We start from the raw sequence: 56,740 nt of genomic DNA on the forward strand, positions 1-56,740 counted from the left end.
AGAGCGACATCTCGACAACACTTTTTACAGAAAGTATTGTTCCCGATCAGAAATGTCTATATGCTAAGATAAGTTTTTCGTGCCCAGAACAAACGTTTAAACATTGTTCTGTTCAGTAGATCAAACAGAAAGACTTTGTGGCAACCCTATCCGGGCTGCCTCGGACAACCTTCGACACGCGGCCGCGTTGGAGACCATGCAAGCTTCGGATCAGGATATCCGCAATCGACTGTTGATTGCCCGTCTGCCGGCCATGCCGCAGATCCTCGTGCGTCTCATCGAACACCTGCAGGCCGACGACCTCGGCATGCCGGAGCTGGCCGCCCTGATCTCGAAGGACGCCGGCATGACCGGCAAATTGCTGGCCGTGGCCAACAGCTCGGCCTACCAGCGGCACCACCGCAACGTCAACCTCGAGCAGTCCCTGGTCGCCCTCGGCACCGACATGATCAAGACGCTGGTGATCAGCGACTCGGTGTTCCAGACCTTTAATAATTTCCCGCATTCGGGCAGCACCGACCTGCGCGCCTTCTGGAAGAATTCGCTGAGCACGGCCGTCATTGCGAAGGACATCGCACGCGCCGTCGAGTACCCGCACCTGGAAGAAGCCTACCTGGCCGGCCTGCTGCACAACGTCGGCCGCCTGGCCCTCCTGGCCACGGCCCCCAAGGAATACGCCTACAACTTCAGCGCGCGCGACGACGAGGACCTGTGCGCCGTCGAGCAGCGCACCCTGCAGATCACCCACGCCGAAGCCGGCGCCTGGCTGATCGAACGCTGGCAGCTCGACTCCTTCCTGGCCGACGCCGTGCTGTACCACCACGAGCCGAGCGAGCGCCTGGAGTCGGCCCACCCCTTGATCCGCATCGTGCGCCTGGCCCACGTGCTGTCCAGCCATGCCGGCGACGACGCCATGGTGCGCGAAGCCGCTGCCCTGTGCGGCATCGACGATGAACAGGCCGGCCAGATGCTGGCCGGCGCCGCGCGCCAGGTCGAGAAGGCCGCCGCCCACCTGGGCATCGACCTGGAGGGCGCCGACGACGTCCCGGCGCCGCCGGCCTATGCGCCGCCCGCGCTGGATCCGGTGCAGCAGCGCCTGTCCGAAGAAGTGCGCAACATGGTGCTGGTCTCGGAAGTCGGCCAGAGCTTCGCGCGCCAGCAGGGAGAATCCGGCCTGCTGGAAGCGATGACGCGCTCGGCGCGCATCCTGTTCGACTTCGGCAATGCCGTGGTCCTGCTGGAGAACCCGACCGGCCACGCCCTGGTCGGCGCGCCCACCCAGGGCAGCCAGCGCATCGCCGAATTCGCCGTGCCGCTCGCGAAAGGCGGCGCCATCGCCAAGAGCGCGCTGGAGCGCCGTCCGGCCTTCATCGGGCGCGATGGCGACAGCCTCGGCCTGGCCGAGGAACAGCTGCTGCGCATGCTCGGCACCGACAGCCTGGTGTGCGTGCCGCTGGTCGCCGGCGCGCGCTGCCTGGGCGTGCTGATCGGCGGCATCGCGGCCTGGCAGGTCCCGTACTGCCAGCGCCGCGAGCGCTTCATGCAGTCTTTCGGGGCGCAGGCCGCCACCGCGCTGGAGAACATGCTGTCCGAACGCGGCCACGCGAGGCGCCAGCTGGCCCACGTGGCCGAGGAATACCGCGAGGCCTCGCGCCGCGTGGTCCACGAAGTGAATAACCCGCTGTCGATCATCAAGAACTACCTGAGTGTCCTCGACAGCAAGCTGGCGCGCCAGGAGCCGGTGAGCACCGAGATGTCGATCCTGAACGAAGAGATCGACCGCGTCGGCCAATTGGTCAGCAGCCTGGCCGAGCTCAAGCCGGTCGACACCGGCCCGCGCCCGACCGACGTCGCCAAGGTGGTGGACGAGGTGCAGCGCCTGTTCCGCAGCACCGGCTTCGTCCCGGCCACGGTCGACATCGTCGTCACCATGCACGAGGAAGCGACCCGCATCGAGGGCGACGCCGACGTGCTCAAGCAGATCCTGGTGAACCTGGTGAAGAACGCCATCGAGGCCCTCGGCACGAACGGCGGGCGCGTGGAGATCGTCAACCGCGGCCACGTGAACCGCGAGCGCCAGCTCTACCTGGAACTGGTCGTCAGCGACAACGGCCCCGGCCTGTCGCGCGACGTGCTGGCCCATCTGTTCTCGCCGGTGAAGAGCACCAAGGACGGCGCCCACCATGGCCTGGGCCTGTCGATCGTGCACAGCCTGGTCAAGAAGCTGGGCGGCCACATCGGCTGCCGCAGCGGCCGCAACGGCACCGCATTCGAAATCCTCTTGCCGGCGTGGTCCGGCGCCGCCGCCAGCACGGGTCTTGGTAGCCCCGTGGCGCTGCCGGCCCGCGCGATCGGCTCCGCATAACATCATGATCAACGCGCACAACGCCATGTTTTCCGGCGAACCGGCCCCGTATTCCCCAACGCTCGAGACCGACAGCCAGCCACGCCTGCTGCTGGTCGACGATGAACCGCGCCTGCTGTCCTCGCTGTACGAGCTGCTGCGCGACCGCGGCTACCAGCTCACCACCGCGGCCTCGGGCGGCGAAGCGCTGGCCCATTTGTCGCGCCTGCGCTTCGACCTGGTCCTGCTCGACCTGCGCCTGCCGGACATCGGCGGCCACGAGATCATGGACTTCATCAACCAGAAGGGCATCGACGCCGACGTGATCGTGATGAGCGGCGAGGTCGGCATCGATGCGGCGATCGGCGCGCTCAAGCGCGGCGCCTACGACTACCTGCGCAAGCCATACGCGCGCGAAGAACTGCTGGCCACGGTCGCCAATGCCCTCAAGGGCCGCCGCCTCGCGCTCGAGAACCAGCGCATGGCCACCCAGCTGGACGCTTCCGAGAAGATGTACCGCTACCTGGTGGACTCCTCGCCGGACATCATCTACACGCTGAACCACGAAGGCCGCTTCACCTTCGTGAACGACCGCGCCTACCAGCTGCTCGGCTATTCGCGCGACGAGCTGCTCGGCAAGCACTATTCGCTGCTGGTGCACGAGGAGGACCTGGAGCGCGCGCGCTACGTCTTCAACGAGCGCCGCGTCGACGAGCGCGCCTCGCGCAACGTCGAGCTGCGCCTGAAGTGCAGGAACGGCGGCGGCAGCGGCGGCAACGGCCACGAGCGCACCTTCAACAACACCCTGATGACGATTTCGCTGAACGCGATCGGCATGCACGTGCCCGACCAGGAAGTGAAGAAGCTCGAATTCTTCGGCACCTACGGCGTGGCGCGCGACATCACCGACCGCAAGCGCGCCGAAGAAGTCATCTCCTACCAGGCCTACCACGACATCCTGACCGACCTGCCGAACCGCATCCTGTTCAAGGATCGCCTCGGGCTGGCCGTGATCCAGGCCAAGCGCAAGAAGACCGAGCTGGCGGTGATGTTCATCGACCTGGACCGCTTCAAGCTGGTCAACGACACCCTCGGCCACGTGAAGGGCGACGAGCTGCTGCAGCAGGCCGCCACCCGCCTGAAGGGCTGCCTGCGCAAGGGCGACACGCTGGCGCGCCAGGGCGGCGACGAATTCACCATCGTGCTGCCGGAGCTGCGCGACCGCGACGACGCGCGCATGGTCGCCGACAAGTTCCTCGAGGTCCTGCAGGAACCGTTCGACCTGGACGGCCACGAAGTGCACATCTCGGCATCGATCGGCATCGCCATCTACCCGACCGACGGCGAATCGATCGACGAGCTGCTGCGCCACGCCGACATCGCCATGTACCAGGTCAAGGCCCAGGGCAAGAACGGCCACAGCTTCTACCACACCTCGATGCTGGACATCTCGCACCAGAAGATCGCCCTCGAGCAGGCCCTGCGCCGCGCGCTCGAGCAGGACGAGCTGGAGATGTACTACCAGCCGCAGATCGACGCGCTCACCGGCCGCATCGTCGGCGCCGAGGCGCTGATGCGCTGGAACCACCCGACCCGCGGCGTGCTGTCGGCCGGCGAGTTCCTGCCGTTTGCGGAAGAGAACGGCCTGATGCTGCCGATCTCGGACTGGATGATCGGCGCGCTGTGCCGCGACATGCTGCAGTGGAACGCCTCGGGCAGCGACCACGTGCGCCTGTCGCTCAACCTGTCGCCGCAATACCTCGACCGCGGCGACTTCTTCGAGAAGATGCGCAACGCGCTGGTGCGCTACGGGATCGCGCCGGGCCAGATCGAAGTCGAGATCACCGAAAACATCTGCATCCGCAACCCGCAGTACGCGATCGAGCAGCTGAATAAACTGTGCCAGCTCGGCGTGTCGGTGGCGATCGACGATTTCGGCACCGGCTATTCGTCGCTCTCCTACCTGCACCGCTTCCCGATCCACACCGTGAAGATCGACCAGTCCTTCGTCAAGGAGATCCACGAAGAGGGCGGCCACTATCCGGTGATCCTGGCGATCATCTCGATCGCGCGCGGCCTGGGCCTGAACCTGATCGCGGAAGGCGTGGAGACCGAGGAGCAGGCCCGTTACCTGCGCGCCAACGGCTGCATGACGATGCAGGGCTACCTGTACTACCGCCCGATCCCGCTGGGCGAATTCATCAAGTCGCTGCGCACCCAGCCGACGCTGTTCGGCCTGCGGGCAGTGCAGGCGTAAGCGGACGCCATGCTCGACTTCCCTGCCCAATCAGGCGACGTGGAAGGTCGCCACACCGCGGAATTCCTGCGTGTGAAGGGCATGGCCGAGCGCGGCGTGCCGAGCGCCCAGCACAGCCTGGGCTTCATGTACGCGAGCGGCCAGGGCGTGCCCCGGAACTACGAACTGGCGGTGGCCTGGTACCGCATGGCGGCCAGCGCGGACCTCGAGCTGGCGCAGTACAACCTCGGCGTGATGTACCAGAAGGGCCAGGGCGTCGGCCAGGACTACGGCCAGGCCGCCTACTGGTACCGCCGCGCCGCCGAACAGGGTTATGCGCCGGCGCAATACAACCTGGGCTGGCTGTATGCGAAAGGGCAGGGCGTGCCGAGCGACGTGCAGCAGGCCCTGCACTGGTTCAGCCAGGCCGCCGGCCAGGGCGAACCCGGCGCGCAGCACAACCTCGGCATGATGTACGAGACCGGCAAGGGCGTGCCCCAGGACCAGGATGCCGCCACCGAGTGGTACCGCCGCGCCGCGGAACAGGGCTATGCGCGCTCGCAGTTCAGCCTCGCGCTGCGCTCCAGCGGGGCGCAGTCGGTCGACTGGTTCCGCAAGGCCGCAAGCCAAGGCTACGCGCCGGCCCAGTTCAACCTCGGCCTGCGCTACGACAAGGGGCGGGACCTCGAGCAGGACAGCGCGCTGGCGATCCAGTGGTACGGCCGCGCCGCCGAACAGGGTCACGCCAGTTCCCAGTTCAATCTCGCCCTGATCTATGACAGCGGCCACGGCGTGCCGCGCGACGAAGCGCTGGCGCTGCACTGGTACCGCCGCGCGGCAAGCCAGGGCCATGCCGGCGCCCAGGACAACCTCGGCGTGCGCTACGAGCACGGGCAGGGCGTCGAGCCTGACCCGGGCCAGGCGGCCCACTGGTACCGCCAGGCCGCCGAGCAGGGCATGCCCTCGGCCCAGTACCACCTCGGCCAGCTGTTCGACGCCGGCAGCGGCGTGCCGCAGGATCCCGCCCAGGCAGCCCACTGGTACCGCAAGGCGGCCGAGCAGGGCCACCTGCGCGCCCAGTTCGACCTCGGCCTGCGCTATGAGGGCGGGGTGGGCGTGGCGCGCGACGAGCAACAGGCGCTGGAGTGGTACCGGCGCGCGGCTGCCCAGGATTACGCGCCGGCCCAGTACATGGTGGGCGTGCTGCTGGACCGCGCCGAGCATGCCGACCCAAGCGAAGCCACCGACTGGTTCCACAAGGCCGCCGACCAGGGCCACGCGCTGGCGCAGTTCGAGCTGGGCCTGCGCCACGACTGCGGCAAGGGCATCGAACGCGATTATGAAGCGGCGCATTTCTGGTACCTGTGCGCGGCGCGCCAGGGGCATGCGCGCGCCCAGTTCAACCTCGGCGTGATGTACTCGGCGGGGCAGGGCGTGCAGCGCGACCTGGTCGAGGCCTATGCCTGGCTGCAGCGGGCGGGCGGGGCCGGCGTGGCCGCCGCGTCAGGCTACCTGAAGAAGATCGCGGCGCGCATGGAGCCGCAGCTGCTGGCGCAGGCGCAGGCTTCTTCCTGAGTTTCCCCACTGGCGCAAGCCCGGCGATTCCTGTAGGGTGGTCGGCTCTGCCGACCGCGCGTCCAACCGGCGCGTGATTCGACGGGACGCATACATACAACAACTGTCCACGAGACGCCATGAAAAAACTCGCACTGCCCATCCTGCTCGGTCTCGCAGCCGCAGCAGCCCTGCCTTCCCACGCCGCACCCGCCAGCAACGCCAAGCAAACCGTCTTCGACCGCAAGGCCTACAGCATCGATCACAAGAAATTCGTGCTGCCCAACGGCCTGACCCTGCTGGTCCACACCGACCACAGCGTGCCGGTGGTCGGCGTGAACATGTGGTACCACGTCGGTTCGCGCAACGAGAAGCGCGGCAAGACCGGCTTTGCCCACTTGTTCGAGCACTTCTTCTTCAACGGTTCCGAGAACTACCCGCACGGCTTCCGCGAGGCGATGGACGACCTGGGCGCGAACAACCGCAACGGCACCACCAACGTCGACCGCACCAACTTCTTCGAAGACGTGCCGGTGTCGGCGCTGGAGCGCACCCTGTTCCTGGAATCGGACCGCATGGGCTTCCTGGGCAACTACATCTCGCAGGCGATGCTGGAGCGCGAGCGTGGCGTGGTGCAGAACGAGAAGCGCCAGGGCGAGAACCAGCCGTATGGCCGCGTGCGCATGGAAATATCAAGCAAGATGTACCCGTACTCGCACCCGTACTCGTGGTCGACCATCGGCTACATGGAAGACCTGCAGGCCGCCTCGCTGGAGGACATCAAGGAGTGGTACCGCACCTACTACGGCCCGAACAACGCGGTGATCTCGCTGGCCGGCGACATCACCCCGGAACGCGCCTATGAGCTGGTGAACAAGTACTTCGGCGCGATCCCGCCGGGCCCGCCGCTGCCGCGTACCGAGAAATGGATCCCCCAGCTGGACCGCAACATCCGCGACGAGATGGAAGACCACGTGCCGCAGGTGCGCATCTACCGCAGCTGGCATACCTCCTCGTGGAAGGACGCCGACACCCAGCGCCTGAACCTGCTGGCCGGCGTGCTGGCCGGCTCCAAGAACGCGCGCCTGGACAAGCGCCTGGTGTACGAGAAGGGCATGGCGACCGGCGTCTCGGCCTACGTGAACGATGCGGAACTGGGCGGCACTTTCAACCTGTCGGTCACCGTCAAGCCGGGCGTCGACCCGATGGAAGTCGAGCGCGAGATGGAGCGCGTGGTGGCCGAGCTGCTCGACAAAGGCCCGAGCGAAGCGGAACTCAAGCGCGTGAAGACCCGCGACTTGGCCGATTTCGCACGCAGCCTGGAGCGCGTGGGCGGCATGGGCGGCCGCAACGACGTGCTGGCCGAAAGCCAGACCTACGGCGGCAAGCCGGACGCCTACCTCGACCGCCTCGAGCTGTTCGCCACCAGCACCCCGGCGGACGTCAAGACTGCCGCCAACCGCTGGCTGCGCGCCAACCACTACACCATGACGGTGCGGCCGTCAGCCAAGCTGGTCGCCACCAAGTCGACCCTCGACCGCAAACAGCTGCCCGCCCTGGGCGACGCGCCGGACGTCACCTTCCCGGCGCTGCAGCGCGCCCAGCTGAAGAACGGCCTGAAGGTCGTGCTCTTGGCCCGTCACACCGCCCCGATCGTCAACGTCTCGCTGGCGGTCGATGCCGGCGCGGCTTCCGACACCGCGGCCAAGGCCGGCGCCGCTTCGCTGGCGCTGGACCTGCTGGACAAGGGCACGAAATCGCGTGACGCCTTCGCGCTGTCGGACGCGCTGGAAAACCTGGGCGCGCGCCTGAGCACCGGCACCAGCCAGGACCAGTCGCTGGTGCGCCTGCAGGCGACCAGCGCCAACCTGGCGCCTTCGCTGGCCCTGATGGCCGAAGCCGCGTTGACCCCGAGCTTCCCGCAAGACCAGTTCGCGCTGTCGAAGAGCCGCCGCATCGCCGCCATCGGCCAGGAAAAGGCCCAGCCGAACAGCCTGGCCTTGCGCCTGATTCCGTCGCTGCTGTACGGCCCTGAGCATGCCTACGGTAAGCCGGCTTCCGGTTTCGAAGGCAGCGTGCAAAGCCTTACCCGCGACGACCTGATGGCATGGCACGGCACCTGGTTCAAGCCGGGCAGCGCCACCATCATCGTCGCCGGCGACACCACCATGGACAAGCTGCTGCCGGCGCTGGAAGCGAGCTTCGGCAAGTGGCAGCAGGGCAGCGCCCCGGCCAAGCAGATGGCCACCGTGCCGGCGACCCGGGGCAAGCGCCTGATCCTGGTGGACAAGCCGGACGCGCCGCAGTCGACCATTGTCGCGACCCACGTCTCGCAGGCCAACGGCCAGCCGGAAGACCTGGCGATGGAGCCGGTGATGACCAACTTCGGCGGCATCGCGACCTCGCGCCTGAACCGCAACCTGCGCCTGGACAAGCACTGGAGCTACGGCACCCAGGCCCGCCTGCCGGACGTGCGCGGCCAGCGTCCGTTCTACATCATCGCGCCGGTGCAGACCGACAAGACGGTCGAGGCGATGCGCGAGGTGCAGAAGGAACTGCGCGGCGTGGCCGGCGAGCGTCCACTGGTGGGCACCGAGTACGAGAGCATCATGCGCAACATGAGCTCGCGCCTGCCGGGCCGCTTCTCCACCCTCGCCGCACTCGAGGCGGCAGGGCTGGACGCCGTCAACCTGGGCCTGGCGGACGACTACTGGACCAGGTATGCGTCGAACGTGCGCGCGCTCAAGCCGGAGCAGCTGGCGGCGGCATCGTCCAAGTTCATCAAGCCGGACGAGGCGGTGTGGATGGTGATCGGCGACCTGCGCAAGATCGAGGCGGGCGTGCGTTCGCTGGGGTGGGGCGAGGTGACGATTGTCGACGCGGATGGGAAGCCCCTTCGTTGACCTGAGCTCGCTGTAACGGGAAGCCCGGTTTTTCAACCGGGCTTTTTTACGCCCATCTCTGCGCAGCGAAATTGGATCCCGGCCTTCGCCGGGATGACGTGCCAAGGGAGCGGCCCTGGAGTTAGCGCTCCTTCAATTCCACCAGCTTCAAAACCGTCGTTCCGGCGAAGGCCGGAACCCAATTCGCATGCGTACTGACCCACCTGCTTGCACCCATGTCCCAGCATTGAACCGGCGCAAAGCACGCACACTTGGCCCCATCGACCCTGTGCATACGCGCGCGATAGTATACTGTATGCCCATACAGTTCAAGGCATGCGATGGAACTCAAGGACAAACTGGAAATCCTGGCCGACGCCGCGAAATACGACGCGTCCTGCGCCAGCAGTGGCGCGCCCAAGCGTTCGTCCGAGGACAAGGACGGCTTCGGCGCCACCACCGGCATGGGCATCTGCCACAGCTACACCCCGGACGGCCGCTGCGTTTCGCTGCTCAAGATCCTGCTCACCAACTTCTGCATCTACGACTGCCAGTACTGCATCAACCGGCGCAGCTCCAACGTGCCGCGCGCGCGCTTTTCGGTCGAAGAGGTGGTCAAGCTCACCCATGACTTCTACGTCCGCAACTACATCGACGGCCTGTTCCTGAGCTCGGGCATCATCCAGTCGGCCGACTACACCATGGAGCAGCTGGTGGCGGTGGCGCGCCAGCTGCGCGAAGTGCACAAGTTCCGCGGCTACATCCACCTCAAGACCATTCCCGACGCCGACCCGCTCCTCATCGAAGAGGCGGGGCGCTGGGCGGATCGCCTGTCGGTGAATATCGAGCTGCCGACCCACGACAGCGTGACCCGCCTGGCGCCGGAAAAGAACGTCCACACCATCAAGCTGGCGATGGGCTCGATCCGCCGCAAGCTCGACGAAAAGGCGGAGGAACCGAAGGCGCCGAACTTCGCGCCGGCCGGGCAGAGCACGCAAATGATCGTCGGCGCCGACGCCAGCGACGACCACACCATCCTGAACACCGCCGAAACGCTCTACGGCAGCTACAAGCTCAAACGCGTGTACTACTCGGCCTTCAGCCCGATCCCGCAAAGCCCGAAGAGCGTGCCGCTGGCGCCCCCGCCGCTGCTGCGCGAGCACCGCCTGTACCAGGCCGACTTCCTGCTGCGCGGCTACGGCTTCACCGCGGGCGAGCTGATGCCCCAATCCGGCAACCTGGCGCTCGACGTCGACCCCAAGCTGGGCTGGGCGCTCGCCAACCGCGAGCACTTCCCGATGGACCTGAACCGCGCCGACGAGACCATGATCGCGCGCGTGCCCGGCATCGGCATCCGCAACGCCAAGCGCATCGTGGAGCTGCGCCGCATTCGCCGCATCCGCTGGGAAGACCTGTCGCGCCTGCGCTGCAGCATGAAGAAGCTGGCGCCCTTCATCGTCACGGCCGACTACAAGCCGGTTCAAGGCGCGGCCAGTTCCCACCTCCTGCGGCGCCACCTGGCCGACGCACCCGAGCAGATGAACCTGTGGCCGGAACTGCAGGCGGCATGATCCAGGCGCCGCAGGTGACGGATTTCGGAGAGTGGCGTACGGCCGCTCGCGCCTTGTTGCGCGACGGTGTGGCGCCCGAAGCGGTCAACTGGGGCGCGCCCGAAGGTGGCGACCTGTTCTCGGGTGCGCCGACACCGGCGCCACCCCAGCATAATGCGGACATCACAATGCAAGCACCGCATGTGCCGCGCTCCTTGCTCGAGATGCTGCAGAAAGCCGCCTGCTTCCGCGCGCCCGACCGCTGGGCTTTTCTCTACCGCGTGCTGTGGCGCTGGACGCATGGCGAGCACGATGTGCAGTCGCCCGCCGATCCGGACGGCAGCCGCCTGCACGGCATGGTCAAGGCGGTGCGCCGCGAGGAGCACGACATGCATGCCTACATCCGATTCCGCGAGCGTCCGCTCGATGCCGGCGACCCGCGCTTCGTCGCCTGGTTCGAGCCGCGCCACGACGTGCTGCCCCAGGTGGCCGAACACTTCGTGGCCCGCATGGGCAAAGTCAGCTGGATGATCGCCACGCCCGAGGCCAGCGTGCTGTGGGACGGCCACACCTTGCACAATACCGGGCCCCTCATGTCGAGCGCCGCCGAGCTCGATGACGCGGGCGAGGCGCTCTGGCTCACCTATTACCGCAGCATCTTCAACCCGGCGCGCGTCAACGCCCAGCTGATGCAGAGCCACATCCCCTCGCGCTTCTGGAAGAACCTGCCGGAAGGCGCGATCGTGCCTTCGCTGGTGAGCCAGGCCGAACTCGGGGCGCGCAAGATCGGGCAGGTCGAGGCGGTCGGCCGCAAGAGCGGCGCCACCATCCCGATCAGCGCCGAAGCCGCGCAGCCCGACCGCGAGCAGCCGTCGAAACTCGACGAGTGCCGGCGCTGCGAGCTGTGGCAGTACGCCACCCAGGCGGTCGGCGGCGAAGGTTCAAAGCGCTCGCCCATCATGATCGTCGGCGAGCAGCCGGGCGACCAGGAAGACCTGGCCGGCAAGCCCTTCGTCGGCCCGGCCGGTAAACTCCTCGACCAGGTGTTCGCCCAGGCCGAGGTCGACCGCAAGGCCATCTACCTCACCAACGCGGTGAAGCACTTCAAGTGGGAGCCGCGTGGCAAGCGCCGCCTGCACAAGACCCCGGTCCAGCGCGAGATCGAGGCCTGCCACTACTGGCTGGAGAAGGAGCTGGCGGCCGTCAAGCCGAAGGTGATCGTGGCCATGGGCGCGACCGCGCTCAAGTCCGTGATGCGCAAGGGTACGGTGGCGCTGAAGGACTTCCTCGGCAAGCCGGTCCGCATCGACGGCTGCTGGCTGGTGACCATCTACCACCCCTCGTACGTGCTGCGGGTGCCGGACGAAGCGTCCAAGCACGAAGCCTTTTCGGTCATGGTCAAGGGCCTGAAGCTGGCGCAGGAACTGCTCGAGCGGCCCGACCTGCCGAAGCCGGAGTAAATCTACCGGATTTACCGAATGTTGCGCCGGCGACTCAGATGGGTGAAAAATCCCGTTATCGAACACGCCACATTTTCGTGAATATTCACAATCTCTCGTAGAATTTCCGTACGGCATTAATTGCTGAGTGAGCGGAGGACCTCATGTGGGCCTTCGCCGGATAACGACGAGACCACCATGACTTCCCCCTTTTCCCTGCTGTTGCCGGCTTGCCTGGTAGTGGCGGCCATGCCCGCCCAGGCCGGCGGCGATGACGCCGCCAGCGCTTCGCCATCGGCCGCGCTTCCGATCACCACCACGGTCACCCTGAGCTCGCAATACGTCTCGCGCGGCATGCGCCAGACCTGGGGCCGCCCCGCGCTGCAGGCGGGCATCGACTATGCGCACCCGAGCGGCTGGTCGCTCGGCACCTGGACCTCGACCGTCAGCGACCGCTTCATCGAGGGCGGCCGCGTCGAATGGGACCTGTACGGCGGCTACGCCGGCACGCTCGGGCCGCTGGGCGTCAGCCTGAACCTCATGCACTACCGCTATCCGGGAGCACGCATCGGCGCCACCGGCACCAAATACGACTACACCGAAGTCGTGCCCGGCCTGGGCTACCAATCCTTCTACGCGAAGTACTACCGCACGGTGTCGCGCGACTTCTTCGGCATCACGAACGCGCGCGGCACCGGCTACCTCGACGTCGGCCTGAATCATGACCTGGGCGGCGGCTACGTGCTCAACCTGCACGTCGGCGACGGACGCGTGGCGGGCGAGGGCAATGCCATCTGGGACTGGCGAGATGCAAAGGCGGGTGTCACCAGGACCTTCGACGGCGGCTGGAGCATCGCCGCGGCCTGGACCCGCGCATGGGGCGCCACCGATGCCTACCACCGCTACACGACAGGGGTGCCGCGCGGCGACGGCGCCGTCGCCTATTCGAATCCCGCCAAGGACACGTTCGCCGCGAGCGTCGCCCGCACCTTCTGAGAACGAGAGACGACCATGAACAAGCACCAGGCAGCGCATCAAGCACAGCATGCATCGCGCCGTTTTTCCCTGTCCCTGAGCGCCAAGATCTGCGTCACCGCCACCCTGCTGGTGGTGGCCAGCCTGGGTGTGACATCGAGCTTTATCGCGGTCAAGAACAGCCAGAGCGCCGAGGAAGCCGCGATGCGCCAGGCGCGGACGCTGACCTTGCAGGCGTCGGCAATGCTCGAGAGCCGCATTGCATCGAACCTGGCGACGCTGGAAAGCGCGGCCACCGTGCTGGCCTCGACCCAGGCAGGCGGGCAGGCGCTGACGCGCACCCAGGTCGCCGACCTGGTGCGCGCCACCCTGGTGGGCTCGGAAGACTTCATCGGCAGTTCGGCGGCCTATGAACCGGACGCGCTGGACGGCAAGGATGCCGAGTTTGCCGGCCAGGCGCCGCTGTACGACGCCACCGGCCGCTACATGCCTTACTGGACGCGCAGCCCGCAAGGCAAGGTCAACGTCGAGCCGATCGTGTTCGTCACCACCCCGGGCGGCAACGACTGGTACGACGTGCCGAAGGCGACCGGCCGGGCCCATTTCACCGAGCCTTACCTGTACCGGATCAACGGCAAGGACGAGGCGATCGCCACGCTGGCGGCGCCGATCATGGTGGACGGCCAGTTCAAGGGCACCTTCACCGGCGACTTCCCGCTCACCGGTCTCGGCACGATGCTGGCCAACATGAAGATCATGGACAAGGGCACGCTGGCGCTGATCTCGAACGGCGGCATGTACGCCAGCCACAAGGACACTTCCCGCAACGGCAAGAAAGCGGAGGACCTGCCTGCTGCGGCGCTGGAAGCTGTCAAGCAGGGTAAGCCCTACGAGTACCTCGACGACAAGGGCATCGTGCACGTGCTGCAGCCGCTGCAGGTCAGCAAGGACATGGCGCCATGGGCCATTTCACTGGCTTTCCCGCAAAGCGTGACGACCGCCCCGGCGCGCGAGCTGGCCGCTTATGCGGCACTGGTCGCCGTACTGTGCGCGGCGGCCGCCGCGCTGGTGATGGTGACGGTCCTGCGCCGCCTGACCCGTCCGCTGCGCGTGCTGGGCCAGGCGATGACCGACCTGGCCGGCGGCAACGCCGACCTGAGCGCGCGCCTGGCCGTCAAGGGCAACGACGAACTGGCCGACATCGCCCGCGGCTTCAACGTCTTCGTGGCCAAGATCCAGGACGTGCTGGCGCGCGTGCGCAGCAGCTCCGACGCCGTGGCGGTGGCATCCAGCGAGATCCGCCAGGGGAACGCCGACCTGTCGGTGCGCACCGAACAGCAGGCCGGCGCGCTCGAGGAAACCGCGGCCTCGATGGAAGAGCTGAACGGTACCGTGAAGCAGAACGCCGACAACGCGCGCCAGGCCAACCAGCTGGCCGAATCGGCGAGCGAGGTCGCCACGCGCGGCGGCGAAGTCGTGTCCCAGGTGGTCGGCACCATGGCCTCGATCAGCGACGCCTCGAAGAAGGTGGTGGACATCATCGGCGTCATCGACGGCATCGCGTTCCAGACCAACATCCTGGCGCTCAACGCCGCCGTGGAAGCGGCGCGTGCGGGCGAGCAGGGCCGCGGCTTCGCGGTGGTGGCGACCGAGGTGCGCAACCTGGCGCAGCGCAGCGCCGCCGCCGCCAAGGAGATCAAGACCCTGATCGGCGACTCGGTCGACAAGGTCAGCATGGGCACCATGCTGGTCGAGGAAGCGGGCAAGACGATGGACGAAGTCGTGTCGAGCGTGCGCCGCGTCAGCGACATCGTCGCCGAGATCAGCGCCGCCAGCGCGGAGCAGAGCTCCGGCATCGGCCAGGTCAACCAGGCGATCGTGCAGATGGACGGCGTGACCCAGCAGAACGCAGCCCTGGTCGAGGAGGCGGCCGCCGCGGCGGAAAGCCTGCAGCAGCAGGCGGCGACACTGGTGGCGCTGGTGGGCGAGTTCAAGCTCGAGGGGAGCGAGCCGCAGCTGGCCGCGCGTTCGACGCTGGCGGCTCCCGTCCCCAAGCGCCTCATGCAGGCGGCATGAAAAAGAGGGTAGCCCAAGCCTGTTAAGTTTCGGTTCATATTGCAGGGCTAAGCTTGACGGACAACCAACAACAAAGGTGTCCTGATGCTGAAATTTGCAATCCTGCCGGCGCTGTGCCTGGCCTTGTGCGCAGCGCCGTCGTTTGCCCAGACCGCCGATCCTGCCGCAGCGCCTGCGGCAACGAGCGCCGCGTCAAGCGACGAGGCGCCGGCCGCGCCCGAACAGATCCTGGTGGTCGGCCAGAAGCCCGGTCCGGGCATGTGGAAGGTCTCGAAGGACGAGCACGTGCTGTGGATCTTCGGGACCTATTCTCCGCTGCCGGTCAAGATGGATTGGCGCTCGCACGAGGTCGAAGCGGTGATTGGCCGCTCGCAGGAATACCTGGCGCCGCCGGTCACCAAGGTCGAGGCGTCCTACTTCAAGATGGCGCTGGCGCTGCCCAGCCTCATCGGCGTCAACAAGAATCCGGACGACGCCCAGCTCCGCGATGTGCTCCCGGCCGAGGTCTACGCGCGCTGGCTGCCGCTCAAGGAAAAATACCTGCCCAAGAACAAGGAGCGCGACCGGCCGATCTTCGTGGCCAATGAGCTGTTCAGTGCCGCGCTGAAGCAGGCCGGCCTGACCAACAGCACCGACGTGCGCAAGCAGGTCGAGAAGATCGTCGACCAGAAGAAGCTCAAGGTGACCCGGACGGTCAATGAAGTGAAGATCGACAACCCGCGCCAGCTGATCAAGGACTTCAAGAAATCGCAGCTCGACGACGTCGCCTGCTTCTCGAACACCTTGAAACGCCTGGAAACCGACATCGATGCGATGCGCGTGCGCGCCAACGCCTGGGCCAAGGGCGATATCGACGCCATCCGCAAGCTCGATTTCAACGAGCAGGAAAGCTGCAGCAACGCGATCCGCAACAGCGCGGTGCTGCGCGACCATCCGGCCTTCCAGGGAGCGGAAGAGCGCCATCGCGCCATGTGGCTCGCCAATGTGGAGGCCGCGCTGGCGAAGAACAGCTCGACCTTCGCGGTGCTGGCGATGAAGGACTTGCTCGATCCGAAGGGCCTGATGGCCATGCTGGCGGCGAAGGGCTATACGGTGGAGCAGCCGGAATAGTAACTGACCTATAGATGCGCGAAGCTGGGAATTACTTCGCGCTTGTATGATAGCTATCTTGGAGCAAAGCCGTTCTAATTAACGTTTCCAAGCTAAACGCAACTTACGTCCCATAAAGTCAGTCCCATTTAATTTCTTTATAGCTTCTGCGGCAATTATACGGTCTGCCATTTTTACTAGAGCAAAACCCCTATTCTTCCCTGTGACATAATCGACTTGCATATCCACTCCGCTGACTAGGCCCAATCCGGAAAACAAAGTGCGGATCTGTTCTACACTTACATCATAGCGCAGGTTTCCTACATAAATTTGTTCGGTCTCACCCGTTTTTAAATCAGTAGGCGCTTTTGAAATTATAGGCTTGGCCTCTACGGCCATATCTGGTGCGGCAGAGATTCTCTCAACAGGATTAATGCTTTTCCAATGTCTTTGCAACGCGGCTGTAGGTTTTCCATCAGCCAAGATTAATTCTAAATCAACAAGAAGAATTCGGAGGCGTTTGATGGTTGACTTGTAAATATTTGACTCTGGCAAAGCTTCTAGAAGCTCGTTAAGAAATTTAACATCAACTAACTGAGTTGAGGTTTGCTGTCGAAGGACTGAGAAGAATTCACCGAGCATCGCTTCAACCTCAGCAGGCTGCCGAATTTGAATTCGAGCAATACTTCTTCTGCGGCCGCCTCGCTTAGCTGACCCGCTCTTCGGAGCTTTTGTATTTATCAATAATCCTTTGCCCGTCAGTTGCTCGTGCAATATGCGATATAAATCCCAATCATGAAATCCTAGTAGATCATATATTTGCTGAGGCGACATTAACTCCCCGGATTTCCCCGCAAGCAAGACCAACATTTCCTCTCGAGATAACTTAAATGGCTGATAACCCGATAGCCATGCTTGATCCGATGCTGAGAAAACCGATTTATGGAAAAGCGTGATAACAAAATTTCCTGGCTCCGAACGAAGCTCAGGGGAAACTAAGTCTGCATCTTTCATTAGTTTAAAAATCCGGCGCATTCCTTCACCCATCTCTCGCACATATCCAATTTCCCGCAATCCGCGGGCAATATGGACATTGCGGGATTCGTGCAGGCCCTGTTGACGTTTTAACTCTTCAACCGAAATTGTTGAGAGAAGGGCGCCAGGCGAGCGGATTTCCATACGATCATCGTATACAAGGATTTCAATATTTTTTCCTTCGATACTGTAATCACGGTGCGTGATCGCATTAATAAGTGCTTCTCTGCATGCATCTTCTGGATACATAACACGCTCTTTGAAAAGCGCCTCATCAGTAAATTTGGTTCCAACTAAGTGAGGTCTTAGCTGCTCCCATGCTTTACTTAACAGCTCTAATATGTTTCCGGTTACTGGCTCGTCAGTCGCTACGTTGTACTCGCGCCCGCTTCCAAGTTCAGTCCCTCGAATTCGAACCACGCGAACTTGACAGCGGGGGTGCCATTTCTCTATGTTGTCTGCAAAAAGAAGAAGTGCTGCTCGGCGCAAACGTAGAATCCCAACTCCGTATTCCGCTAACCCCAAATATTGGAGACAGCGTTCGGGCGACATCTTTGCAGTACTTTCAGAAATCGCAGTCACTAAATCAAGATTTAGATCTGTTACTAAAGCCCCATCTACAAATTCTCGATCATATTGGCGAGACAATTGCTCCTGCCGTTCGAAGTGGAGCCTTGAGGCTGCGACAGGTGCTGACTCGAGGTCGCGTCGTTGCAGGCATCTACCATCGCTAGTTTGGTGAATACCTTTGGTGCTTTTATCTATATAGAAGTACAGAATTGTTTTTCCATCGATCACTACTTTTGAAGAGTGAGGGCTTGGTAGCGGCGTCTCTACATGAACTCCAGTTCTCGGAGCTTTGAGTAGAACTTCTAATTGTTGTTCAGTATATTTAACGCCAGTTATTGTTCCATCGTCTTCGACGCCTACTAAAAGTTCGCCACCGTCAGCATTCGCAAATGCGACGAGAGTTTCAGAAATATCTTTAGCAACTGATCCTACGTCGCGCGGACGTTTGTTCCCAGGCTCACCGTGAAGGGCGCTTTTGAACTCGCGGAACTGGCTTTCCCTTAACTCAATCGTTTTCAGAATTCGGTCTTTAAGTATCAATGCGTCCATATCAACCTCTGCTATATTCATCTTGGTAGTATGCCATGCAAACCGGCGAAAAACTCAAAAAATTGTTAGCTAGGACGCATACATTGAGAGGTGAGCTAGAGCGTCGTAACGAAGTTGAAATCTAGAGCACATGTGCAGACACAGGCTATGTGAATGCTACCGATAGAATTGTCTCGGAGACTAACAATCCACTTTACATTGATTTCTAGAATGTGCGCGACTGGATCCGTTTGTCAAAGACACGCAAACGCGCGTAGAATGCAGGCAACGCGGGTGTAGCTCAATGGTAGAGCAGGAGCTTCCCAAGCTTAAGACGAGGGTTCGATTCCCTTCACCCGCTCCAGTCTTCAGTATCCCATTTCCCCAAGCTGTCACGCCGCCGACTCTTCAGCGGGAATCGGGCAGGCGACCCCGCATTACCCACACCCGGCTGCCTTGCCCCTGGGCGAGGCTGCTGTTGACCAGCGCGACCATCCCGTCGCCGGCCGCCAGCTTCTTGCCAAGCAGGCCTTGCTGGCTGCCCTGGTGTGCTCCCGCAGCTGGTTCGCTGTGCGGCACGGTTACCGGGGCGCCAGCATCCCGGCTGTAGCGCAGCCCCTGCGCCGACTCCCATGCGATATGCACGCGGCCGTGCGCATCGATCGCCAGCTGCGGCGCCATCGCCGCTTCACCGCGCGTGGACAGTGTGCGTGGTGTGCCGAACGCCAGCTCGGGGCCGTCGGAGCGCGCATGGCGGATCGCCGCCGGCTGCTTCCCCGCCTGCTCCATATAGACGAGATGCAGCCGCCCGTCGCGATCAAACGCCAGGCGCGGCGCATCGGCCCGCGCTGCCCTGGCCCCGACCAGCACTGGCGGAGAAAAGCTGGCGCCGTCGTCCAGCGAGCTGCTCACGCGGATGTCGGCGTCCGAATCCTCGCCCACCGTCCATGCCAGGTAAACCTTGCCGCCGCCAAGCGCAAGCGACGGGCCACGGGCCGGACGCTTGTCGTCGCCCGGGATCCGCTGCGGCGGCGTGAAACTGCGCCCGCCGTCGCGCGAGCGCGCCAGCCACAGGGCGCCGTCGTATTCGGTCCAGGCCGCGTAGACCTTGCCGTCCGCGCCCACCGCCAGGTCCAGGCTGCCGTTTGACCAGGTATCGCGGTCCAGGCGTCCCTTGCCGTCGCCGCCGAGCGAGTTCGACAGGTTCACGGGCCGGGAAAAGCTGCGGCCGCCATCGAGCGAGCGCGCATACAGGATGTCCCCGCCATGCGATCCGCCCGAGAAGATGATCTCCTGCCAGAGCAGGTGCAGCGTGTCCGGGCCACCCGCCGCGATGCGCGGCATCCAGGAAAAGGTGGCGGGACTGCGCGACACGTCGACCGGCGCGGCGCGTGCGCGGCCGTCTGCCCCGAGCACCTGCAGCAGCACCTCCTTGCGGCGCTGGTCGACCCAGGCCACGGCCAGGCCGCCGCCGGCCAGGAAGGCGAGGGTGCCGTCGTCCACATAGTCGTACTGCGAATCGTTCTGGCGCCACGGACCCTTGGTGCCGCCACCGCTGGCGACTTCCTGCACGGGCAGCCAGGACATGGCATCGCGGTCCGGCGCCGACCGGACCGGCACGCAGGCCAGCAGCATGGCGATGACGAGCAGGCGGGTGCGAATGTGAAGGCGCATCGGGTTCCTCCAGGCGCCGGCAGGGAATGCGCCGCGCCCGGCGCCGGCGCGGTATGCTCGATCCTACTCGTCCCATCCGCCAAGGAGCGCCCGCATGCAACTCGCTTCCCGATCACGCCGCCGCGTGCTCGCCTCGCTGCTGGCCCTGCCGGCCTTCGCCCATGCCCAGGGGCGTCCCGCACTACTCACGCGCGCCATTCCCTCTTCCGGCGAACAGCTGCCGGTCGTCGGCCTGGGCAGCTGGATTACCTTCAACGTCGGCCGCGATCCCGAAGCCCGCGCCGAGTGCGCGGCGGTGATGCGCCAGTTCTTCGCCGGCGGCGGCCGGCTCATCGATTCCTCGCCCATGTACGGCTCGGCGCAGGAGGTGATCGGCGAAGCCGTGGGCAAGCTCAAGCCCGCGCAGCTGTTCTCGGCCGACAAGGTGTGGACCGGTGAAGGCGCGCAGGGGTCGGCGCAGCTTGAAACCTCGCGCCGCCTGTGGCAGATCCCGCGCTTCGACCTGCTGCAGGTGCATAACCTGCTGGCCTGGGAAGCGCACCTGCCGATGCTGCTGCGGATGAAGCGGGAAGGGCGGCTGCGCTACGTCGGCATCACCACCTCCGAAGGGCGCCGGCATGGCGAGATCGAGAGAATCATGGCGAGCCAGCCGATCGACTTCGTGCAGATCTCGTACAACGCGCTCGATCGCGAGGTGGAGCAGCGCATCCTGCCGCTGGCGCGCGAGCGGCGCATCGGCGTGATTGTCAACCGGCCGTTCCGGCAGGGTGACCTGACCCGGGCGCTGGCGGGCAAGCGCCTGCCCGGCTGGGCCGCGGAGATCGGCTGCACCAGCTGGGCGCAGGCGCTGCTCAAGTTCATCGTCGCGCATCCAAGCGTCACCTGCGCGATTCCCGCCACCTCCAGCGTCGCCCACGTGCGCGAGAACCTGCTGGCCGCGAGCGGGCCGCTGCCGGACGAGGCGCTGCGCCGGCGTATCGTCCAGGATGTCGAAAGGCTGGCATGAGCGAGTGGTGGACGTACTCGCTGTCGGACTTCCTGATGTTCTCGGCGCGGACCTATCATCGCCAGTTCGAGCTGATGAACCGCGAGTGGTGGCCGCTGCAGTTGCTGGCTGTTGCGGCGGGTGCGGTCATCCTGGGCGGCATCATGCACCGGCGCCTGGCCAGCGCACGGATCGCGTTCACGCTGCTGGCCGCGGCCTGGCTGTGGGTAGGCTGGGCCTACCACCTGCAGCGCTATGCCGACATCAACACCGGTGCGCCGTATTTCGCTGCCGCCTTCTTCCTGCAGGCCGGCCTGCACGCCTGGATGGCCTGGAAGGCGCCGGCGCAGCCCGACGTGCTCACCCCTGCGGTGGGCATGGCCTTCCCCCTCGTGCTGCTCGTGCTGGCCGGCTATCCGCTGCTGGCGCCATTGCATGGCCGTAGTTGGTGGCAGGCCGAGGTCTTCGGCCTCGCCCCCGATCCGACCGCCATGCTCACGCTCGGCGTACTGATGTTCTGGCGCGCGCCCTGGCCGCTGTGGGTGATTCCGCTGCTGTGGTGCGCCATCAGTACCGCGACGCTGCTCGAGCTGGATGCATCGCGGCCCTGGTGGCCGGCGGTAACGGCGCTGCTTGCGTTGGGCGCCGTCGTGTGGGGGAAGTTCAGGCGCTGAGCAGGTCGCCCGAGCGGAAAGATTCCGTCCCCGCGATCTTGCACACGTGCATCCCGCGCAACAGGTGCCGGTGCGCCGTGCTCGCGAACAGCAGCCCGGCGTGTTCGGCGCACAAGCTCGTCACCTGGCCGCTGACCGGGTTGACGATGTCCGCCACCGGCTCGCCCGCCTCGACCAGCTCGCCCAGCTTCTTGTGGAAGACCAGCACGCCGGCATGCGGGGCGGACAGCGGCTCGACGGCATTGAGCGGCGTCGCGCGGCAGGGCGTTTCCGGCAGCGGCTCGAGCGGGATGTCGAGCACGCCCGCATGGCCAAGATACTGCAGCAGGGCGGCAGCGTCCTGGCGCGCGTAGTCGTAGCGCACGTCGTTCTCGCCGCGCAGCTCGACCGTGACCGCGATGCAGGAAGGGGGAATTGCCGTGCCCTCGAAGTGGTCGGCCAGCTCCCACCACAGGCGGCTGCAGGCTTCGTCGAAGGCCTCTCCGCCCGAAGCCTTGGCCACCAGCAGCACGCGCGCGCCCAGCAGCGCCATCAGCGGCTCCACGCTTTCCACCAGCGGCGTGCCGGTGTACATGTGCATCAATGCTTCGTTATCGCAGTGCAGGTCGAGCACGATGTCGGCGTCGATCGCCATCGACAGCAGGGTCTTCTTGAGCGTCTCGACGTCGTCATTCGGTTCCCACAGGCTGATCTGGTGGCGGGCGTGCTCGCGGATGAGGGCGATGTTGGCGTCCACGTCACTGCCGAGCTTGCCTTCGAGCGATTTCTTGAGCTCGTCCCCCACGTGCCTGTACAGGCGGTTGAAGTTGGTGCCGGTCGTCAGGTGGTAGCGGCCGAAGGGCGCGCCGTGGATGACCTGCGACAGGCCGATCGGATTGGCCGCCGGCACCAGGATGACTTCGCCCTTGATCCGGCCTTCGGCATCCAGGCGCTCCAGTTCCTGGCGCAGGAAGTGGGCCACCAGCATGGCCGGCACCTCGTCGGCGTGGACGGCGGCCTGGATGTACACCTTTTTACCGGTCCCCGGGCTGCCGTAGTGGAAGGAAGTCAGGTGGGCGGTGGCGACGTTCTCGTCGACGGCGATCGGGTGTTTCACTGATTGCATGGACAGGCTTCCTGGGCTCGGCATGGATAAAGCACGATTATCCGCGATTCCGCCGGGAGGCTTCGCACGCTCCCGGCTGGGCTATAATGACAGCCGTTTTTTCCTCACTATCACTCCCCATGTCCTCTGAAAAGCCTACCCCCGGCCCGGCGCGTTCCATGCTTTACGATCCGACCGAACACCGCATCCGCAGCTTCGTCACGCGGGCCGGCCGCCTGTCGACCGCCCAGGCGCGCGCGCTGGAGGAGCTCGGTCCCAAGTACCTGATCGAGTATAAAAAGGAGACGCTGGACCTGGAAGCCGCTTTCGGGCGCAAGGCGCCGGTCATCCTGGAAATCGGCTTCGGCATGGGCGACACCACCGCGCACATCGCGCGCCTGATGCCGGAGAAGGATTTCATCGGCGTCGAGGTGCACACCCCGGGCGTGGGCAGCCTGCTCAAGCAGATCGGCGAGCAGGGCATCGAGAACCTGCGCCTGATCCAGCACGACGTGGTCGAGGTGCTGAACCACATGATCCTTGATGGTTCGCTGGCCGGCGTGCACGTGTTCTTCCCGGACCCGTGGCACAAGGCGCGCCACAACAAGCGCCGCTTGATCCAGCCGGCGTTCGTGAAGGTCCTGTGCGACAAGCTGGCGCCGGGCGGCTACATTCACTGCGCCACCGACTGGGAAGACTACGCGGTGCAGATGCTGGAGGTGCTGGGCAACGAGCCCCTGCTCCAGAATACGGCCGAAGGCTATGCGCCGCAGCCGGCATACCGGCCGCTGACCAAGTTCGAGAACCGCGGCCTCAAGCTGGGCCACGGCGTCTGGGACCTGGTGTTCGTCAAGAAGTGAAAACAACGCGCCGAACGGCGCGTTTTTTTATGCGCGATGCGCTCGCCGCGCGTACAGCCCGAAGTACACGATCACCGCATAGCACAGCGCCGGCACGACCAGCGACATCTTCAGGCCGGCCACGTCGGCCGTATAACCCATGAGCAGCGGCACCACGGCGCCGCCCACGATCGCCACGCAGATCACGCCCGAGCCTTCCGCCGTACGCTTGCCGAGGCCCTCGCAGGCCAGCGTGAAGATGGTCGGGAACATGATCGAGTTGAACAGGCCGATGGCCAGCAGCGACCAGCCCGACACCGCCCCGGTGCTGTTCGCGGACACCAGCAGCAAGCCGATCGTCACCGTGGCGGCAAAGGCCAGCACCTTCCCCGGCGAGAACATGCGCAGCAGCGCGGCGCCGATGAAGCGGCCCACCATGGCGCCGCCCCAGTACAGCGGCACGTGCTTGCCCGCCGCCTCCGCGCTCAGGCCAAGCACGTGGGATTCCATCAGGTAGTTCACGATGATCGAGCCGATCGCCACCTCGGCGCCGACGTACAGGAAGATGCAGAGCGCGCCGAGCGCGAAGCGCGGCTGCTTGAGCAGATCGAAAGCGTGCAGGATGTTTTCCGAGGGCGCCGCCGTCTCCACCAGCTTGTGGCGGTTCATCCATACCGCGCCGCCCAAGAGGGCCAGCGCGATCGCCAGGCCGATGTAGGTGTTCACGACGACCCGGGTTTCTTCCTGGCGGTAGGCGTCGAGCGCGACGCCACTCAGGGTCGAGACATCGACCGTCGCCAGCGAACCGAGGATCAGGATCGCGCCGACGTAGGGGAAGACCGTGGTGCCGAGCGAATTGAAGGCCTGGGCAAAGGTCAGGCGGCTGGATGCCGTTTGCGGCTTGCCCAGCATTGAGATCAGCGGATTGGCGACCACCTGCACGATGGTGATGCCCGAGGCCAGCACGAACAGCGCCAGCAGGAAGGTGGCGAACACGCCCGAGTAGGACGCCGGGATGAACAGCAGGCAGCCCACGGCCATCGTGACCAGGCCGACCACCGCGCTGCGCATGTAGCCGAGGCGTTGCACGATGGCGGCGGCCGGGATCGAGACGAAGAAGTAGGCGGCGAAGAAGGCCGACTGCACCAGCATCGCCTGGGCGTAGCTGAGCGTGAACAGGTCCTTCAGCTTGGGGATGATGACGTCGTTCAGGCTAGTGATGCCGCCGAAGACGAAGAACAGCGCGAAGACGAAGGTCTGCAGGCTGGCCGCGTTCTGCGGCACGGCGGCCTGGGCGCCATCCTTGTCGGGCGCCGCGGTAGTGCTGGTGGGAGTGGGGATAGCCATGAAGTGTTTCTACATCATCTCGTTGATGATGGCGACGATTTCATCGCCGTAGGACACCAGCTTCTTCTCGCCGACTCCGGACACGCCGCGCAGCGCGTCCAGCGAGCCCGGCTTGACCTTGGCGATCTCGCGCAGGGTCGCGTCCTGGAACACGACATAGGCCGGCACGCCATGCTCGCGCGCTGTGCCCATGCGCCAAGTGCGCAGGCGCTCGAAGATGGCCTGCTCGGAGCGCGACAGTTCCAGTTCCTCGTAGCTGCCGGCAGCGCGCGACGAAGGCCGCTTGGCCTTGACCGGCTTCTGGTACTGGCGCAACTGCACCTTCTGCTCGCCCTTGAGCACCGGGCGCGCGGCGTCGGTCAGCTTGAGCGAGCTGAAGGCGTCGTGGTCGACCGTGACGAAGCCGAGCGCGATCGCCTGGCGCACGATGGCCCGCCATTCCTGCTCGGAGCGGTCGGCGCCGACGCCGTACACGGTGAGCTTGTCGTGGTGCCACTGGCTGATGCGCTCGGTCTGCGCGCCGCGCAGCACGTCGATCACGTGGCCGGCGGCGAAGCGCTGGTCGACGCGGTAGATGGCCGACAGCAGCTTTTGCATCGGCACCGTGCCGTCGACCTGGATCGGCGGGATCAGGCAGGTGTCGCAGTTGCCGCAGGGGCCGGAGCGCTCGCCGAAGTAGTCGAGCAGGCGCATGCGCCGGCAGGACAGCGTTTCGCACAGGCCGAGCATGGCGTCGAGCTTCATCGACAGCACGCGCTTGAAGGTTTCGTCGGCTTCGGATTCGTCGATCATCCGGCGCTGCAGCACCACGTCCTGCAAACCATAGGCCATCCAGGCGCTGGCCGGCAGGCCGTCGCGGCCGGCGCGGCCGGTCTCCTGGTAATAACCCTCGAGGCTCTTGGGGAGATCGAGGTGGCAGACGTAGCGCACGTCGGGCTTGTCGATACCCATGCCGAAAGCAATGGTCGCCACCATCGTGATGTTGTCTTCTCGCAGGAAGCGCGACTGGTTCGCGGCGCGCTGGCTGTACTCCATGCCGGCATGGTAGGGCAGGGCGCGAATGCCGTGCTCGTTCAGGAAGTCGGCGGTTTCCTCGACCTTTTTGCGCGACAGGCAGTAGACGATGCCGGAATCCTGCGGATGCTCGCTGCTGATGAAATCAAGCAGCTGCTTGCGGCCGGTGGTCTTCTCGACGATGGAGTAGCGGATGTTCGGGCGGTCGAAGGACGAGACGAACTTGCGCGCGTCGTCGAGCTGCAGGCGGTGCGCGATTTCCTCGCGGGTCTGCAGGTCGGCGGTCGCGGTAAGGGCGATGCGCGGAATGCCCGGGTAGCGCTCGTGCAGGACCGACAGGCGGATGTATTCCGGACGAAAGTCGTGGCCCCACTGCGACACGCAGTGCGCCTCGTCGATGGCGAACAGCGAGATCGGCGAGACGTCGAACAGTTCCAGGCAGCGCTGCGTCAGCAGGCGCTCGGGCGCCACGTAGACCAGGTCGATCTCGCCGCTGCGCACCAGGCGCTCGATGCGCAGGGTTTCCTCGAAGGTTTGGGTGGAGTTCAGGAAGGCGGCGCGCACGCCGACTTCTTCGAGGGCGTCGACCTGGTCCTGCATCAGCGCGATCAGCGGCGAGACGACCACGCCCACCCCGTCGCGCAGCAACGCCGGGATCTGGTAGCACAGCGACTTGCCGCCGCCGGTGGGCATCAGGACGAGTGCGTCGCCGCCGCTGGCCACGTGCTCGACGATGTCGGCCTGCTGCCCGCGGAAGGCGGGATAGCCGAAGACCGTTTCGAGAACGTGGAGGGCGCGCGCGCCGATTTCGCTTGTCATACTCTGCTTAGTGTTTATTCAGCCCAGGTCACCAGGCCGAAATGGGCGGTCACGAGGACCAGGATACCGAATACGATACGGTACCAGGCGAAGATCGTGAAGTCGTGCGAGCTGATATAGCGCAGCAGCCAGCGTACGCACAGGAAGGCCGCGAGGAAGGCGGAAAAGAATCCCAGGCCGAACAGGGGCAGGTCGGCGGCCGACAGCAGCGCGCGCTCCTTGTACACGGAGTATACCGTGGCGCCCAGCATGGTCGGCATGGCGAGGAAGAAGGAAAATTCGGTGGCCGCCTTGCGCGACAGGCCGAACAGCATGCCGCCGATGATGGTCGAGCCGGAGCGGCTGGTGCCGGGGATCAGGGCGAAGGACTGGGCCAGGCCGACCTTGAGCGCGTCGAGCGCGCTCATGTCCTCGACCGTCTCGACGCGCGCCGCTGTCGGGCGCAGGCGGTTGCGCCGCTCCACGTACAGGATCAGGATACCGCCGATGACCAGGGCGATCGCCACCGGCACCGGATGGAACAGCAGTTCCGTGATCGTCGAGCTGAACAGCACGCCGGCGATGGCGGCCGGGAAGAAGGCGATCACGACATTGCGCGCGAAGCGCTGCTGGACCGGGTCCGCCCCCAGTCCCTTGAGGACGCGGGCGATGCGGTCGCGGTATTCCCAGACCACCGCCAGCATGGCGCCGGCCTGGATCACTATCTTGAAGACGACCGATTTCGGGCCGGTGAAGTCGAGCAGGCTGCCCATGAGGATCAGGTGGCCGGTGGAGGAAATCGGAAGGAACTCGGTGAAGCCTTCGACCAGGCCCATGATGATCGCCTTGACGGCGAGAAGGATGTCCATGTATGCGTTAGAATGAGATCGGCTGATGCGGGGGCTGTCGGGTATTCCGTGGAGGTACGGCGGGGCCGAAGCTTAACATGATTGCAACAGGCGACGTCGCCTGCTGTGTCCGGTGCAAGATTGTACCGCGCCCGGGTTGCCGCAGGGTTAGCTCATCGGCATGACAGCAAAATTCTTCCGTGCGCCACCAGCCCGAACGCGTGCTACACTGGACCGCATGAGTATTCCTGACTCAACCGCATGAGTATCTTTGTTGTCCTGATCCTTGCTGCGCTCGCCTGGGCAGCATTCCACGGTTGGCAAAGCCCCAACTCCCTGCGTTACCGGCCCTGCCAGGGCCGGGCCTGGCGCAATACCTTCCCTACCGCGTCGCGGAAGGACATCCGCGATTTCCTGTCCGTCTTCGTGTCATCCTTTGCCTTTCGCGAAAGCGAGCGGCTGCACTTCCGTCCCGACGATGAAGTGCTCGGCATCTACCGCGAGGTGAACCCGAGGCGCTGGCTGCCGGACGCGCAGGAATTCGAGACGCTGGCGAAGGCGCTGCGCGAGCGCTACGGCCTGCGGCTCGACGACATCTGGCACGAAGGGATGACGCTGGGCGGGCTGTTCCAGCGCGTGCAGCAGGCGCGCGGCAAGTCGGCCGCAGCGTAAGCGGAGGGCCTGGGCGGCCCCGGCGGCATCGCAGATTACCCCGCGTGGGTAAGGGTCCGGTCTTGCTTTCTGTAAGTATGCTGCCATGTGCCGGGCATGCTGAAACAGAAACTGAACTGGAGACGGCCGCTGTTCTATGTTTTGCTGCCGATCTTTTTCGTGATGGCCTTCCTCGGCTTTCCACTGCCCGTCGCACCGCCACCGGCCACCAAGCCGGCGGTCGAGCACGCGACCGTGATCAAGAAGAAGAAAAAACGCATCGGGCTGGTCATGCCCGAACAAGACGATTCCAGCAAGACGACCTAGGGCGCGGTCGCACGCTCCAGTTCATCCAGCCAGCGGATCGCCTGCTCGCGGCTGTCCCCGCACATTTCCCTTGACGGCTGCAGCCCGCCGCAGAAAGCCGGGCGCTCGGGCCGGCCGAAGATCAGGCAGCGATTGTCCTCGCCCAGCTGCACGCAGCGCATGCCGGCCGGCTTGCCGTCGGGCATGCCCGGAATCGGGCTGGTGATCGAGGGTGCGGTGCAGCAGGCGCCGCAGTTGCTTCTACACTGCATGGTGGAGGAAGGACGACAAGGAAGGGCAGCAGTATAGCGCCGCGGCGCCCCTGGCGGGCGCGGCGCCCGCCGTTTTCCTGCTACGTTGTTGTCATCTCACAGCACCAGCAGGAGGCCCCATGTCCAGTCCCCTCAAACCCCTGAACCGCCAGGTCGTCGTGATCACCGGCGCCTCGAGCGGCATCGGCCTGGCCACCGCGCAGGAAGCGGGCAAGCAGGGCGCGAAGCTGGTGCTGGCCGCACGCGGGGCCGACGTGCTCGAGGCGGTGGTGCAGGGGCTGGTCGAGAACGGCTTCGATGCCATTGCGGTGGTGGCCGACGTCGCCGAGCGCGCCCAGGTCGAGCGTATCGCCCAGGTCGCGATCGAGCGCTATGGCCGTATCGATACCTGGATCAACAATGCCGGCGGCACCATCTACGGCCGCCTCGACCAGGTATCCGAGGAAGACAGCCGGCGCCTGTTCGACATCAATTTCTGGGGCATGGTGCATGGTTCGCTGGTGGCGCTGCCGCACCTCACGCGCCAGGGCGGCGCCCTGATCAACCTCGGCAGCGAAGCCTCCGAGGTGGCGATCCCGATGCAGGGCATGTATTCGGCCAGCAAGCACGCGGTGAAAGGATTCACCGATGCGCTGCGCATCGAGGTCGAGCACATGGACGGGGCGCCGGTGTCGATCACGCTGATCGAGCCGACCGCCGTCGACACGCCGCTGCCCGAGCATGCCCGCAACTACATGGACTGCGAACCGAAACTGCCGTCGCCCCAGGTCGACCCGCACGAGGTGGCTGCGGCCATCCTGCATGCGGCCGTGGTGCCGATGCGCACGGTGCGGGTCGGCATGATGGCCGAGATCGACGTGCTGATGGAAAAAATCGTCCCCGGGCTGACGGACCGCCTGTCGGTATTCCAGGTGCCGCGCCAGCAGCAGGACGCACCGCCGCGCAACCCGGATGGCGCCTTGTATGCGTCGCGGGCAAACGGGCGCATCTACGGGCCATCATAAGTACCCGAATCACGTAAATACCTGTTTATATTGACAGTTTTGGCAAGGGACTGCTTGACTGCCTGACAAGCCCCGTCTATATTCTATGGTTGTTCAGTTGGTTTCTAGGCGGAAACATGGAATGTCCACTCGACAGCAAGCCGCGGTGGGAACGCCGGAAGGAGGCCCGTCCGCAGGAGCTCCTTGCTGCCGCAATTGACCTGTTCGTCGAGCGCGGCTTCGCCGCTACCCGTCTGGAAGACGTGGCGCGCCGCGCCGGTGTGTCCAAGGGGACGCTGTATCTCTACTATACGAACAAGGAAGAACTGTTCAAGGCCGTGGTGCGCGAGAGCATCCTTCCTTTCCTGGGCAAGGCCGAATCCTCGGTGGCCGAGTTCCATGGCCACAGTGGCGACCTGCTGCGCGACGTGGTCATGAACTGGTCGCGCCAGATCGGCCAGAGCAAGGCATCGGGCCTGGGCAAGCTGATGCTCGCCGAAGCCGTCAATTTCCCGGATCTGGCCCAGTTCTACCGGGACGAGGTCATGAGCCGCACGGTCCACATGATTTCGAGCATCGTCGAGCGCGGCGTCAGCCGGGGCGAATTCCGCAATGTCGACATCCTGCAGATGACCCAGGTGTTGATCGCACCGATGATGATGCTCAACGTGTGGCGGCACTCGGCCGTGGCGCCTTGCGAGGATGGCGCGCTGCAGCCCCAGGCCTTCCTCGAGAACCTGCTCGATCTCACCTTGCACGGCCTCCTCCCCCGCAGTGCCTGAGTTGCCATTTGCGCCATTGCGCCGTTTTTTCGGCGTTCAACCCCTCCAAACTGCAGACTGTCGCAATTTCCCCCGGTCCGGGCAGCCCATCGCTAAGATGTGCGTCCTGAGGCCGTTCAACGATAAAATATCGGATTATTTATTTTTCCATCGAGAACTCAGATGAATATCGAACAAGCCCGCTTCAACATGATCGAACAGCAGATCCGCCCGTGGAACGTGCTTGACCAGGACGTGCTGGACCTGCTGCACGTGGTCAAGCGCGAACAGTTCGTGCCGGCCGCGTACGAGAACCTGGCGTTTGCCGACGTCGAGATCCCGCTGCCGGGCAGTGAAGCGATGTTCAACCCGAAGGTCGAAGCGCGCATCGTGCAGGAACTGGCGGTCAAGAAGCATGAGAACGTCCTCGAAATCGGCACCGGTTCGGGCTACATGGCGGCACTGCTGGCGCACAAGGCGCGCCACGTGACCACCGTGGAAATCCAGCCGGAAGCCGTGAAGCTGGCACAGGAAAACCTGGCCCGTGCCGGCGTCACCAACGTGACGGTCGAAGAAGGCAATGGCGCCGGCGGCTGGGACAAGGGCGCGCCCTACGACGTGATCCTGGTGTCGGGCGGCCTGCCGGTGATGCCGGAAACGCTGCTCAAGCAGGTGAAGGTGGGCGGCCGCATCGGCGCGATCCTGGGCGAGGCGCCGGCGATGACCTTCAACATCATCACCCGCACGTCGGAAAGCGGCTACGACACGGTCAAGCTGTTCGAGACCATCGTCAAGCCGCTGACCGGCGCGCAGGCGCCGTCGCGCTTCCAGTTCTGAGGCCGCGATGCAGCACATGACCGCACCGGAGCTGGCGGCCCGGCTTGCCGATGGGGCAGCCGAGCAGCCACTCCTGCTGGACGTGCGCGAGAACTGGGAATTCGAGACCTGCCACATCGCAGGCTCGACCCAGATCCCGATGCACCTGGTGCCAATCCGTGCCGGCGAACTGCCAGATGACCGAGAAATCGTGTGCATCTGCCACCACGGGGCGCGCAGCATGCAGGTCGCTGCCTTCCTCGAACGGAACGGATTTGACAACGTAACGAATTTGACGGGCGGGATACACGCCTGGGCCGTACAGGTCGACCCTTCGATGCCGAAGTATTGAGCTGATTCCTAACTATTGATGACTCCTGTGGAGAATGTAATGCAGAAACCCCTGCGCAAATCCCTTCTTGCCGTGCTGGTTGCCGGCGCCGCCTTTTCGCTGAACGCCAGCGCGGCCGACCTGCTCCAGGTGTACCAGCAGGCACTCGCCAACGATGCGACCTATGCAAGTGCGCGTGCGTCGGCGGCTGCTGGGCGGGAGCGGATTCCGCAAGGGCGCGCAGGACTTCTCCCGACCGTGGGGATCACCGGCAGCAGCATCAAGAACGATCGCGATGCGTCGCCGTTCAACGAAGGAGCAAGGGTCACCGATCCGCTCACCGGCAGGGAAACCATCGTGTCGGGAGACGACTCGAACCTGCGCACCAGCACCTACACGCTGCTGCTGACGCAGCCGCTGTTCCGCTGGGATCGCTGGGAAACCTACCAGCAGAGCAAGCTGCAGCAATCCATCTCCGAAGCCCAGTTCGCCCAGGCCCAGCAAGACCTGATCACCCGCGTGGCGCAAGCCTACTTCGACGTGCTGGCGGCCCAGGACAAGCTGGAATCGACCCGCGCCCAGAAGACCGCGGTGACCGAGCAGCTGGCATCGGCCAAGCGCAACTTCGAAGTCGGGACCCAGACCATCACCGATACCCACGAAGCGCAGGCGGCGTATGACCTGGTGATCGCCCAGGAATTCGCTGCGGTGAACGACCTCGACAACAAGCGCAATGCGCTGCAGGCCATCATCGGCACGGCGCCGAACAGCCTGGCGCCGCTCAAGACCGGCATCACCCTGACCGCGCCGACGCCCGCGAATCCCGACCCGTGGGTGTCATCGGCCGAAACCCAGAACTATGGCGTGACCGTGTCGCAGCTGCAGGTGGAACTGGCCAAGCGCGAGATCTCGAAGACCCGCGCCGGCCACTATCCGACCCTGGACCTGGTGGCCAGCAACCAGCGTACCAAGATCCACGGCGGCACCTTCGGCGCTTCCGGCACCAATACCAACAATGGTATCGGCGTGCAGTTCAGCGTGCCGATCTTCAACGGCTTCGGCGTCACCAGCCGCGTGCGCGAAACCATCGCGCTGGAAGACAAGGCCCGCAACGACCTGGAAGCGACGCGCCGCCAGGCCGCCCTGCAGGCACGCCAGGCCTATCTCGGCGTGAACAGCGGCATGGCCCAGGTCAAGGCGCTGGAAGCGGCGGAAGTGTCGAGCCAGTCGGCGCTGGAATCGAACAAGCTGGGCTACCAGGTCGGCGTGCGCATCAACATCGACGTGCTGAACGCGCAGCGCCAGCTGTACCAGACCCGCACCGATCTGTCCCAGGCGCGCTACAACACCATCCTGAACGGCCTGCGCCTGAAGGCGGCCTCGGGCTCGCTGCGCGAATCGGACCTGGCAGCGGTGAACAACCTGCTGGAGAAGTAATCGCCGCGCAGGCCTGGCCTGCTGCCAAGTTAAAAAGCCCGGACTTTCATCCGGGCTTTTTACTTTTGTAAACACTGCTAACTCATTGATTTAAAAATAGAATAGTTGACGCACGACAAGTAAGGCGCCGGGGAGTTTTTTTGCAAAGCTGATAAACTGACAATGTTAGGGGCTACGTTTGCTGCGCTGCGGAAGAGTCCGCCGGCAACCGATGCCACCGTCAGAATTCTCATCCCTAAGGAAAAACACACATGCAAAAGAACATCGCGATTGTCGGCGCCGGTTTTTCCGGGGCCGTCATTGCCAACCAGCTGGCACAAGCTGGGTACAAAGTCGAGATCTTCGAATCGCGCCCCCACATTGCGGGCAACTGCCATTCGGAGCGTGATGCCGAAACCGGCGTCATGGTGCACGTCTACGGGCCGCACATCTTCCACACCGATATCGAGCGGGTCTGGGAATTCGTCAACCGCTACAGCCGCTTCATGCCTTACGTGAACCGCGTCAAGGCGATCACCAACGGCGCCGTCTACACACTGCCGATCAACCTGCTCACCATCAACCAGTTCTTCGGCAAGACCTTCCGTCCGGCCGAGGCCCAGGAATTCCTGGCTTCGCTCGGCGACAAGTCGATCGAGAACCCGGTTACCTTTGAAGACCAGGCCCTGCGTTTCGTCGGCCGCGAGCTGTACGAAGCCTTCTTCAAGACCTATACCGTCAAGCAGTGGGGCATGCAGCCGACCGAACTGCCGGCCAGCATCCTCAAGCGCCTGCCGGTGCGCTTCAACTACGACGACAATTATTTCGCCCACAAATACCAGGGCATGCCGGAAGACGGCTACACCGCGCTGGTGGAAAAGATCATGGACGTGCCGGGCATTACCCTGCACCTGAACACGAAGTTCGACCCGGCCAACAAGGGCGATTACGAGCACGTGTTCTACAGCGGCCCGATCGACGCCTGGTTCAAGCATTCCGAGGGCCGCCTGCCGTACCGCACGCTGGACTTCGAAGTGTTCCGCGACACCGGCGACTACCAGGGCAATGCCGTCATCAACTACTGCGACGACGCCCAGCCCTACACCCGCATCACCGAGCACAAGCACTTCTCGCCGTGGGAAAAGCACGAGAAGACCTTGATGTACAAGGAATACAGCCGCCAGTGCGAAGAGAAGGACATCCCCTACTACCCGATCCGCCAGGCACGCGACAAGCAGCAGCTGGAACGCTACGTGAACGTGGCGCGCGAGGAGCCGAACGTGACCTTCGTGGGCCGTCTCGGCACCTACCGCTACCTCGACATGGACGTGACCATCAACGAGGCGCTGGCCACCGCGGACAAGTTCCTGGAAAGCGCCAAGAGCAACGCGCGCATGCCGGCCTTTGTGATCGATCCACTGGCGTAATGCCATGATGGGTGATGGTTATTCAAGCCATCACCCCGTACGAATCAACGGCGCTTACGCCATTCGATCATTTCCGCAATCGTCAGGATCGGGAAGCCGTGCAAGGCGGCGAAATGTTCGATCTGCTCTCCGCGCATCATCGTCCCGTCCGGATTCATCAGCTCGCACAGCACGGCCGCCGGCTGCAGGCCCGCCATCGTCGCCAGGTCGACCGAACCCTCGGTATGCCCGGCGCGCGCCAGCACGCCGCCCGGCGTGGCGCGCAAGGGGAACACGTGGCCCGGCCGTACCAGGTCATCCGGCTTCGCATCGGCTGCAATTGCCGCACGGATGGTGGTGACGCGGTCCGCCGCCGACACGCCGGTCGTGACGCCATGACGCGCCTCGATCGACACGGTAAAGGGCGTGCCGTAGCGGCTGCCGTTCTCCGCCGCCATCGGCGGCAATGCGAGCGCGCGCACCTTGTCGCTTGATAAGCACAGGCACACGATGCCGCTGCATTCGCGGATCATCAGCGCCATCGTCTCGACGCTGAGCTTGTCGGCCGCGACGATCAGGTCGGCTTCGTTCTCGCGGTCGAAATCGTCGAGCAGGATGACGGGAACCCCGTTGCGCACGGCGTCCAGGGCGGCGGCGATGCGGCCTTCGAGGTCGGTGCTGGTGAGGGAATGGGTGGTGGTGACTAACATGTGAAACGCTCCTCGCAGGTAGTTGGCGAAAAACGCATCAGGGCAAAGCAAAGCGCGCGCCGGCCCGGCCGCAAAAGCAGCGAGGACAGCGCGTGGCAGCGCACATCTTCTTTCATCCGGACTATACCGTCGGCCCTGGCCTCTCACCAGGTCTGCTGACCCTGCTTGCGCAGGCGCTCGCGGGCTCGAACCTTTGCAGGCTCATACCGCCGGTGGGGAATCGCACCCCGCCCCGAAGACGTAATTTAAGTGAATGCCTGAAAAGCAGGCCCGGCGATTGTAGCAGCGCCGCGCCGGTCCTGCTGAGGAAGGGAGAGCTTAGCTGCTCAGGCCAGCGCCGGCCGCATTGTCCTTGCGCTCGATGAGCTCGACCTTGTAGCCGTCCGGGTCGGTGATGAAGGCGATCACGGTGGTGCCGCCCTTGACCGGGCCCGGCTCGCGGGTGATGTTGCCGCCCGCGGCACGCACGTTGTCGCAGGTGGCGTAGATGTCTTCGGCCGAGATGGCGATGTGGCCGTAGGCCGTGCCCATGTCGTAGCTGTCGACGCCGTAGTTGTAGGTCAGCTCGAGTTCGGCGTGGTCCGGGTTGCTGCCGTAGCCGAGGAAGGCGAGCTTGTACTTGTACTCGGGATTGTCGCTGGTGCGCAGCAGCTTCATGCCGAGCACCTTGGTGTAGAAGTCGATGGAACGCTGCAGGTCGCCGACGCGGAGCATGGTGTGGAGGATGCGCATGGGGGTGTCCTTCTGGTGAAACGGAAAGCGGCCATTTTATGCGCTGGGCGCGATTTCTGCCGGACGCTGCCTCGCGATGGCGGCATCCGGCAATGCCTTAGTTCTCCAGCCGCGAGGTCATCGTGATGTCCGCGTTCAGCAGCTTCGACACCGGGCAGTTTTCCTTCGCGGTGTTGGCTGCCTTGTCGAAGGCTTCCTGGCTGGCGCCCGGGATCTTGGCCACCAGGTCGAGGTGCACCGCGGTGATCGAGAAGCCGCCTTCGACCTTTTCCATCGAGACTGTGGCGGTAGTGCGCAGCTCCTGGGCCGTCAGGCCGGCCTGGCCCAGCTGGCCGGACAGCGCCATCGTGAAGCAGCCCGCATGGGCCGCGCCGATCAGTTCTTCCGGGTTGGTGCCGGGGCCGTCCTCGAAGCGGGTGTTGAAGCCGTACTGGGTGTCCTTGAGCACGCCGCTCGCGGTCGAGATCGCACCTTTGCCGTCCTTCAGGCCGCCGCTCCAGACGGCGCTGCCGTTGCGTTTGATGGTCATGTGTACTCCTTACAGGTTGTTCTTGTCGGCTTTGTCGTTGGTGGTGTCGTGCCGGCGCATCGAGTCGTTGTTGTCCGGCTGGGGCTTGGCCTGGCCGCTGGCGCCCGGCGCCGGGTCGACGGCGTTTTCCAGGCCGTCGGGATTGGTGCCGTACATGTCGGTGTTCACCAGTCCCTGCGCCATGTCCGACGCGGCCTGCTCCATGATGCCGCGCGGTTCCTGGTCCTGCCCGTCCGGGCTTTCGTCGCGCTCGTGCGGCTGGCGCTTGACGCCATCGTTTTCGATCGGTGCCTTCGTGTTGACGAAGCGGTCTTTGGTTTCGGTCACCATATGGGCCTCCTTGTAATCCAGTTAACCCCCATCGTAGCCGCCGCCTGCCGAAGCAGTCGCGCAATTGGAGACGGCGGCGTGACAATGAGAGATGCTTTTTTGCAACTAACCCGTTAACATGGCGGTTTGGACAATATTGCAGGACCTGTAACGTGACTGCCCACGCCCTCGACACCCACCAGCAAGCCGCTTTCTGCAAGAACTGCGATACCGCCATCTCCGGCAACTACTGCCACCAGTGCGGCCAGGCGACCCACCTGCATGTGCCGAGCGCACGCGAATTCCTGCACGAGTTCATCGCCCACTACGTGGCGCTCGAGGGCAAGCTGTGGCGCTCGCTCAAGCTGCTGCTGTTCAAGCCGGGCTTCCTGAGCCGCGAATACATCGAAGGCCGTCGCGTGCGCTACATCGAGCCGCTGCGCCTGTACCTGACCTTCAGCATCATCTTCTTTGCGCTGTTCAAGATGAGCGGCGTGCAGATCGTCAATATCGGCGGCACGGACACGCCACCCGCCATGAGCGCGCCGGCCGCCGTCCAGCAGTCGGGAGACGCAGGCAATACCGAGAATTTCCAGGAGTTCCAGGACAAGACCAAGCGCTTGCTGGGCCGTGTCAGTCCGAGGCTGGAGCAGGGCGCCGAGCGCTTCTTCGTCCTGTCGCACAAGGAACGCAGCGAAACGGCCAAACGCGTGTTCTTCAGCTACACGCCCTACGCGATCTTCCTGATGATGCCGGTGTTCGCGCTCTACCTGAAGCTGCTCTACCTCGGCTCGGGGCGGCGCTACGGCGAACACTTCCTATTCGCCCTGCACAGCAATGCCTTCGCCTTCCTGATGCTGAGCCTGTTCATGCTGGCGAACGGCTGGAACTTTGTCCGCTTCGTGCTGCTGGCCTGGCTGGTGTTCTACCTGCCGACCGCGATGCGGCGCGTGTTCGGCGGCGGGCGGATCGTGACGGCGCTGCGCTGGATGGTCCTGATGGTGCTGCACCTGGTCACCCTGGTAACGGTGGTATTCCTGGCGGTGGCGGTCGGGCTCTTGATCTGATCTTGCCGGAAGCGCGGGGCGCCCGTTATACTGGTTATTTGTACAGTTATTCGCGAGCGCCCGCAGGGCACCCATATAGCAGACGCAGGGATAATCGGTTAATCTCCGTAGTCCCGACCCAACCGCCCTGGAACCATGCCTGTGACGCCTGAAAAGCAACAAATCATCGCGCTCGTGGTGCGGCAAAATACCCCCGGCATCGAGGAGCCGGCCCGGCAGCTCACCGAGTTCCTGGCCAAGGAAGGCTACCGGGTGGTGTTCGAGACCGATACCGCGGCCTACCTCGGTATCGAGGGCATCGAGGCCATGACGGTGGCCGAGATCGGCGAGCAGGGCAGCTACGCGGTGGTCATGGGCGGCGACGGCACCATGCTCGGCATCGCGCGCCAGCTCGCCAAGTACGACATCCCGCTGATCGGCATCAACTCGGGCCGGCTGGGCTTCATCACAGACATCCCGCTCGACCGCATGGTGCCGGCCCTGCATGAGATCCTGCAGGGCCAGGCCCGCAGCGGCGAGCGCACCCTGCTGGAAGCGCGCGTGGTGCGCGACGGCCAGGAGATCTTCTGCAGCGTCGCCTTCAACGACGTGGTGGTGGCGCGCGGCACCGGCGCCGGCATGGTCGAGCTCAAGCTCATCGTGGATGGCGAATTCATGTACAACCAGCGGGCGGACGGCCTGATCATCTCGACGCCTACCGGCTCGACCGCGTATGCGCTGTCGGCCGGCGGGCCGCTGCTGCACCCGAAAGTGCGGGGCATCGTGCTGGTGCCGATCGCGCCGCACGCGCTGTCGAACCGGCCGATCGTCGTGCCCGATTCCAGCGAGATCGTGGTCGAACTGGTGGCGGGGCGCGACATCAGCGTCAACTTCGACATGCAGACCTTCACCAGCCTGCAGCTGGGCGACCGCATCGTCATCTCGCGCTCGCCGCACACGATCACCTTCCTGCATCCGCGCGGCTGGAGCTATTACCACACGCTGCGCGAAAAGCTGCACTGGAACGAATACCCGACCAACGAAGGCAAATTGACGTAATCCCGTCACAAGCAGAGCAAAAACAGGAGACCCGATTTTTCATGCTGCGCACACTTACCATCCGTGATTTCGTCATTGTCGACGCCATCGAACTCGAGTTCGCGCATGGCTTCACGGTGTTTACCGGCGAGACCGGCGCCGGCAAGTCGATCCTGATCGACGCGCTGCAACTGGCGCTGGGCGGGCGCGGCGACGCAAGCATGGTGCGCGAAGGCGCGGCCAAGGCCGACATCACCGCCGAATTCGCGCTGACGTCCACGGCCTCCTCGTGGCTGCTGTCCAACGAATTCCCGACCGAGGAAGGCGTGGCCCTGATGCGCCGCGTGATCGACAACGCCGGCCGCTCCAAGGCCTGGATCAACGGCATCAGCGCCACCGCCGCGCAGCTGCGCGAACTGGGCGACATGCTGGTCGATATCCACGGCCAGCATGCGCACCAGTCGCTGCTCAAAACCGATGCCCAGCGCGCCCTGCTCGACAACCAGATCGCCGTGCGCGACCCGGCCGCCAGCGAAGAGGTGCAGGCCACCGCGAGCGCCTATAAAGCCTGGCGCGCGCTGGTGCGCCAGCGCGAGGAATTCGAGAACGATGCGCGCAAGGTGCTGCTCGAGCGCGAGCGCCTGGAGTGGCAGGTGAGCGAGCTCGACAAGCTGGCGCCGAAGGCGGGCGAATGGGCCGAGATCAGCAACGAGCACAGCCGCCTGTCGCATGCCGCCAGCCTGCTCGAGGGCGCGCAGGAAGCGCTGCAGGCCATCTCGGAAGCCGACCACCCGATCCTGTCGCAGCTGTCCTCGCTCAACGCCAAGCTGGGCAAGCTGGTCGACGTCGACGCGCAGCTGCAGGAAGTGCTTGATTGCATGGAGCCGGCGCGCATCCAGCTGCAGGAAGCCGTGTACGCGCTGAACAACTACATCGACAAGGTCGAACTCGACCCGGGCCGCCTGCGCGAGGTGGACGCGCGCATGGAAGCGCTGCACAGCGCCGCGCGCAAGTACCACGTGACGCCCGAAGAACTGCACGAAGAACATGCCGCGCTGGCCGCCAGGCTGCGCCAGCTGGCCGACGCCAGCGACCTGGAAGGCCTGCGCAAGCAGGAAGAGAAGGCCAGGGCAGCCTACATGAAGGTGGCCGAGCGCCTCTCCAAACGGCGCCAGCAGGCGGCCGTGGAGCTGGGCAAGGGCGTCACCAGCGCGATGCAGGAGCTGAGCATGAGCGGTGGCCGCTTCGAGGTGGCGCTCAATCCCGGCGAACCGGGCGCGCACGGCCTCGAGCAGGTCGAATTCCTGGTGGCCGGCCATCTTGGGGTGGCGGCGCGGCCGCTGGCCAAGGTGGCCTCGGGCGGCGAACTGGCGCGCATCTCGCTGGCCATCGCCGTGATCACGGCGCACGCGACCACCACGCCGACCCTGATTTTCGACGAGGTCGATACCGGCATCGGCGGCGGCGTGGCCGAGGTGGTGGGGCGCCTGCTCAAGCGCCTGGGCCAGCAGCGCCAGGTGCTGTGCGTGACCCACCTGCCGCAGGTGGCGAGCCAGGCCAACCAGCACTTCCAGGTGGCCAAGGGCGCGACCATCGAGGGCCGCACGGTCTCGCGCATCGACGTGCTCGACACCCGGGCGCGGGTGGAGGAAGTGGCGCGCATGCTGGGCGGGATCGAGATCACCGAGACCACGCGCAAGCATGCCAGGGAGCTGCTGGCTTCCTGAAGCCCGCAGCTTGACGCGGCATTCATCGCTTGTCGAGAACCTCCGCCATCGCCCTGGCCAGCTCGGCCACCAGCCCACCCTTGTCCCAGGTGTAGATCGAGATCGCCATGGGCGGCGCCGTGCCGAAGGGGGCGTGGATGCGCAGGCGCCGTCCCCTGGCTGCCTGGACGGGAAGCATGGACAATCCGAGGCCGCCTTCCAGGCCGACCAGGATGCTTTGCAGGCTGCTCCCCGAGAACGCGATATACCAGCGCCGGCGCTCGCGCTCGATGCGCTCGAACATGGCCTCCCGATACAGCCCGCCCGGTGGAAAGGCGACCAGCGGAATCGGGTCGGGCCATGGCTGCGTGCTGTCTTCGCCTTCGAACCAGGCCATCGGTTCCGGAAACGTCGCCAGGCAATCGGCGCTGGCCGCCGCTTCCTTGACCACGACGATATCGAATTCGCCGCCCCGGTACGCCTCGGCCAGCTTGCGGCTCAGCCCCGTCGTGATGTCGAGCCGGATCGAGCGATCCTGGCCCGCATGCGCCTGCAAGGCCGAGGCCATCCTGCCGTCGAAGACGTCTTCGGGCAGGCCGATGCGTACCGGCCTTGCGCCGGCCGGATCAGCGAGGGCCGCCTGCGCTTCGGTCTCGAGCAGCAGGATGCGCCGCGCATACCCCAGCAGCCGCTCGCCGGCGGCGCTGGCGCGTATCGGCCGGGCCGAGCGGTCCACCAGCGGCTGGCCGACCGCTTCTTCCAGCCGGGCGATTTGCTGGCTGATGGTGGATTGCGTCATGTGCAGGCGGTCGGCCGCCGCGGTAAAGCTGCCCGCTTCGACAATGGTCACGAAAGCACGCAGCAAGCGCAGATCGAACATGTTCTACCCGGTTGATGGTGGGGGCACGCATCCTATCATGCAGGATTTTAATAATTTTAATGATTTAATTTAATTTCCCAATAAAGACCGGGATGCTTATGCTTGGCGCATCGATTCGGAGCCGACATGACCAAGTCAATAGTGCCAACCCTCTGCGCAAGCACCATGCTTGTGGGCATGCAAGCCTGTTCAGCGCAGCCCATGCCCGCCCATCCGCTGCATGCCTCCGCCGCACGCGGCGATGTTCCCGCCATCGAACGGCTGCTGCATGCAGGCGCCAGGATCGACGCGCGCGACGCGTCCGGCTCGACCGCCTTGCTGGTGGCGACCAGGGCGGACCAGGCCGCCGCCGCCCGGGTGCTCATCGAGGCCGGCGCCGACGTCAACGCCAAGGACCAGATCAGCGACAGTCCCTATCTGTATGCCGGCGCCCAGGGCTACCTGGAGATCCTGAAGATGACGCTGGCGCACGGCGCCGATCTGCGCAGCACCAACCGCTATGGCGGCACGGCCTTGATTCCGGCGGCCGAGCGCGGCCACGTCGACACCGTGAAGACCCTGGTCAAGGCCGGCGTGGCGCTAGACCATGTCAACAATCTGGGATGGACCGCCTTGCTGGAAGCCATCATCCTGGGCGGGGAGGGCGAACGCCACCGGCAGATCGTGGCCTTCCTGCTCGAAGCGGGCGCCGATCCCAATATTGCCGATCGCAACGGCGTCACGCCCTTGCGGCATGCGCGCGCCCGCGGCTACCGCAAGATCGAAAGCGTCTTGCGCGCCGCCGGCGGGCGCTGAGCCTTCGAGAGGAAACGCACATGAACCAGGACACGGATTTTCTGCGGCAAGCCATCGCGCTGGCCTACGCCAATGTCGAACGGGGCGGGCGCCCCTTCGGCGCGCTCATCGTCAAGGACGGCAAGGTGATCGCCCAGGCGGTCAACGAGGTCGTCGGCACCAAGGATCCGACCGCGCATGCCGAACTGCTGGCCATCCGGGCCGCCAGCCGCATCCTCGACTCGGCCAGTTTGGCGGGCTGCACCGTCTATGCCAGCGGCCATCCTTGCCCCATGTGCATGGGGGCGATGCGCATGGCCGGGATCGCGGCAGTGACCTACGCCTATTCCAACCAGGACGCCGACCCCTTTGGCCTGTCCACGGCCGCGGTCTACGCCGACCTGGCCAGGCCCGTCGACCAGCAGTCGATGCGGATCCGGCATCTGCCGGTCCGCCTCGACGGCGAGCCGGAGCTGTACGCGCACTGGCAGCAACACCATTAGCCCCGGCGCAGTGCGCCGGCTGATGCCGATCGCGGCCGTGGTGCTGGTCGGGATCAACCTGCGGCCCTTCATCACCGCCATCGGGCCGCTCGCTGCCGGCATCCAGCGTCACACAGGGCTGGGCCTGCAGGGCATGGCGCTGCTGACGCTGGTGCCGATGCTGTTGATGGGCATCCTGGCATTCGCCGCGCCGGCGCTGGAAAGCACGGTGGGCGCGCGCCGCGCGGTGCTGGCCGCCCTGGCCGCCATCTGCGGCGGCTGCGCCCTGCGCCTGCTGGCCGGATCGGGCGCGGCCCTGGTCGCCACCGCCGCCCTGATCGGTGCGGGCGTGGCGGTGGTGCAGGCGGTGTTCCCAGGGATGATCAAGCGCGCCTTCCCGCGCCACACCGGCCCCGTGATGGGGCTGTATTCGGCCATGCTCATGGGAGGAGGGGCCCTCGGCGCCATGGTGTCCCCGCTCGTGGCCGAGGCCAGCGGAAGCTGGACGGCGGGACTGGCATGTTTTGCCCTGCCGGCCCTGCTTGCCGTGCTGGTGGCGCGGGGGGGCCTGCCTGCCGATGCGCGCACGGGTCCCGGCCGCAGCACGACGCGGGCGCTCCTGCTGCGGCCCCGGACCTGGCTGCTCATGGCCTGTTTCGGCCTGGTCAACGGCGGCTATTCGTCGGTCGTGGCATGGCTGGCGCCCGCCTATCAGGCGCAAGGCTGGAGCCCCTCGGCCAGCGCTGGCCTGCTGGCGACCCTGGCGGCGGGCCAGGCGCTTGCGGCGCTGGCGCTGCCTGCCATCGCCGCAAGGCAAGCGGACCGGCGGCCCTGGCTGTGGCTCACGCTGGGCATGCAGGCCCTCGGTTTTAGCGGCCTCGCACTGGCCCCCGGCTGGGCACCTTACGCCCTGGCGGCCATCCTCGGTGCGGGCCTGGGCGGCTGGTTCGCCCTGTCGATGGGCGTCGCGCTGGACCATCTGCCCGATCCGGCGCAGGCGGGCGCCCTGACGGCGCTCATGCAAGGCGGCGGATTCATCCTGGCCGCGCTGCCGCCCTGGCTCGTCGCCGCGCTGCATGAACTCAGCGCCAGCTATGTTCCGGGATGGTCCTGGCACCTCGCCTGTGTCGGCCTGGTGGCCGGGCTGAGCGTCCGCTTCAGCCCGGACAGCTATGGGCCGGCGATGGCGCCGCGCACTCCCGTCCTGCCCCTTCCGCCATTCTGTGGCAAAGTGACAAACGCTCCGCTCCGCGGAGCGCGTCCAGACCACCACAGGAGGAATTCGAATGAGCATTGACAACGTGCTGTACCGCGCCCAGGCCACCTCGCAAGGCGGCCGTGAAGGCACCTCGAAAAGTTCCGACAATGTGCTTGACCTGAAACTGAGCACCCCGAAAGAACTCGGCGGCGGCGGCGGCTCAGGCACCAATCCCGAACAGCTGTTCGCGGCCGGCTATTCGGCCTGCTTCCTCGGCGCGCTCAAGTTCGTGGCCGCCAAGGAAAAAGTCACGCTGCCGCCCGACCTGACCGTCACCGGCGACGTCGGCATCGGCCCGATTCCGACCGGCTTCGGCATCGAGGTCGACCTGAGCATCAAGGCGCCCGGCATGGACCAGGCCCAGCTGAAAGACCTGGTCGACAAGGCCCACGTGGTCTGCCCCTACTCGAACGCCACCCGCAACAACATCGACGTGCGCCTGCATACCAGCACCTGATGACCCGCTGTTGTTCGCGGTAGACAGCTACGGCAATGGGACGCCACTTATAATAATGGGCGTCCTTTCAATATCTTTCGCTCATGCCCTTTCGAAACGAACCGCCTTTCCCCCACGGTACCGTGCCCTCCAGCGCCATCGTGCTGGTCAACCTGGGTACGCCGGACGAACCCACCCGCAAGGCCGTCCGCCGCTACCTGAAGCAGTTCCTTTCCGATCCGCGCGTGGTCGAGATCCCGGCCAGGATCTGGTGGTTCATCCTGAACCTGTTCATCCTGCCTTTCCGTTCCGGCCAGTCGGCCGCCAAGTACCGCACTATCTGGACCAAGGAAGGCTCGCCGCTCAAGGTGCACACCCAGAAGCAGGCGGCGCTGCTGGAAAAGACCCTCGTCGAGCGCGGCCATGAAGGCGTGAAGGTGGTGATGGCAATGCGCTACGGCTCACCTTCGCTGTCCGACGTGCTGGCGCGCCTGCAGGCCGATCACTGCCAGCGCATCGTGGTCCTGCCGGCCTATCCCCAGTATTCCGGCACCACCACCGCCTCGGTCTGGGACGCCGTCCATGCCCACTACGCCCAGGTGCGCAATATCCCCGAGCTGCGCCTGGTGCGCCACTACCACGATCACGAAGGCTATATCGAGGCGCTGCGGGTGCAGGTGGAAGCGTATTGGGAAGCCCACGGCCGCGGCCAGAAGCTGGTGATGAGCTTCCACGGCACGCCCAAGCGCACCCTGATGCTGGGCGACCCGTATTTCTGCGAATGCCAGAAGACCGCGCGCCTGCTGGCGGTGGCGCTGGGCATGGGCGCCGACGAATACATCGTCACCTTCCAGTCACGCTTCGGCAAGGCCGAGTGGCTGCAGCCCTACACCGCGCCCACGGTGCAGGAACTGGCGCGCCAGGGGCTGGAGCGGATCGACGTGATCTGCCCGGGCTTCACCAGCGACTGCCTGGAAACCCTGGAAGAGATCAATATGGAAGTGCGGCACGACTTCGAGGCCGCCGGCGGCAAGGAATACCACTACATTCCCTGCCTGAACGAGTCGCCGGCCTGGATCACCGGCCTGGCCGAGATCGCCGAACAGCACCTGATCGGCTGGCCGACCATCCTGACGCCGGCCCAGCGCGCGGCCCAGCGCCGCGATGCCCAGGTCGGCGCCCAGCACGCGGCCCAGCTGGGCGCGTAAAGCCCCGTCTTGTCGACCTGTTAAAATAGACGGCTCAGTTTATGCATGCCAGGGCGCCGCACTGATGCCGACATAGCACAGCCATGCCAGCACCGCGAGGGTGTACAGCACGACGGCGCCACTGATCAGTTGAAGTCTCATGATGTCTGCTCCGGGATGCTTGCGATGTTTTCTGCAAGCTTGTCAGGAAGCGTAAGACTTTTCATTGAGAAATGATTCAGGGAAAGCGTAAATCTTGTAACAAATGATTTCTACTTTTTCATAAGGTGTACCGGAAATGCCCCTTGAAAATGTAGGACATCGCCCCATGTAGGGCCCTGTGTGTCACGCAGGACACGTTACCAACTCAGCCAAGTCCTTGATTCTAGGAGTTTTTTCGATGCAAGACCAAGAAAACCAAGAGCTGTCCCAACAGGGCAACGGCGCCCCGCCGCAGCAGGCTGATGCCGCTACCGCCGCCGCCGCGAACGAGGCGGCCCAGGCCAGCGCCGGCCAGGCCGGCGTGCCGCCGACGGCCGACACCTCGGCACAGTCCGAACTGGAAGCCCAGCTCAGCGCTACCGAAGCCAAGCTGGCCGAGATGCACGACGCCTTCATGCGTGCCAAGGCCGACGCGGAAAACATCCGCCGCCGCGCCCAGGACGACGTCAGCAAGGCCCATAAATTCGCCATCGAAAGCTTCGCCGAGGCCATGGTGCCGGTGCGCGACAGCCTGGAAATGGCGCTGAAGGTCGAGTCGCAGACCGTCGAGTCGATCCGCGAAGGCGTCGAAATGACGCTCAAGCAGCTGACCGCCGCGTTCGAAAAGAACCGCCTGGTCGAAGTGATGCCGCAAGCGGGCGAGAAGCTCGACCCGAACAAGCACCAGGCCGTGGCCGTGGTGCCGTCCGAGCAGGAGGCCAATACCGTGGTCGCCGTGCTGCAGAAGGGCTACATGATCGCCGACCGCCTGCTGCGTCCGGCCATCGTGACGGCGGCAGCGCCGAAGTAAAGCAGGAGCTGGATACTGCGCTCTTGAAAGAGCGCGGTATTTCCCAATATTGACTCTATCCGAAACTACAGCATTCAAAAGGAAAACAACATGGGCAAGATCATCGGTATTGACCTGGGAACCACCAACTCCTGCGTCGCCATTATGGAAAATGGCCAGCCGAAAGTCATCGAGAACGCGGAAGGCGCGCGCACCACGCCGTCGATCATCGCTTACCAGGAAGACGGCGAGATCCTCGTCGGCGCGCCGGCCAAGCGCCAGGCTGTCACCAACCCGAAGAACACCCTGTTCGCGGTCAAGCGCCTGATCGGCCGCAAGTTCCAGGAAAAGGAAGTCCAGAAAGACATCTCGCTGATGCCTTACCAGATCCTGGCCGCCGACAACGGCGACGCCTGGGTCGGCGTGCGCGACAAGAAGCTGGCGCCGCCGCAGATCTCGGCTGAAGTCCTGCGCAAGATGAAGAAGACCGCCGAAGACTACCTCGGCGAAGAAGTGACCGAAGCGGTCATCACCGTGCCGGCCTACTTCAACGACTCGCAGCGCCAGGCGACCAAGGACGCCGGCCGCATCGCGGGCCTGGACGTCAAGCGCATCATCAACGAGCCGACCGCGGCCGCGCTGGCATTCGGCCTGGACAAGACCGACAAGGGCGACCGCAAGATCGCCGTGTACGACCTCGGCGGCGGCACCTTCGACGTCTCGATCATCGAGATCGCCGACGTCGACGGCGAGAAGCAGTTCGAAGTGCTGTCGACCAACGGCGACACCTTCCTGGGCGGCGAAGACTTCGACCAGCGCGTGATCGACTACATCATCGACGAGTTCAAGAAGATCAACGGCCTCGACCTGTCGAAGGACCCGATCGCCCTGCAGCGCATCAAGGCTTCGGCCGAGCGCGCCAAGATCGAACTGTCGTCGGCGCAGCAGACCGAAATCAACGAGCCGTACATCGCCATGGCGAACGGCGCGCCGGTCCACCTGAACCTGAAGATCACCCGCGCCAAGCTGGAAGCCCTGGTCGAGGAACTGGTCGCTCGCACCATCGAGCCGTGCCGCACCGCGATCAAGGATGCCGGCATCAAGGTCTCGGACATCGACGACATCATCCTAGTCGGCGGCATGACCCGCATGCCGAAGGTGCAGGAAAAGGTGAAGGAGTTCTTCGGCAAGGATCCGCGCAAGGACGTCAACCCGGACGAAGCCGTCGCTGTCGGCGCCGCCATCCAGGGCTCGGTCCTGTCGGGCGAGCGCAAGGACCTGCTGCTGCTGGACGTGACCCCGCTGTCGTTGGGCATCGAAACCCTGGGCGGCGTGATGACCAAGATGATCCACAAGAACACCACGATCCCGACCAAGTTCTCGCAGGTGTTCTCGACCGCCGACGACAACCAGCCGGCCGTGACCATCAAGGTCTACCAGGGCGAGCGTGAGATCGCAGCAGGCAACAAGAGCCTGGGCGAGTTCAACCTCGAGGGCATCCCGCCGGCAGCGCGCGGCACTCCGCAGATCGAAGTGACCTTCGACATCGACGCCAACGGCATCCTGCACGTGGGCGCGAAGGACAAGGCCACCGGCAAGGAAAACAAGATCACCATCAAGGCCAACTCGGGCCTGTCGGAAGACGAAATCCAGAAGATGGTGAAGGATGCCGAGCTGAACGCGGAAGAGGACAAGAAGGTCAAGGAACTGGCCGAAGCCCGCAACCAGGGCGACGCGCTGGTGCACTCGACCAAGAAGTCCCTGACCGAATACGGCGACAAGCTGGAAGCCGGCGAGAAGGAAAAGATCGAAGCGGCGATCGCCGACCTGGAAGGCGCGATCAAGAGCGGCGACAAGGCGGACATCGACGCCAAGACCGCGGCCCTGTCGAGCGCCTCGCAGAAGCTGGGCGAGAAGATGTACGCCGACATGCAGGCGCAGCAGGCTGGCGCTGCCGGCGCGGGCGGCGCCCAGGCTGCCGGCGGCGAACAGCAGCCGCAGCAGGACGACGTCGTGGACGCGGACTTCAAGGAAGTGAAAGACGCGAAGTAATTCCCTGCGGGGACGGGCGAGCTGGGTTACACTCGTCCGCTCCCTGTCACGGGACCCGCCGAGCCGCTGCGACCGTTTGGTTTCCCGGCTCGGTTTTTTTGCTCAAACCGTTTTACCAGATCAACAAGCAAGGTGCCGCCAATGGCAAAGCGTGATTTTTACGAGATCCTCGGGGTCGCCAAGAACGCGTCGGAAGACGACATCAAGAAGGCTTATCGCAAGCTTGCGATGAAATACCATCCTGACCGCAACCCCGACAACAAGGAAGCGGAAGAGAAGTTCAAGGAGGTCAAGGAAGCCTACGAGATGCTGACCAATCCGGAGAAGCGCGAGGCCTATGACCGTTACGGCCATGCCGGCGTCGATCCGAACATGGGCGGCGGTGGCTTCGGCGGCGGCGCGGGCGGCTTCGGCGATGCCTTCGGCGACATCTTCGGCGACATCTTCGGCGGCGGCCGCGGCCGTGGCGGCGGCGGTCCGCAGGTGTACCGCGGCGCCGACCTGCGCTACAACCTCGAGATCACCCTGGAGCAGGCGGCCCACGGCTACGAGACCACCATCCGCGTGCCGAGCTGGGACAAGTGCGACACCTGCCACGGCAGCGGCGCCAAGCCGGGCACCCAGCCCGTGACCTGCACCACCTGCTCGGGCCACGGCCAGGTGCGCATGCAGCAGGGCTTCTTCAGCATCCAGCAGACCTGCCCGAAGTGCCACGGCAGCGGCAAGATCATCCCGGAACCCTGCGCGGCCTGCGGCGGCGCCGGACGCATCAAGCGCAACAAGACGCTGGAAGTGAAGATCCCGGCCGGTATCGACAACGGCATGCGCATCCGCTCGACCGGCAACGGCGAGCCGGGGACGAACGGGGGACCGGCGGGCGACCTGTACGTCGAGATCCACATCAAGCCGCACCCGGTGTTCCAGCGCGAGGGCGACGACCTGCACTGCGAGATGCCGATCTCCTTCGCCAAGGCGGCGCTGGGCGGCGAGATCGAGGTGCCTACGCTCACCGGCAAGGTGTCGTTCACGGTGCCGGAAGGCACCCAGACCGGCAAGACCTTCCGCCTCAAGGGCAAGGGCGTCAAGGGCGTCCGCTCGGGCTACACCGGCGACCTGTTCTGCCACGTGGTCGTCGAGACCCCGGTCAAGCTGACCGACAAGCAGAAGGATCTGCTGCGCGAGTTCGAACGCTCGACCACCGAGGGTGGCGCCAAGCACAGCCCGCAGAGCAAAGGCTGGATGGACAAGGTCAAGGACTTCTTCGAGTAAGAGCGTCTAACAATTCCCCGATGGCTGCGTTGCATCGTCTCGCCGTACTAGCGTACTGTCTTCGACGATGCGCCTTGCCCTCGGGGTTTGTTAGCCGCTCCGAGAAATCGAACCAGGGAAACCGCTGAAGGCAAAAGCCCTCGGCGGTTTTTTTTCGCCTGCTGGTATACTTTCGGCCATTCAGCACGCATCAACCAGGGAGAATAATGGATAACAACACGACGGGCGTGAGCGCAGAAGAGCTCTTCGCACGCAACCGCAAATGGGCCGCTTCGATGGTGGCCGAAGACCCGAACTTCTTCAAGGCGCTGTCGGAACAGCAGGCGCCGGAATACCTGTGGATCGGCTGCTCGGACAGCCGCGTGCCCGCCAACGAACTGCTCGGCATGCTGCCGGGCGAACTGTTCGTGCACCGGAACATCGCCAACGTGGTCGCGCACTCCGACCTGAACTGCCTGAGCGTGCTGCAGTTCGCGATCGACGTGCTGAAGGTGAAGCACATCATCCTGTGCGGCCACTACGGCTGCTCGGGCGTCGGCGCAGCGCTCACCGGCACCCGTGTGGGCATGGCCGACAACTGGCTCGGCCACGTGCGCGACGTGCGCGAGAAGCACGGCAAGTACCTCGGCAACGTGGTCGGCCGCGCCGCCGTCAACCGCCTGGTGGAACTGAACGTGGCCGAGCAGGTGATCAATGTGGCCCAGACTACCATCGTGCGCGACGCCTGGGAACGCGGCCAGCCGCTGACCATCCACAGCTGGGTCTACGGCGTGCACGACGGCCTGCTGCGCGACCTCGGCATCACGGTCAGCAGCTTTGATGAGATCGCGCCCAAGCTGCAGCGCGTCCTCACCGGCTACCTCGATGGAGACCAGGTGCGTGACGAACGCCGCGGACAGTGATCTCATCCGGCTGCGCGATCTCGTCCGCGCCTTCGTGGACGAGCGCGACTGGGACCAGTTCCACACGCCCAAGAACCTCGCCTCGGCCCTGAGCGTCGAGGCGGCCGAGCTGCTGGAGCATTTCCAGTGGCTCCAGCATGGCCGGCCCGAGGAACTCGGTCCGGACAAGCTGGTACAGGTGCGGCACGAGATGGCCGACGTGCTGGTCTACCTGGTGCGCCTGGCCGACAAGCTCGACGTCGACCTCTTTGCGGCGGTGCAGGAGAAGATGGTGCTCAACCGGGCCAAGTACCCGGCCGAGCAGGTGCGCGGCGACGCGCGCAAGTATGACGAGTACAAGTAGGCCGGCAAGGACGATCATCGAGCCCGCGCGGTCGGCGGCAGCACCGGCCAGCCTTGTTCATCAAGCTCCCGGGCAGCGGATCGTCCGCTCAGCCGCGCTCGAGCTGGGCGATGGCCGGCTCGGGTCCAAGTTCCGGCTGGCCTTCGACGTACCTGGCCTTGGCCTGGGCCGCCGTCTCGATGCTGCGCACCATGTCGTGGATGGTCTTGGTGACCCATTCCTCGGGCGTGCCGACCAGGCGGCTGGCGAGGTCGCGCGACACTTGCTGCAGCCCGCCTTCGGTCTTCTCGAACACTGCATAGGTGTCCAGGTGGTAGCCGGCCCTGTACTTGTACAGGCATGCATAGAGCGTCAGGTTGCTCGACCCGGCGATGCTGCGCACGGCGCGCGCCGTCCAGGCTGCGCCTTCGCAGTTGGCCATCCTGATGCCGGCACCACCGTTCTGCATCGAGGCCATCTGCAGCAGCGGCCCCATGCCCGTATTGCCCAGTTTTGCGCCGAGGTCGGTGATGGTGAAGCGTCCCGGCGTGTCCGGCACGGTCACGCCCAGCTGCAGCGGCGTGTTGGCGCTGACGCTGTTCGTGTTGCGGCCGAGGCCCGCAGTAGCAGCACGCGCCATGGTAGCGGTGGAGGCGGAGGTCTTGATGTCGAAGATATGGTACATCTCGACGCTGGTGTTCTTCTGCGCCAGATAGCTGTTGGTGCTGCCGCAGCCGGTGGCGAGGATCAGCGGGAGGAGGAGGCCGAGCTTTTTCATGGTTGTCCTTTGGTGAGGCGGTGGCGAAGGTGTTCGATGGGCGCATTCTAGGAATTTCGTCCGGGGCCGGACAGGCCTGCCGCGACGGATGCACGCTTTTGCGGAATGGATGCGGCGTTCCGGGGAATGGCGGGCCCGGCGCCGCGCCGGGCGGTCCATCCGCTGGATCGCCGGGTCCGCTCCCTGCGCCGCCGCATCCGTCGCATGCCCCCTCGCGCTACCTGGTCCGGTCAAGCATGCTGCAGCTCCTTTCAGCCACCCTGGAGCTTGCATGCACCGCCACACCGATACCCAACACAACCCCCGCCTGGTCCTGCCCGCGATCCTTGCCATGGTCGCGTTCTCGTGTGCCGCGCTGTCCGGCTGCGGCGGCGCAGGAGAAGAGGCCGTCGCCACGGCCGCCGCCGGCGTCGGGGCCGGCTACCAGGAAGTCATGTCGTACTGCGGCAGCGTGGCGCCCACGGGCCCCGCAGCGCAGCCGGGCGGCCTGGAGACCAGCTCGCCCTCGCGCATGGGCAATCCGTCCTATGAGGTGCATGCGCTGGTGTCGCCCGCCGGGGTCGAGCGCGAGACGGCGATGGCGCTGCGCCTGCAGGTTGGCATCCGCGATTATCGGGGCGTGAATGGCCCCATTGTGCCGAGCGGGCTGGTCAAGCCAGAATGGAAAATGGGCATCGCCTTCCTCGCCGCGCTGCCGGCGCACTCGGCTGCCTGCGTCGCCGGCCTGGCGAAACTGACGCCGCCGGTAACGGTCCTGCCGGGTTTTCCCGCCAGCCAGCCGGTAGGCTACACCTTGTCCTGGCGCAGCCGCTGGTCGGAAAACGTGCCGCTGCACGACGTGGGCGGGGCGGTCGTCGATGGCTTCGAATTCGTCAGTACCTTTGTGCCGCTCGACGCCCAGGTGTTCTTCGTGCTGCCAAAGTCCCGGATGCCGGTACTGCCGGCCCTCTCCGTCTGCCACCTTGCGCCGGCGGCCGCGGCCTGGGACTGCGCCGCTGCATCCGGCGGCGGGACTGGCGAGGACTGGATCGTGTCGCGTCCCGGTGCGCGGCCGGGTGTCTACGTGCTGGCGCTGCGCTGAACGACACGACGCCTTGCTTTCCGCGCTGTTTACGCCAGCGCCAGTGCACGCGCGCTGCGCGGCTCCTGGCGCGCGCCGCGCGCCGGCTGGGACCCCTGTGGCGCGCCGTCCAGGCGGAACACGCTGACCACTTGCGCGAGATGCGCCGATTGTTCCTGCAGCGATTGCGCGGCCGCCGCGGCTTCTTCCACCAGGGCCGCGTTCTGCTGGGTCACGGTATCCATCTCGCTGACGGCCTGGTTGATCTGGCCGATGCCCGTTTCCTGCTCGCGGCTGGCCATCGTGATTTCGCCCATGATGTCGGTCACGCGCATGACGCTGGTCACGATCTCGTCCATCGTCGCGCCGGCCTGCACCACCTGGCGGTTGCCCTCGCCGACGTTCGCCACCGAGGTATCGATCAGCGCCTTGATCTCCTTGGCCGCATTGGCCGAGCGATGCGCCAGCGTGCGCACTTCGGATGCCACCACGGCGAAGCCGCGGCCCTGTTCGCCGGCGCGGGCGGCTTCCACCGCCGCGTTCAGCGCCAGGATGTTGGTCTGGAAGGCGATGCCGTCGATGACGCCGATGATGTCGACGATCTTGTCGGCGGATGCCTTGATCGCGCCCATCGTCACGACCACGTCGGCGATCACGGCGCCGCCGCGCCTGGCCACTTCGGACGCCGTCAGCGCCATCTGGTTGGCCTGGTGGGCGTTCTCGGAATTCTGGCGTACCGTGCTGGTCAGCTCCTCCATCGACGAGGCGGTCTCTTCCAGCGAGCCGGCCTGCTGCTCGGTACGCGCGGAAAGGTCGAGGTTGCCCGTCGCAATTTCGGACGACGCGGTCGCGATGGTCTCGGTGCCGCTGCGCACCTGGCCGACGATGTTCCTGAGGCTGGCGTTCATTTCCTTCAGCGCCACTAGCAGCTGGCCGGTCTCGTCGCGCGAATCGACCTCGATGTGGCTGGTCAGGTCGCCGGCGGCGACCGTGCGCGCCACCTCGACGGCGCGCGCCATCGGCCGGGTGATCGAGCGGGAAATGGCCCAGCCGATGAAGGCGGCGAGCACCAGCGCCGCCACGCCCAGGGCGATCAGCCACAGGCGCGCCTGCGCATATTGTTGCTGACCTGCCGTCTGGTCCTGGTGATTGTTCGCCTCCTGAATGTCGATGACCTTCTGCATTTCTTCCTGCCAGAGGGTCACCGCCGGGATCACCTTCGAGGTCAGGAGGACGTGGCTCTCTTCATTGCTGTTGGCGCGCGCCAGTGCCCTGGTTTGCTCGATCAGCGGGGCGGCGCGGTCACGCGCGACGGCGATGCGATCGAGCGCGCCCTGCGTTTCGGCACGCGTGACCATCTGCGCCAGCTGGGCCGCGGCGCTGTCGTAGTCTTTCCAGGCGGCCCCGATGGCCTTGTCCACGGCATCCATCTTGGCATCATCGGTCGTCAGGATCAGATCGCGCATGTTGTACGAGATGCGGCGCTGCGCATCGCGCATGTCGTTGGCCTTGTCGAGGCGGACGTTATTACCCTCGACAACATTCTCGATCAGGCTGAGTGCCCAACCGGTAGAAGTACCGGCTGGGCTGGTGCGCGGCGACGCGCGCGGGCAATGCGAATACAGGAAGGCGGCCGGGATCAGCGCACCCTGCGCAGCGACGAAGCGATGCCGTCCAGGCCGCGCAGGGACGAATAGCGGCCCGGCCCGTAGACGATGCAGCGGCCGCGGTAATCGTCATGCTCGCACAGCTGCCATTCGCCTTCGCGGATGATCATCGAGCCCGCGCGATCGTTGAAATTGCGTGAACGCAGGCTGTGCACATCGCTTTCCAGCATGATGCCCTCGCCGCCGAAATGGCGGTCGGCGAACAGCTCGACCGGCGGGCCGCGCCGATCGCCGCCTCGAGGATCGCGCCGTCCCCACCCGCCCTCGTCGTAGCGCCGGTCACGGTCACGGTATCCATCGCGTCCGCGTCCGCGCTCCAGTTCACGCACCGAGGAAGCCACGTCGTTGAAACCCTCGAACATCCGGTATTGGCCCGGCTCCAGCACGATGCAGCGGCCGCCGAAATCCTTGTGCTCGCAGATTTCCCAGGTGCCCGACTGAACGATGGCCGAGGAGGCGCGGTCGTTGAACCCGATCCCGTCCAGGTTCGTGACCGGGCCACGCAGGGTCAGCGGACGACCGCGGAAGTCCGCATCGGTGAACAGCGAGATCTCGCCGGCAGCGGCATGGTTCAGCGATGCCAGCAAGGCCAGGACGGCGAACAAGGGTTTCATATTTTCTCCAGGTACGTTGCGGGTGCGACGCGCACCCGGCTTTCCTTCCATAACGCAAACCGCTTGAACACGGTGCACGGCCGAGCTGTAACAGATTGCTACCGCATACGCCGTGCAGCCTGCTCCGACAAACCTGCAGGCTGTCGCATTTACTGTCGTTTTGCAATCTGTTCTCCGTAGAATCTCCTCATTCAAAAGAACTAGGGAGAAACTATGGTACGTCGCATCATCGCCGCCGCAGTCTTTGCGGCCTTGTCCGGAGCAGCCTTCGCGCAGGACGCCAAGCCCGGTGAAGCGCGCGAGGCGCTGCTGTTCGACTCGCCCGCACTCGGCTCGCCTTACCGCGAGAACATCAGCGAAGACGAGAAGATCGCGGGCCTGTCGAAATTCTGGTCCGAGGTGAAGTACAACTTCGTGTACGTCGACAAGCTCAAGGAGCTCGACTGGGACCGGCTCTACCTCGAAACTATCCCGAAGGTGCGCGCCGCCACCTCCACCGCCGATTACTACCGCGTGCTGATGGAGCTGTGCGCAAAGCTTCAGGACGGGCATACCAATGTCTATCCCGGGCCGGAGCTGCGCAACGCGATGATGGCGCGGCCGCTCATGAAGACGCACCTGGTCGAGGGCAGGGTGCTGGTGCGCGAGGTCTTCGACCCGGCTTTGCAAGCGGGCGGCGTGGTCCCGGGTTCCGAGATCGTCGAAGTCGACGGCGAGCCGGTCGTCGCTTATGCCCAGCGCGAGATCGCGCCCTATGTGAGCGCATCCACCCCGCAGGACAGGGATATCCGCGTGTACGGCTACCAGTTCCTGATGGGCCCGCGCGACAAGGCGCCGCGCCTCACCTTCCGGCACGCCGACGGCAAGACCGTAAAGCTGGAGGCGAAGCGCGTCGACGCGCAAAGCTTCGGCAAGGCGGCGGGCGGCAATCCACCCTTCGAGCTGCGCAAGCTGCCGGGCAACGTGAGCTACGTGGCCCTGAACAGCTTCGGCGACAGCCGGGCCGCCGATGCCTTCCTCGCCGCCTTCGACCAGATCGCGGCGAGTTCGGCGCTGATCATCGACCTGCGCAACAACGGCGGCGGCAATTCGTCCGAAGGCTGGCGCGTACTGGCCACGCTGACCGACAAGCCTTTCGCAACCGGCAAATGGGCGACGCGCCAGTACCTGCCGTCCTACCGCGCATGGAAGCGCCCGATGCCGGACTTCGAAGGCAAGCTGAACGATCGCCAACCCGACGGCAAGCGCTTGTTCAAGGGCCCAGTCGCGGTCCTGACTTCAGGCGCGACCTACTCGGCGGCGGAAGATTTCATGGTGGCCTATGAGGGCATGGGGCGCGGACCGATCGTGGGCGAGGCGACCGGCGGCAGCACCGGCCAGCCGCTGTTCATTAACCTGCCGGGCGGCGGCGTGGCGCGCATCTGCACCAAGGCCGACACCTATCCGGACGGGCGCGCCTGGGTCGGTCACGGCATCCAGCCGACCGTCAAGGCGGCGCCGACGGTGGCCGACCTG

50 protein-coding genes, 1 tRNA gene and 1 riboswitch (1 of these 52 running past the window's edge) are annotated in these 56,740 nt (G+C 65.1%); of the genes, 36 read left to right on the forward strand and 15 right to left on the reverse strand.

The genetic code is table 11. The annotated features are described in order from the left end of the window. Positions 1-196 precede the first annotated feature (196 nt). The 9 genes from YWC_RS0117495 to YWC_RS0117535 all read left to right on the forward strand — a co-directional run bounded on the left by YWC_RS0117495 (position 197) and on the right by YWC_RS0117535 (position 16,166). Positions 197-2,365, forward strand: coding sequence for an HDOD domain-containing protein (locus tag YWC_RS0117495; RefSeq protein ID WP_027866544.1), 2,169 nt, complete (start codon positions 197-199; stop codon positions 2,363-2,365). A 25-nt stretch (positions 2,366-2,390) separates the two neighbouring features. Continuing rightward, positions 2,391-4,601, forward strand: coding sequence for a putative bifunctional diguanylate cyclase/phosphodiesterase (locus YWC_RS29885; RefSeq protein ID WP_051306543.1), 2,211 nt, complete (start codon positions 2,391-2,393; stop codon positions 4,599-4,601). Between the two features lie 9 nt (positions 4,602-4,610). Next, the gene (locus YWC_RS0117505; protein WP_027866545.1) at positions 4,611-6,155 is read left to right on the forward strand and encodes an SEL1-like repeat protein; all 1,545 of its coding nucleotides are present in this window, start codon (positions 4,611-4,613) and stop codon (positions 6,153-6,155) included. 119 nt (positions 6,156-6,274) lie between these two features. Continuing rightward, a complete protein-coding gene (locus YWC_RS0117510) occupies positions 6,275-9,037 on the forward strand; it encodes a M16 family metallopeptidase (protein ID WP_027866546.1) in 2,763 nt (920 codons plus the stop codon). 320 nt (positions 9,038-9,357) lie between these two features. Then, a complete protein-coding gene (locus tag YWC_RS0117515) occupies positions 9,358-10,587 on the forward strand; it encodes a putative DNA modification/repair radical SAM protein (RefSeq protein ID WP_027866547.1) in 1,230 nt (409 codons plus the stop codon). Next, a complete protein-coding gene (locus tag YWC_RS29890) occupies positions 10,584-12,026 on the forward strand; it encodes a UdgX family uracil-DNA binding protein (protein WP_036214898.1) in 1,443 nt (480 codons plus the stop codon). Before YWC_RS0117515 ends, YWC_RS29890 begins: the two co-directional genes overlap by 4 nt. Before the next feature lie 177 nt (positions 12,027-12,203). Next, the gene (locus YWC_RS0117525; protein WP_036214901.1) at positions 12,204-13,001 is read left to right on the forward strand and encodes a TorF family putative porin; all 798 of its coding nucleotides are present in this window, start codon (positions 12,204-12,206) and stop codon (positions 12,999-13,001) included. Between the two features lie 15 nt (positions 13,002-13,016). Further along, positions 13,017-15,056 (forward strand): methyl-accepting chemotaxis protein, encoded by a 2,040-nt coding sequence (locus YWC_RS29895; RefSeq protein ID WP_084416473.1) that lies wholly within the window; start codon positions 13,017-13,019, stop codon positions 15,054-15,056. 84 nt (positions 15,057-15,140) lie between these two features. Continuing rightward, positions 15,141-16,166: a TraB/GumN family protein gene (locus YWC_RS0117535; RefSeq protein WP_027866549.1), complete on the forward strand. Its 1,026-nt coding sequence runs from the start codon at positions 15,141-15,143 to the stop codon at positions 16,164-16,166. A 78-nt stretch (positions 16,167-16,244) separates the two neighbouring features. Here the strand turns inward: YWC_RS0117535 and YWC_RS32160 are convergent, their stop codons facing one another. Further along, on the reverse strand, positions 16,245-18,299 hold the full coding sequence (locus YWC_RS32160) for an ATP-binding protein (RefSeq protein ID WP_169728134.1): 2,055 nt from the start codon (positions 18,297-18,299) through the stop codon (positions 16,245-16,247). A 269-nt stretch (positions 18,300-18,568) separates the two neighbouring features. Here YWC_RS32160 and YWC_RS0117540 point away from each other — a divergent pair. Next, positions 18,569-18,642, forward strand: a tRNA-Gly gene (locus YWC_RS0117540). A gap of 44 nt (positions 18,643-18,686) precedes the next feature. Here YWC_RS0117540 and YWC_RS29900 read toward each other — a convergent pair. After that, positions 18,687-19,952 carry a sialidase family protein gene (locus tag YWC_RS29900; protein WP_051306532.1) on the reverse strand — a complete coding sequence of 422 codons (1,266 nt, stop codon included), beginning with the start codon at positions 19,950-19,952 and terminating at the stop codon, positions 18,687-18,689. Between the two features lie 94 nt (positions 19,953-20,046). On the opposite strand from YWC_RS29900, the gene YWC_RS0117550 reads away from it, so the two are divergent. Together YWC_RS0117550 and YWC_RS0117555 are read left to right on the forward strand one after the other, a co-directional pair. Next, entirely contained in the window at positions 20,047-20,958 is a 912-nt protein-coding gene (locus tag YWC_RS0117550; protein ID WP_027866550.1) for an aldo/keto reductase, read from the forward strand. Then, positions 20,955-21,611 carry a DUF6064 family protein gene (locus tag YWC_RS0117555; protein ID WP_027866551.1) on the forward strand — a complete coding sequence of 219 codons (657 nt, stop codon included), beginning with the start codon at positions 20,955-20,957 and terminating at the stop codon, positions 21,609-21,611. Before YWC_RS0117550 ends, YWC_RS0117555 begins: the two co-directional genes overlap by 4 nt. Here the strand turns inward: YWC_RS0117555 and YWC_RS0117560 are convergent. Then, complete coding sequence (locus tag YWC_RS0117560) at positions 21,601-22,716, reverse strand: succinylglutamate desuccinylase/aspartoacylase family protein (RefSeq protein ID WP_027866552.1); 1,116 nt, start codon at positions 22,714-22,716, stop codon at positions 21,601-21,603. The two genes, YWC_RS0117555 and YWC_RS0117560, sit on opposite strands and share 11 nt — an antisense overlap. A 158-nt stretch (positions 22,717-22,874) precedes the next feature. Between YWC_RS0117560 and trmB the strand changes: the two genes are divergently transcribed. After that, the gene (gene trmB / locus YWC_RS0117565) at positions 22,875-23,555 is read left to right on the forward strand and encodes a tRNA (guanosine(46)-N7)-methyltransferase TrmB (protein ID WP_027866553.1); all 681 of its coding nucleotides are present in this window, start codon (positions 22,875-22,877) and stop codon (positions 23,553-23,555) included. A 27-nt stretch (positions 23,556-23,582) separates the two neighbouring features. Here the strand turns inward: trmB and YWC_RS0117570 are convergent, their stop codons facing one another. The 3 genes from YWC_RS0117570 to YWC_RS0117580 are packed head-to-tail and all read right to left on the reverse strand — an operon-like array spanning position 23,583 to position 27,562. Then, positions 23,583-24,881 (reverse strand): sugar MFS transporter, encoded by a 1,299-nt coding sequence (locus YWC_RS0117570; RefSeq protein ID WP_027866554.1) that lies wholly within the window; start codon positions 24,879-24,881, stop codon positions 23,583-23,585. 9 nt (positions 24,882-24,890) lie between these two features. After that, on the reverse strand, positions 24,891-26,714 hold the full coding sequence (recQ, locus tag YWC_RS0117575) for a DNA helicase RecQ (protein WP_027866555.1): 1,824 nt from the start codon (positions 26,712-26,714) through the stop codon (positions 24,891-24,893). Between the two features lie 14 nt (positions 26,715-26,728). Next, a complete protein-coding gene (locus YWC_RS0117580; protein WP_027866556.1) occupies positions 26,729-27,562 on the reverse strand; it encodes an undecaprenyl-diphosphate phosphatase in 834 nt (277 codons plus the stop codon). A 240-nt stretch (positions 27,563-27,802) separates the two neighbouring features. Here YWC_RS0117580 and YWC_RS0117585 point away from each other — a divergent pair, with 240 nt between their 5' ends. Continuing rightward, positions 27,803-28,213: a hypothetical protein gene (locus YWC_RS0117585; protein ID WP_027866557.1), complete on the forward strand. Its 411-nt coding sequence runs from the start codon at positions 27,803-27,805 to the stop codon at positions 28,211-28,213. Positions 28,214-28,309: 96 nt separating this feature from the next. Then, the gene (locus tag YWC_RS0117590) at positions 28,310-28,519 is read left to right on the forward strand and encodes a hypothetical protein (protein WP_027866558.1); all 210 of its coding nucleotides are present in this window, start codon (positions 28,310-28,312) and stop codon (positions 28,517-28,519) included. Here the strand turns inward: YWC_RS0117590 and YWC_RS0117595 are convergent. Next, complete coding sequence (locus tag YWC_RS0117595; RefSeq protein ID WP_051306533.1) at positions 28,516-28,770, reverse strand: YkgJ family cysteine cluster protein; 255 nt, start codon at positions 28,768-28,770, stop codon at positions 28,516-28,518. The genes YWC_RS0117590 and YWC_RS0117595 overlap by 4 nt on opposite strands. 119 nt (positions 28,771-28,889) lie before the next feature. Here YWC_RS0117595 and YWC_RS0117600 point away from each other — a divergent pair, with 119 nt between their 5' ends. The 6 genes from YWC_RS0117600 to glf all read left to right on the forward strand — a co-directional run bounded on the left by YWC_RS0117600 (position 28,890) and on the right by glf (position 34,504). Next, entirely contained in the window at positions 28,890-29,774 is an 885-nt protein-coding gene (locus YWC_RS0117600; RefSeq protein WP_027866560.1) for an SDR family oxidoreductase, read from the forward strand. A 116-nt stretch (positions 29,775-29,890) separates the two neighbouring features. Further along, positions 29,891-30,535, forward strand: coding sequence for a TetR/AcrR family transcriptional regulator (locus YWC_RS0117605; protein WP_027866561.1), 645 nt, complete (start codon positions 29,891-29,893; stop codon positions 30,533-30,535). Positions 30,536-30,697: 162 nt separating this feature from the next. Continuing rightward, positions 30,698-31,351, forward strand: coding sequence for a protein-L-isoaspartate O-methyltransferase family protein (locus YWC_RS0117610; RefSeq protein WP_027866562.1), 654 nt, complete (start codon positions 30,698-30,700; stop codon positions 31,349-31,351). 7 nt (positions 31,352-31,358) lie between these two features. Then, positions 31,359-31,682, forward strand: coding sequence for a rhodanese-like domain-containing protein (locus YWC_RS0117615; protein ID WP_027866563.1), 324 nt, complete (start codon positions 31,359-31,361; stop codon positions 31,680-31,682). Positions 31,683-31,733: 51 nt separating this feature from the next. Further along, on the forward strand, positions 31,734-33,098 hold the full coding sequence (locus tag YWC_RS0117620; protein ID WP_027866564.1) for a TolC family outer membrane protein: 1,365 nt from the start codon (positions 31,734-31,736) through the stop codon (positions 33,096-33,098). A 251-nt stretch (positions 33,099-33,349) separates the two neighbouring features. Beyond that, positions 33,350-34,504, forward strand: a complete 1,155-nt coding sequence (glf, locus tag YWC_RS0117625) for a UDP-galactopyranose mutase (RefSeq protein WP_027866565.1) — start codon at positions 33,350-33,352, stop codon at positions 34,502-34,504. Positions 34,505-34,548: 44 nt separating this feature from the next. Here the strand turns inward: glf and ribB are convergent, their stop codons facing one another. The 4 genes from ribB to YWC_RS0117645 all read right to left on the reverse strand — a co-directional run bounded on the left by ribB (position 34,549) and on the right by YWC_RS0117645 (position 36,784). Continuing rightward, a complete protein-coding gene (gene ribB / locus YWC_RS0117630; protein ID WP_027866566.1) occupies positions 34,549-35,193 on the reverse strand; it encodes a 3,4-dihydroxy-2-butanone-4-phosphate synthase in 645 nt (214 codons plus the stop codon). Between the two features lie 100 nt (positions 35,194-35,293). Further along, positions 35,294-35,437, reverse strand: a riboswitch (FMN riboswitch). Between the two features lie 74 nt (positions 35,438-35,511). Beyond that, a complete protein-coding gene (gene gloA, locus YWC_RS0117635; protein ID WP_027866567.1) occupies positions 35,512-35,925 on the reverse strand; it encodes a lactoylglutathione lyase in 414 nt (137 codons plus the stop codon). 97 nt (positions 35,926-36,022) lie between these two features. Next, complete coding sequence (locus YWC_RS0117640) at positions 36,023-36,454, reverse strand: OsmC family protein (RefSeq protein ID WP_156923776.1); 432 nt, start codon at positions 36,452-36,454, stop codon at positions 36,023-36,025. 9 nt (positions 36,455-36,463) lie between these two features. Beyond that, positions 36,464-36,784 (reverse strand): hypothetical protein, encoded by a 321-nt coding sequence (locus YWC_RS0117645; RefSeq protein WP_027866569.1) that lies wholly within the window; start codon positions 36,782-36,784, stop codon positions 36,464-36,466. A 152-nt stretch (positions 36,785-36,936) separates the two neighbouring features. On the opposite strand from YWC_RS0117645, the gene YWC_RS0117650 reads away from it, so the two are divergent. From YWC_RS0117650 to recN, 3 genes are all read left to right on the forward strand, one after another. Then, the gene (locus tag YWC_RS0117650) at positions 36,937-37,830 is read left to right on the forward strand and encodes a DUF3667 domain-containing protein (RefSeq protein WP_027866570.1); all 894 of its coding nucleotides are present in this window, start codon (positions 36,937-36,939) and stop codon (positions 37,828-37,830) included. A 135-nt stretch (positions 37,831-37,965) separates the two neighbouring features. Next, positions 37,966-38,868 (forward strand): NAD kinase, encoded by a 903-nt coding sequence (locus YWC_RS0117655; protein ID WP_027866571.1) that lies wholly within the window; start codon positions 37,966-37,968, stop codon positions 38,866-38,868. Positions 38,869-38,909: 41 nt separating this feature from the next. Next, positions 38,910-40,574 carry a DNA repair protein RecN gene (gene recN, locus YWC_RS0117660; RefSeq protein ID WP_027866572.1) on the forward strand — a complete coding sequence of 555 codons (1,665 nt, stop codon included), beginning with the start codon at positions 38,910-38,912 and terminating at the stop codon, positions 40,572-40,574. Positions 40,575-40,596: 22 nt separating this feature from the next. On the opposite strand, the gene YWC_RS0117665 is transcribed toward recN, so the two are convergent. Further along, on the reverse strand, positions 40,597-41,433 hold the full coding sequence (locus tag YWC_RS0117665; protein WP_027866573.1) for a LysR family transcriptional regulator: 837 nt from the start codon (positions 41,431-41,433) through the stop codon (positions 40,597-40,599). A gap of 201 nt (positions 41,434-41,634) precedes the next feature. Between YWC_RS0117665 and YWC_RS0117670 the strand changes: the two genes are divergently transcribed. The 10 genes from YWC_RS0117670 (at position 41,635) to YWC_RS0117720 (ending at position 51,127) form a co-directional block, all read left to right on the forward strand. Then, complete coding sequence (locus tag YWC_RS0117670; protein ID WP_229413130.1) at positions 41,635-42,228, forward strand: ankyrin repeat domain-containing protein; 594 nt, start codon at positions 41,635-41,637, stop codon at positions 42,226-42,228. A 20-nt stretch (positions 42,229-42,248) separates the two neighbouring features. Beyond that, on the forward strand, positions 42,249-42,710 hold the full coding sequence (locus YWC_RS0117675) for a nucleoside deaminase (protein WP_027866575.1): 462 nt from the start codon (positions 42,249-42,251) through the stop codon (positions 42,708-42,710). Between the two features lie 22 nt (positions 42,711-42,732). Beyond that, positions 42,733-43,986, forward strand: a complete 1,254-nt coding sequence (locus YWC_RS29905; protein ID WP_051306535.1) for a cyanate transporter — start codon at positions 42,733-42,735, stop codon at positions 43,984-43,986. After that, the gene (locus YWC_RS0117685; protein WP_027866576.1) at positions 43,976-44,404 is read left to right on the forward strand and encodes an organic hydroperoxide resistance protein; all 429 of its coding nucleotides are present in this window, start codon (positions 43,976-43,978) and stop codon (positions 44,402-44,404) included. Before YWC_RS29905 ends, YWC_RS0117685 begins: the two co-directional genes overlap by 11 nt. Positions 44,405-44,487: 83 nt before the next feature. Next, positions 44,488-45,591 (forward strand): ferrochelatase, encoded by a 1,104-nt coding sequence (gene hemH / locus YWC_RS0117690; protein ID WP_027866577.1) that lies wholly within the window; start codon positions 44,488-44,490, stop codon positions 45,589-45,591. A 379-nt stretch (positions 45,592-45,970) separates the two neighbouring features. Then, the gene (gene grpE, locus YWC_RS0117700) at positions 45,971-46,582 is read left to right on the forward strand and encodes a nucleotide exchange factor GrpE (protein WP_027866578.1); all 612 of its coding nucleotides are present in this window, start codon (positions 45,971-45,973) and stop codon (positions 46,580-46,582) included. A gap of 90 nt (positions 46,583-46,672) precedes the next feature. Beyond that, positions 46,673-48,613 carry a molecular chaperone DnaK gene (gene dnaK / locus YWC_RS0117705; RefSeq protein ID WP_027866579.1) on the forward strand — a complete coding sequence of 647 codons (1,941 nt, stop codon included), beginning with the start codon at positions 46,673-46,675 and terminating at the stop codon, positions 48,611-48,613. A gap of 141 nt (positions 48,614-48,754) precedes the next feature. Beyond that, a complete protein-coding gene (dnaJ, locus tag YWC_RS0117710) occupies positions 48,755-49,882 on the forward strand; it encodes a molecular chaperone DnaJ (RefSeq protein ID WP_027866580.1) in 1,128 nt (375 codons plus the stop codon). Between the two features lie 206 nt (positions 49,883-50,088). Then, positions 50,089-50,784 (forward strand): carbonate dehydratase, encoded by a 696-nt coding sequence (can, locus tag YWC_RS0117715; protein ID WP_027866581.1) that lies wholly within the window; start codon positions 50,089-50,091, stop codon positions 50,782-50,784. Continuing rightward, positions 50,762-51,127 carry a nucleotide pyrophosphohydrolase gene (locus YWC_RS0117720; protein ID WP_027866582.1) on the forward strand — a complete coding sequence of 122 codons (366 nt, stop codon included), beginning with the start codon at positions 50,762-50,764 and terminating at the stop codon, positions 51,125-51,127. The genes can and YWC_RS0117720 overlap by 23 nt, the downstream gene beginning before the upstream one ends. A gap of 88 nt (positions 51,128-51,215) precedes the next feature. On the opposite strand, the gene YWC_RS29910 is transcribed toward YWC_RS0117720, so the two are convergent. Next, entirely contained in the window at positions 51,216-51,884 is a 669-nt protein-coding gene (locus YWC_RS29910) for a hypothetical protein (RefSeq protein ID WP_051306536.1), read from the reverse strand. A gap of 271 nt (positions 51,885-52,155) precedes the next feature. On the opposite strand from YWC_RS29910, the gene YWC_RS0117730 reads away from it, so the two are divergent. Further along, entirely contained in the window at positions 52,156-52,965 is an 810-nt protein-coding gene (locus YWC_RS0117730; RefSeq protein WP_027866583.1) for a hypothetical protein, read from the forward strand. 29 nt (positions 52,966-52,994) lie between these two features. On the opposite strand, the gene YWC_RS29915 is transcribed toward YWC_RS0117730, so the two are convergent. Beyond that, entirely contained in the window at positions 52,995-54,665 is a 1,671-nt protein-coding gene (locus YWC_RS29915) for a methyl-accepting chemotaxis protein (RefSeq protein ID WP_307176559.1), read from the reverse strand. Beyond that, complete coding sequence (locus YWC_RS0117740; protein ID WP_027866584.1) at positions 54,584-55,225, reverse strand: beta/gamma crystallin family protein; 642 nt, start codon at positions 55,223-55,225, stop codon at positions 54,584-54,586. Before YWC_RS0117740 ends, YWC_RS29915 begins: the two co-directional genes overlap by 82 nt. A gap of 213 nt (positions 55,226-55,438) precedes the next feature. Between YWC_RS0117740 and YWC_RS0117745 the strand changes: the two genes are divergently transcribed. Beyond that, positions 55,439-56,740 carry the 5' portion of a S41 family peptidase gene (locus YWC_RS0117745; protein WP_027866585.1) on the forward strand. Its footprint extends 54 nt past the window's final position, so the window shows 1,302 of its 1,356 coding nt (coding positions 1-1,302); its start codon is at positions 55,439-55,441; its stop codon lies beyond the right edge, outside the window.

This window comes from Massilia alkalitolerans DSM 17462 (assembly GCF_000427785.1).
Taxonomy (GTDB): domain Bacteria; phylum Pseudomonadota; class Gammaproteobacteria; order Burkholderiales; family Burkholderiaceae_D; genus Telluria; species Telluria alkalitolerans.

What these genes read in the sequence shown, in the direction of transcription:
- YWC_RS0117495 (WP_027866544.1), top strand. Translation starts at nt 197, where the DNA reads ATGCAAGCTTCGGATCAGGATATCCGCAATCGACTGTTGATTGCCCGT.
- YWC_RS29885 (WP_051306543.1), top strand. Translation starts at nt 2,391, where the DNA reads ATGTTTTCCGGCGAACCGGCCCCGTATTCCCCAACGCTCGAGACCGAC.
- YWC_RS0117505 (WP_027866545.1), top strand. Translation starts at nt 4,611, where the DNA reads ATGCTCGACTTCCCTGCCCAATCAGGCGACGTGGAAGGTCGCCACACC.
- YWC_RS0117510 (WP_027866546.1), top strand. Translation starts at nt 6,275, where the DNA reads ATGAAAAAACTCGCACTGCCCATCCTGCTCGGTCTCGCAGCCGCAGCA.
- YWC_RS0117515 (WP_027866547.1), top strand. Translation starts at nt 9,358, where the DNA reads ATGGAACTCAAGGACAAACTGGAAATCCTGGCCGACGCCGCGAAATAC.
- YWC_RS29890 (WP_036214898.1), top strand. Translation starts at nt 10,584, where the DNA reads ATGATCCAGGCGCCGCAGGTGACGGATTTCGGAGAGTGGCGTACGGCC.
- YWC_RS0117525 (WP_036214901.1), top strand. Translation starts at nt 12,204, where the DNA reads ATGACTTCCCCCTTTTCCCTGCTGTTGCCGGCTTGCCTGGTAGTGGCG.
- YWC_RS29895 (WP_084416473.1), top strand. Translation starts at nt 13,017, where the DNA reads ATGAACAAGCACCAGGCAGCGCATCAAGCACAGCATGCATCGCGCCGT.
- YWC_RS0117535 (WP_027866549.1), top strand. Translation starts at nt 15,141, where the DNA reads ATGCTGAAATTTGCAATCCTGCCGGCGCTGTGCCTGGCCTTGTGCGCA.
- YWC_RS32160 (WP_169728134.1), bottom strand. Translation starts at nt 18,299, where the DNA reads ATGGACGCATTGATACTTAAAGACCGAATTCTGAAAACGATTGAGTTA.
- YWC_RS29900 (WP_051306532.1), bottom strand. Translation starts at nt 19,952, where the DNA reads ATGCGCCTTCACATTCGCACCCGCCTGCTCGTCATCGCCATGCTGCTG.
- YWC_RS0117550 (WP_027866550.1), top strand. Translation starts at nt 20,047, where the DNA reads ATGCAACTCGCTTCCCGATCACGCCGCCGCGTGCTCGCCTCGCTGCTG.
- YWC_RS0117555 (WP_027866551.1), top strand. Translation starts at nt 20,955, where the DNA reads ATGAGCGAGTGGTGGACGTACTCGCTGTCGGACTTCCTGATGTTCTCG.
- YWC_RS0117560 (WP_027866552.1), bottom strand. Translation starts at nt 22,716, where the DNA reads ATGCAATCAGTGAAACACCCGATCGCCGTCGACGAGAACGTCGCCACC.
- trmB (WP_027866553.1), top strand. Translation starts at nt 22,875, where the DNA reads ATGCTTTACGATCCGACCGAACACCGCATCCGCAGCTTCGTCACGCGG.
- YWC_RS0117570 (WP_027866554.1), bottom strand. Translation starts at nt 24,881, where the DNA reads ATGGCTATCCCCACTCCCACCAGCACTACCGCGGCGCCCGACAAGGAT.
- recQ (WP_027866555.1), bottom strand. Translation starts at nt 26,714, where the DNA reads ATGACAAGCGAAATCGGCGCGCGCGCCCTCCACGTTCTCGAAACGGTC.
- YWC_RS0117580 (WP_027866556.1), bottom strand. Translation starts at nt 27,562, where the DNA reads ATGGACATCCTTCTCGCCGTCAAGGCGATCATCATGGGCCTGGTCGAA.
- YWC_RS0117585 (WP_027866557.1), top strand. Translation starts at nt 27,803, where the DNA reads ATGAGTATCTTTGTTGTCCTGATCCTTGCTGCGCTCGCCTGGGCAGCA.
- YWC_RS0117590 (WP_027866558.1), top strand. Translation starts at nt 28,310, where the DNA reads ATGCTGAAACAGAAACTGAACTGGAGACGGCCGCTGTTCTATGTTTTG.
- YWC_RS0117595 (WP_051306533.1), bottom strand. Translation starts at nt 28,770, where the DNA reads ATGCAGTGTAGAAGCAACTGCGGCGCCTGCTGCACCGCACCCTCGATC.
- YWC_RS0117600 (WP_027866560.1), top strand. Translation starts at nt 28,890, where the DNA reads ATGTCCAGTCCCCTCAAACCCCTGAACCGCCAGGTCGTCGTGATCACC.
- YWC_RS0117605 (WP_027866561.1), top strand. Translation starts at nt 29,891, where the DNA reads ATGGAATGTCCACTCGACAGCAAGCCGCGGTGGGAACGCCGGAAGGAG.
- YWC_RS0117610 (WP_027866562.1), top strand. Translation starts at nt 30,698, where the DNA reads ATGAATATCGAACAAGCCCGCTTCAACATGATCGAACAGCAGATCCGC.
- YWC_RS0117615 (WP_027866563.1), top strand. Translation starts at nt 31,359, where the DNA reads ATGCAGCACATGACCGCACCGGAGCTGGCGGCCCGGCTTGCCGATGGG.
- glf (WP_027866565.1), top strand. Translation starts at nt 33,350, where the DNA reads ATGCAAAAGAACATCGCGATTGTCGGCGCCGGTTTTTCCGGGGCCGTC.
- ribB (WP_027866566.1), bottom strand. Translation starts at nt 35,193, where the DNA reads ATGTTAGTCACCACCACCCATTCCCTCACCAGCACCGACCTCGAAGGC.
- gloA (WP_027866567.1), bottom strand. Translation starts at nt 35,925, where the DNA reads ATGCGCATCCTCCACACCATGCTCCGCGTCGGCGACCTGCAGCGTTCC.
- YWC_RS0117640 (WP_156923776.1), bottom strand. Translation starts at nt 36,454, where the DNA reads ATGACCATCAAACGCAACGGCAGCGCCGTCTGGAGCGGCGGCCTGAAG.
- YWC_RS0117645 (WP_027866569.1), bottom strand. Translation starts at nt 36,784, where the DNA reads ATGGTGACCGAAACCAAAGACCGCTTCGTCAACACGAAGGCACCGATC.
- YWC_RS0117655 (WP_027866571.1), top strand. Translation starts at nt 37,966, where the DNA reads ATGCCTGTGACGCCTGAAAAGCAACAAATCATCGCGCTCGTGGTGCGG.
- recN (WP_027866572.1), top strand. Translation starts at nt 38,910, where the DNA reads ATGCTGCGCACACTTACCATCCGTGATTTCGTCATTGTCGACGCCATC.
- YWC_RS0117665 (WP_027866573.1), bottom strand. Translation starts at nt 41,433, where the DNA reads ATGTTCGATCTGCGCTTGCTGCGTGCTTTCGTGACCATTGTCGAAGCG.
- YWC_RS0117670 (WP_229413130.1), top strand. Translation starts at nt 41,635, where the DNA reads ATGCCCGCCCATCCGCTGCATGCCTCCGCCGCACGCGGCGATGTTCCC.
- YWC_RS0117675 (WP_027866575.1), top strand. Translation starts at nt 42,249, where the DNA reads ATGAACCAGGACACGGATTTTCTGCGGCAAGCCATCGCGCTGGCCTAC.
- YWC_RS29905 (WP_051306535.1), top strand. Translation starts at nt 42,733, where the DNA reads ATGCCGATCGCGGCCGTGGTGCTGGTCGGGATCAACCTGCGGCCCTTC.
- YWC_RS0117685 (WP_027866576.1), top strand. Translation starts at nt 43,976, where the DNA reads ATGAGCATTGACAACGTGCTGTACCGCGCCCAGGCCACCTCGCAAGGC.
- hemH (WP_027866577.1), top strand. Translation starts at nt 44,488, where the DNA reads ATGCCCTTTCGAAACGAACCGCCTTTCCCCCACGGTACCGTGCCCTCC.
- grpE (WP_027866578.1), top strand. Translation starts at nt 45,971, where the DNA reads ATGCAAGACCAAGAAAACCAAGAGCTGTCCCAACAGGGCAACGGCGCC.
- dnaK (WP_027866579.1), top strand. Translation starts at nt 46,673, where the DNA reads ATGGGCAAGATCATCGGTATTGACCTGGGAACCACCAACTCCTGCGTC.
- dnaJ (WP_027866580.1), top strand. Translation starts at nt 48,755, where the DNA reads ATGGCAAAGCGTGATTTTTACGAGATCCTCGGGGTCGCCAAGAACGCG.
- can (WP_027866581.1), top strand. Translation starts at nt 50,089, where the DNA reads ATGGATAACAACACGACGGGCGTGAGCGCAGAAGAGCTCTTCGCACGC.
- YWC_RS29910 (WP_051306536.1), bottom strand. Translation starts at nt 51,884, where the DNA reads ATGAAAAAGCTCGGCCTCCTCCTCCCGCTGATCCTCGCCACCGGCTGC.
- YWC_RS0117730 (WP_027866583.1), top strand. Translation starts at nt 52,156, where the DNA reads ATGCACCGCCACACCGATACCCAACACAACCCCCGCCTGGTCCTGCCC.
- YWC_RS0117740 (WP_027866584.1), bottom strand. Translation starts at nt 55,225, where the DNA reads ATGAAACCCTTGTTCGCCGTCCTGGCCTTGCTGGCATCGCTGAACCAT.